Annotated in this window: 55 protein-coding genes, 1 other RNA gene and 1 riboswitch (1 of these 57 cut by a window edge); of the genes, 11 read left to right on the forward strand and 45 right to left on the reverse strand. The window is 43.0% G+C overall.

Features of this window, described 5'->3' with window-relative positions:
- On the forward strand, positions 1–182 hold the end of the coding sequence (locus HCJ54_RS04240) for a toxin Cry1Ac domain D-VI-related protein (RefSeq protein WP_187136747.1). 2,851 nt of this gene lie to the left of the window's left edge; the window shows 182 of its 3,033 coding nt (coding positions 2,852–3,033); the start codon falls outside the window, past its left edge; its stop codon occupies positions 180–182.
- 317 nt (positions 183–499) lie between these two features.
- On the opposite strand, the gene HCJ54_RS04245 is transcribed toward HCJ54_RS04240, so the two are convergent.
- The 11 genes from HCJ54_RS04245 to HCJ54_RS04295 all read right to left on the reverse strand — a co-directional run bounded on the left by HCJ54_RS04245 (position 500) and on the right by HCJ54_RS04295 (position 9,273).
- The gene (locus HCJ54_RS04245) at positions 500–2,701 is read right to left on the reverse strand and encodes a heavy metal translocating P-type ATPase (protein WP_187136748.1); all 2,202 of its coding nucleotides are present in this window, start codon (positions 2,699–2,701) and stop codon (positions 500–502) included.
- Between the two features lie 22 nt (positions 2,702–2,723).
- Positions 2,724–3,020 carry a metal-sensing transcriptional repressor gene (locus HCJ54_RS04250; RefSeq protein ID WP_036064499.1) on the reverse strand — a complete coding sequence of 99 codons (297 nt, stop codon included), beginning with the start codon at positions 3,018–3,020 and terminating at the stop codon, positions 2,724–2,726.
- A gap of 120 nt (positions 3,021–3,140) precedes the next feature.
- A complete protein-coding gene (locus tag HCJ54_RS04255) occupies positions 3,141–4,013 on the reverse strand; it encodes a D-alanyl-D-alanine carboxypeptidase family protein (RefSeq protein ID WP_187136749.1) in 873 nt (290 codons plus the stop codon).
- A gap of 33 nt (positions 4,014–4,046) precedes the next feature.
- Positions 4,047–4,748, reverse strand: a complete 702-nt coding sequence (gene deoD / locus HCJ54_RS04260; RefSeq protein ID WP_036064494.1) for a purine-nucleoside phosphorylase — start codon at positions 4,746–4,748, stop codon at positions 4,047–4,049.
- Between the two features lie 2 nt (positions 4,749–4,750).
- Positions 4,751–4,987, reverse strand: a complete 237-nt coding sequence (locus HCJ54_RS04265; protein ID WP_187136750.1) for a YozE family protein — start codon at positions 4,985–4,987, stop codon at positions 4,751–4,753.
- Positions 4,988–5,008: 21 nt separating this feature from the next.
- Positions 5,009–5,914: a Gfo/Idh/MocA family protein gene (locus HCJ54_RS04270; protein ID WP_187136751.1), complete on the reverse strand. Its 906-nt coding sequence runs from the start codon at positions 5,912–5,914 to the stop codon at positions 5,009–5,011.
- A gap of 111 nt (positions 5,915–6,025) precedes the next feature.
- Positions 6,026–6,463 (reverse strand): peptide-methionine (R)-S-oxide reductase MsrB, encoded by a 438-nt coding sequence (gene msrB, locus HCJ54_RS04275; protein ID WP_185408909.1) that lies wholly within the window; start codon positions 6,461–6,463, stop codon positions 6,026–6,028.
- 6 nt (positions 6,464–6,469) lie between these two features.
- Complete coding sequence (gene msrA, locus HCJ54_RS04280; protein WP_036064484.1) at positions 6,470–6,991, reverse strand: peptide-methionine (S)-S-oxide reductase MsrA; 522 nt, start codon at positions 6,989–6,991, stop codon at positions 6,470–6,472.
- A 17-nt stretch (positions 6,992–7,008) separates the two neighbouring features.
- Positions 7,009–7,614 (reverse strand): YpmS family protein, encoded by a 606-nt coding sequence (locus tag HCJ54_RS04285; protein WP_244966892.1) that lies wholly within the window; start codon positions 7,612–7,614, stop codon positions 7,009–7,011.
- Between the two features lie 15 nt (positions 7,615–7,629).
- Positions 7,630–8,421, reverse strand: coding sequence for an SGNH/GDSL hydrolase family protein (locus tag HCJ54_RS04290; RefSeq protein WP_185525496.1), 792 nt, complete (start codon positions 8,419–8,421; stop codon positions 7,630–7,632).
- A gap of 15 nt (positions 8,422–8,436) precedes the next feature.
- Positions 8,437–9,273, reverse strand: coding sequence for a DegV family protein (locus tag HCJ54_RS04295; RefSeq protein WP_185408911.1), 837 nt, complete (start codon positions 9,271–9,273; stop codon positions 8,437–8,439).
- Positions 9,274–9,509: 236 nt separating this feature from the next.
- On the opposite strand from HCJ54_RS04295, the gene trhA reads away from it, so the two are divergent.
- The 5 genes from trhA to HCJ54_RS04320 all read left to right on the forward strand — a co-directional run bounded on the left by trhA (position 9,510) and on the right by HCJ54_RS04320 (position 15,951).
- Entirely contained in the window at positions 9,510–10,139 is a 630-nt protein-coding gene (trhA, locus tag HCJ54_RS04300) for a PAQR family membrane homeostasis protein TrhA (protein ID WP_185408912.1), read from the forward strand.
- A gap of 176 nt (positions 10,140–10,315) precedes the next feature.
- Positions 10,316–10,933: a transcriptional regulator CcpN gene (gene ccpN / locus HCJ54_RS04305; RefSeq protein WP_149023949.1), complete on the forward strand. Its 618-nt coding sequence runs from the start codon at positions 10,316–10,318 to the stop codon at positions 10,931–10,933.
- Between the two features lie 13 nt (positions 10,934–10,946).
- Complete coding sequence (locus HCJ54_RS04310) at positions 10,947–11,750, forward strand: pyruvate, water dikinase regulatory protein (RefSeq protein WP_187136752.1); 804 nt, start codon at positions 10,947–10,949, stop codon at positions 11,748–11,750.
- A gap of 38 nt (positions 11,751–11,788) precedes the next feature.
- Complete coding sequence (gene ppdK, locus HCJ54_RS04315) at positions 11,789–14,425, forward strand: pyruvate, phosphate dikinase (protein WP_187136753.1); 2,637 nt, start codon at positions 11,789–11,791, stop codon at positions 14,423–14,425.
- Between the two features lie 152 nt (positions 14,426–14,577).
- Positions 14,578–15,951 (forward strand): L-cystine transporter, encoded by a 1,374-nt coding sequence (locus HCJ54_RS04320; RefSeq protein WP_187136754.1) that lies wholly within the window; start codon positions 14,578–14,580, stop codon positions 15,949–15,951.
- A 103-nt stretch (positions 15,952–16,054) separates the two neighbouring features.
- On the opposite strand, the gene HCJ54_RS04325 is transcribed toward HCJ54_RS04320, so the two are convergent.
- From HCJ54_RS04325 to mntR, 7 genes are all read right to left on the reverse strand, one after another.
- Positions 16,055–18,460, reverse strand: coding sequence for a leucine-rich repeat domain-containing protein (locus HCJ54_RS04325; RefSeq protein WP_187136755.1), 2,406 nt, complete (start codon positions 18,458–18,460; stop codon positions 16,055–16,057).
- Between the two features lie 145 nt (positions 18,461–18,605).
- Positions 18,606–19,850, reverse strand: coding sequence for an MFS transporter (locus tag HCJ54_RS04330; protein ID WP_187136756.1), 1,245 nt, complete (start codon positions 19,848–19,850; stop codon positions 18,606–18,608).
- 249 nt (positions 19,851–20,099) lie between these two features.
- Positions 20,100–20,588, reverse strand: coding sequence for a dihydrofolate reductase (locus HCJ54_RS04335; RefSeq protein WP_185525502.1), 489 nt, complete (start codon positions 20,586–20,588; stop codon positions 20,100–20,102).
- An 11-nt stretch (positions 20,589–20,599) separates the two neighbouring features.
- Positions 20,600–21,544, reverse strand: coding sequence for a thymidylate synthase (locus HCJ54_RS04340; protein WP_185525503.1), 945 nt, complete (start codon positions 21,542–21,544; stop codon positions 20,600–20,602).
- A 21-nt stretch (positions 21,545–21,565) separates the two neighbouring features.
- Complete coding sequence (locus HCJ54_RS04345) at positions 21,566–23,452, reverse strand: ABC-F family ATP-binding cassette domain-containing protein (protein ID WP_036064468.1); 1,887 nt, start codon at positions 23,450–23,452, stop codon at positions 21,566–21,568.
- 130 nt (positions 23,453–23,582) lie between these two features.
- Complete coding sequence (locus HCJ54_RS04350; RefSeq protein ID WP_185408922.1) at positions 23,583–25,262, reverse strand: formate--tetrahydrofolate ligase; 1,680 nt, start codon at positions 25,260–25,262, stop codon at positions 23,583–23,585.
- 164 nt (positions 25,263–25,426) lie between these two features.
- Positions 25,427–25,855 carry a transcriptional regulator MntR gene (gene mntR / locus HCJ54_RS04355; protein ID WP_036064465.1) on the reverse strand — a complete coding sequence of 143 codons (429 nt, stop codon included), beginning with the start codon at positions 25,853–25,855 and terminating at the stop codon, positions 25,427–25,429.
- A gap of 261 nt (positions 25,856–26,116) precedes the next feature.
- Here mntR and cspD point away from each other — a divergent pair, with 261 nt between their 5' ends.
- Positions 26,117–26,317 (forward strand): cold-shock protein CspD, encoded by a 201-nt coding sequence (gene cspD / locus HCJ54_RS04360; RefSeq protein ID WP_185408923.1) that lies wholly within the window; start codon positions 26,117–26,119, stop codon positions 26,315–26,317.
- A 6-nt stretch (positions 26,318–26,323) separates the two neighbouring features.
- Positions 26,324–26,722, forward strand: a complete 399-nt coding sequence (locus tag HCJ54_RS04365; protein ID WP_187136757.1) for a ribonuclease HI family protein — start codon at positions 26,324–26,326, stop codon at positions 26,720–26,722.
- Between the two features lie 24 nt (positions 26,723–26,746).
- On the opposite strand, the gene HCJ54_RS04370 is transcribed toward HCJ54_RS04365, so the two are convergent.
- From HCJ54_RS04370 to HCJ54_RS04415, 10 genes are all read right to left on the reverse strand, one after another.
- On the reverse strand, positions 26,747–29,272 hold the full coding sequence (locus tag HCJ54_RS04370; protein ID WP_187136758.1) for an MSCRAMM family protein: 2,526 nt from the start codon (positions 29,270–29,272) through the stop codon (positions 26,747–26,749).
- Positions 29,273–29,567: 295 nt separating this feature from the next.
- A complete protein-coding gene (locus tag HCJ54_RS04375) occupies positions 29,568–30,446 on the reverse strand; it encodes a 5'-3' exonuclease (protein ID WP_187136759.1) in 879 nt (292 codons plus the stop codon).
- 72 nt (positions 30,447–30,518) lie between these two features.
- On the reverse strand, positions 30,519–31,823 hold the full coding sequence (locus HCJ54_RS04380; protein WP_187136760.1) for a nucleobase:cation symporter-2 family protein: 1,305 nt from the start codon (positions 31,821–31,823) through the stop codon (positions 30,519–30,521).
- 5 nt (positions 31,824–31,828) lie between these two features.
- Positions 31,829–32,407, reverse strand: a complete 579-nt coding sequence (locus HCJ54_RS04385) for a xanthine phosphoribosyltransferase (protein WP_187136761.1) — start codon at positions 32,405–32,407, stop codon at positions 31,829–31,831.
- Between the two features lie 112 nt (positions 32,408–32,519).
- A riboswitch (purine riboswitch) is annotated at positions 32,520–32,622 on the reverse strand.
- A 96-nt stretch (positions 32,623–32,718) separates the two neighbouring features.
- On the reverse strand, positions 32,719–34,239 hold the full coding sequence (locus HCJ54_RS04390) for a carboxypeptidase M32 (protein ID WP_187136762.1): 1,521 nt from the start codon (positions 34,237–34,239) through the stop codon (positions 32,719–32,721).
- 18 nt (positions 34,240–34,257) lie between these two features.
- Positions 34,258–35,397 (reverse strand): THUMP domain-containing class I SAM-dependent RNA methyltransferase, encoded by a 1,140-nt coding sequence (locus HCJ54_RS04395; RefSeq protein WP_185408930.1) that lies wholly within the window; start codon positions 35,395–35,397, stop codon positions 34,258–34,260.
- 167 nt (positions 35,398–35,564) lie between these two features.
- Positions 35,565–35,949, reverse strand: an RNA gene (gene rnpB / locus HCJ54_RS04400) — RNase P RNA component class B.
- Between the two features lie 178 nt (positions 35,950–36,127).
- Entirely contained in the window at positions 36,128–36,460 is a 333-nt protein-coding gene (gpsB, locus tag HCJ54_RS04405; RefSeq protein ID WP_036064446.1) for a cell division regulator GpsB, read from the reverse strand.
- Between the two features lie 118 nt (positions 36,461–36,578).
- Positions 36,579–37,127: an SLOG family protein gene (locus HCJ54_RS04410; protein WP_036064443.1), complete on the reverse strand. Its 549-nt coding sequence runs from the start codon at positions 37,125–37,127 to the stop codon at positions 36,579–36,581.
- Complete coding sequence (locus HCJ54_RS04415) at positions 37,124–37,474, reverse strand: YppE family protein (protein WP_185408932.1); 351 nt, start codon at positions 37,472–37,474, stop codon at positions 37,124–37,126. The genes HCJ54_RS04410 and HCJ54_RS04415 overlap by 4 nt, the downstream gene beginning before the upstream one ends.
- 320 nt (positions 37,475–37,794) lie before the next feature.
- Between HCJ54_RS04415 and recU the strand changes: the two genes are divergently transcribed.
- Positions 37,795–38,397 carry a Holliday junction resolvase RecU gene (gene recU, locus HCJ54_RS04420; RefSeq protein WP_187136763.1) on the forward strand — a complete coding sequence of 201 codons (603 nt, stop codon included), beginning with the start codon at positions 37,795–37,797 and terminating at the stop codon, positions 38,395–38,397.
- A 37-nt stretch (positions 38,398–38,434) separates the two neighbouring features.
- Positions 38,435–41,014: a transglycosylase domain-containing protein gene (locus HCJ54_RS04425; RefSeq protein WP_187136764.1), complete on the forward strand. Its 2,580-nt coding sequence runs from the start codon at positions 38,435–38,437 to the stop codon at positions 41,012–41,014.
- Positions 41,015–41,234: 220 nt separating this feature from the next.
- Here the strand turns inward: HCJ54_RS04425 and HCJ54_RS04430 are convergent, their stop codons facing one another.
- The 17 genes from HCJ54_RS04430 to HCJ54_RS04510 all read right to left on the reverse strand — a co-directional run bounded on the left by HCJ54_RS04430 (position 41,235) and on the right by HCJ54_RS04510 (position 56,492).
- Positions 41,235–41,726 carry a YpoC family protein gene (locus tag HCJ54_RS04430; protein WP_036064439.1) on the reverse strand — a complete coding sequence of 164 codons (492 nt, stop codon included), beginning with the start codon at positions 41,724–41,726 and terminating at the stop codon, positions 41,235–41,237.
- On the reverse strand, positions 41,719–42,378 hold the full coding sequence (gene nth / locus HCJ54_RS04435; protein ID WP_185408936.1) for an endonuclease III: 660 nt from the start codon (positions 42,376–42,378) through the stop codon (positions 41,719–41,721). Before nth ends, HCJ54_RS04430 begins: the two co-directional genes overlap by 8 nt.
- Positions 42,379–42,382: 4 nt before the next feature.
- Positions 42,383–43,108 carry a DnaD domain-containing protein gene (locus HCJ54_RS04440; protein WP_187136765.1) on the reverse strand — a complete coding sequence of 242 codons (726 nt, stop codon included), beginning with the start codon at positions 43,106–43,108 and terminating at the stop codon, positions 42,383–42,385.
- 292 nt (positions 43,109–43,400) lie between these two features.
- Entirely contained in the window at positions 43,401–44,693 is a 1,293-nt protein-coding gene (gene asnS / locus HCJ54_RS04445) for an asparagine--tRNA ligase (RefSeq protein WP_185525511.1), read from the reverse strand.
- 11 nt (positions 44,694–44,704) lie between these two features.
- Positions 44,705–45,889, reverse strand: a complete 1,185-nt coding sequence (locus tag HCJ54_RS04450; RefSeq protein ID WP_187136766.1) for a pyridoxal phosphate-dependent aminotransferase — start codon at positions 45,887–45,889, stop codon at positions 44,705–44,707.
- A 28-nt stretch (positions 45,890–45,917) separates the two neighbouring features.
- The gene (locus HCJ54_RS04455; RefSeq protein ID WP_077914549.1) at positions 45,918–46,436 is read right to left on the reverse strand and encodes a cell wall elongation regulator TseB-like domain-containing protein; all 519 of its coding nucleotides are present in this window, start codon (positions 46,434–46,436) and stop codon (positions 45,918–45,920) included.
- An 86-nt stretch (positions 46,437–46,522) separates the two neighbouring features.
- The gene (gene dinG, locus HCJ54_RS04460) at positions 46,523–49,300 is read right to left on the reverse strand and encodes an ATP-dependent DNA helicase DinG (protein ID WP_187136767.1); all 2,778 of its coding nucleotides are present in this window, start codon (positions 49,298–49,300) and stop codon (positions 46,523–46,525) included.
- Positions 49,301–49,357: 57 nt separating this feature from the next.
- A complete protein-coding gene (gene panD / locus HCJ54_RS04465; protein ID WP_187136768.1) occupies positions 49,358–49,741 on the reverse strand; it encodes an aspartate 1-decarboxylase in 384 nt (127 codons plus the stop codon).
- Entirely contained in the window at positions 49,731–50,594 is an 864-nt protein-coding gene (gene panC, locus HCJ54_RS04470; protein ID WP_187136769.1) for a pantoate--beta-alanine ligase, read from the reverse strand. Before panC ends, panD begins: the two co-directional genes overlap by 11 nt.
- 1 nt (position 50,595) lies before the next feature.
- Positions 50,596–51,429 (reverse strand): 3-methyl-2-oxobutanoate hydroxymethyltransferase, encoded by an 834-nt coding sequence (gene panB / locus HCJ54_RS04475; protein ID WP_187136847.1) that lies wholly within the window; start codon positions 51,427–51,429, stop codon positions 50,596–50,598.
- A gap of 233 nt (positions 51,430–51,662) precedes the next feature.
- The gene (locus HCJ54_RS04480; RefSeq protein WP_187136770.1) at positions 51,663–52,082 is read right to left on the reverse strand and encodes a thioredoxin family protein; all 420 of its coding nucleotides are present in this window, start codon (positions 52,080–52,082) and stop codon (positions 51,663–51,665) included.
- An 18-nt stretch (positions 52,083–52,100) separates the two neighbouring features.
- Entirely contained in the window at positions 52,101–52,619 is a 519-nt protein-coding gene (locus HCJ54_RS04485; RefSeq protein ID WP_185408945.1) for a GNAT family N-acetyltransferase, read from the reverse strand.
- A gap of 184 nt (positions 52,620–52,803) precedes the next feature.
- On the reverse strand, positions 52,804–53,778 hold the full coding sequence (locus HCJ54_RS04490) for a biotin--[acetyl-CoA-carboxylase] ligase (protein WP_187136771.1): 975 nt from the start codon (positions 53,776–53,778) through the stop codon (positions 52,804–52,806).
- Complete coding sequence (locus tag HCJ54_RS04495) at positions 53,765–54,940, reverse strand: CCA tRNA nucleotidyltransferase (protein ID WP_187136772.1); 1,176 nt, start codon at positions 54,938–54,940, stop codon at positions 53,765–53,767. The genes HCJ54_RS04490 and HCJ54_RS04495 overlap by 14 nt, the downstream gene beginning before the upstream one ends.
- A gap of 12 nt (positions 54,941–54,952) precedes the next feature.
- Positions 54,953–55,357, reverse strand: coding sequence for a methylglyoxal synthase (gene mgsA, locus HCJ54_RS04500; RefSeq protein ID WP_187136773.1), 405 nt, complete (start codon positions 55,355–55,357; stop codon positions 54,953–54,955).
- Between the two features lie 16 nt (positions 55,358–55,373).
- A complete protein-coding gene (gene dapB / locus HCJ54_RS04505) occupies positions 55,374–56,162 on the reverse strand; it encodes a 4-hydroxy-tetrahydrodipicolinate reductase (RefSeq protein ID WP_187136774.1) in 789 nt (262 codons plus the stop codon).
- On the reverse strand, positions 56,163–56,492 hold the full coding sequence (locus HCJ54_RS04510) for a nucleotide pyrophosphohydrolase (RefSeq protein ID WP_187136775.1): 330 nt from the start codon (positions 56,490–56,492) through the stop codon (positions 56,163–56,165).
- 148 nt (positions 56,493–56,640) lie between these two features.
- Here HCJ54_RS04510 and HCJ54_RS04515 point away from each other — a divergent pair, with 148 nt between their 5' ends.
- Positions 56,641–57,507 (forward strand): YitT family protein, encoded by an 867-nt coding sequence (locus tag HCJ54_RS04515; protein ID WP_187136776.1) that lies wholly within the window; start codon positions 56,641–56,643, stop codon positions 57,505–57,507.
- Positions 57,508–57,671: the final 164 nt, after the last annotated feature.

Genomic DNA, 57,671 nt, shown 5'->3' on the forward strand with positions numbered 1-57,671 from the left:
TACGTGTCACACCAGAAGGTGGCACCGCAGAGATCAAGAAAAATATCAACCTCCTGCCTGGCGCAACTAATTACAACCTCGGCAACATTGCGGGATTAGTTAAAAATGCCACAGATAAAGTCGAAATCCTAGCATTAGACGCTAGTTACCAAGTAGTCAACACGATGGACTTGATGAACTAAGAAAACGACACACGTAAGAAAACAGCTAGCAGCTTAACTACACTACAACAGGCTAGCGAACACAAAACAAGACTAGGTTTCCGAACAACTCTTCTGGTTGTATCTCGGAACTAGTCTTGTTTTCTTATTGATGCTCATTTATCGGTGCTATCTCTTTCTTCGGAGGTTTGATAAATGGGACTTATATAGTGGCTTCCTTCATCCAAGTGAATGAAGGCCTCTTTGCGTAGGTTGGAATCGCAACCCTTTTTTGAATAAAATTTATACAAGGTACAGATCGATAGCTTTTTTTAGTTATGAGCGCTCCCATACGCTTCTTACTTTAACTTCAATCGTTTTAGACGCAAGGCGTTAGCAACGACGGAAACAGAGCTTCCAGCCATCGCCAAACCTGCCACCCATGGCGCTAATAGGCCAATCGCGGCAATCGGTATTCCTGCACAGTTATAAGCTAAAGCCCAGAAAAAGTTTTGCCGGATATTTCGCATCGTTGCGCGACTTAGCTGAATCGTTTGCGGAATAAGCGTTAACTGATGCCCAACCAGCGTCACATCTCCCGTCTCAATCGCAATATCCGTTCCCGTTCCGATACTAATTCCCGTATCCGCCGTTGCAAGCGCTGGTGCATCATTGATACCATCTCCGACAAAGGCGATCACATGCCCTTTTTTCTGCAAATCTGCCACAATATCACTCTTATCATTTGGCAATTGTTCCGCGTAAACCTGATCGATTCCAAGTTCCGTCGCCATGTTTTCTACAACGACGCGCTGATCTCCAGATGCAATCGCCGTTTTAATACCAAGCTCGTGTAATCGCAAAATCGCTTCTTTGGCCTCTTTTCGCGGCGTATCCAATAATCCAAACGCACCTGCAAAATCATCATCCACGCTCATCGCCACGATCGTCTGCCCTGCTTGCATCCACGTCTGCATTTCTCCATCTGTGCCTTTTGGAATCGTGATTGTATTCGCGATAAAGCGGTATGAACCTAACGCTACTTTTAAACCATCGAGCGTGCCAACCATCCCGTGTCCTGCTTTTGCTCGAATTTTCTCAGCTTGAACTTGTGGCACGCCCTGATCTTCCAAATAAGCCAGAACCGCCCTCGCAATCGGGTGTTCCGACTGGCCTTCCATCGCTACTGCAAACCGCGTGAAATTAGCGTTTTCTTCCAACATATTTACCACGCGCAACTTCCCTTCCGTCAGCGTCCCAGTCTTGTCAAAAATCACCGTATCCACTTTTGCCGTCCGCTCTAAATGCTCCCCACCTTTAAAAAGAATACCGCTTTCCGCACCCTTCCCAGTTCCCGACATAATCGCGGTCGGCGTTGCCAATCCAAGCGCACATGGACACGCAATCACGAGTACCGCAATCGCCACTTGTAGCGACTGATCGAGCACACCGCCTGTCGCAATCATCCAAATCACAAATGTCAAAACCGCAATCGCCAACACAATTGGTACAAAAATCCCCGAAATCCGGTCCGCCAAACGTTGAATCGGCGCCTTCACGCCTTGCGCTTCCTCCACGAGCTGAATAATCGTCGAGAGCACCGTCTCATCCATTCGTTTCGTCACTTCCGCCTGAATGACCCCATCAAAGTTCACCGTTGAACCGATTACCATATCACCCGCTTTTTTCTCCACAGGCACTGGCTCCCCCGAAATCATGGACTCATCAATGCTCGTTTCACCAGTCAACACAACCGCATCAATCGGAACCTTCTCTCCCGGCCGAACCAAGATCACATCCCCAATCGCGAGCTCATCGACAGGTACCTTCCACTCCCGGTTCTCGCGCAGAACAACCGCTTCCTTCGATTGAAGCTTCAGCAAACCCGCAATAGACTGCGTCGTTTTCGATGTCGCATAACTCTCCAGTAATTTTCCAAGTAAAATCAGCGTAATCAAAATCGCACTCGTCTCAAAGTAATAATGCGCTTCAATATTCGGGTTAATCAGCTGCCGCACGTACTCCGCCAAACTATAAAAATAAGCCGCCGAAGTCCCCAACGCCACGAGCACATCCATATTCGCACTCTTTCCACGAAGCGACTTATACGCCCCATCGTAAAACCGCCAACCAATATAAAACTGAATCACCGTCGCAAGAACCAGCTGAATCGTCGGGCTAATCACCGCATCCACACCCATCGCAAACGCCGTATGATGCAAGTACGGAATATGCGTCACCATCGTAAGCAACAACGGCAATGCTAAAATTGCAGACAAGATAAACCGGCGTACCTCACGCTTAAACTGCTTTTCCAATACCGCGTCTTTCTCTTCTTTCGACATTTTTTCCGCCGCATCATACCCCGCATGCTTCACAATATCGATCAACTGCTCCGGCCCAATTTGCTCAGGATCATAATAAACCGCCGCACTCTCCGTCACCAAATTCACATTCGCCCGCTCCACACCAACCGCCTTATTCAGCGATTTCTCCACACGCGTCGAACAAGCCGCACACGTCATACCAAACACATTCAAATCCTGCCTCTTCGCTTCCATTTTAAAAATACCCCCTCACCTATTACGTTTTCGAAAACTGCCGTATCACTTTCAATAACTCCTCCATTACCTCATCCGACTCACCATTTTGCGCTGCGTCCACCACACAATGCTTCGCGTGATGCTCCAATACCTGCAATCCAACCTTCTTAAGCGCGGAATTAGCCGCCGAAATCTGCACTAAAATATCGACACAGTAACGATCTTCCTCCACCATCTGCTGTATCCCACGAACTTGCCCTTCCACGCGCCGCAAACGATTCAACACCTGCTTCGTATCCTCATTAGAACGCGGTACAATCGGTTTATCATGCGTCATTTCCAACACTCCCTCACTCCACTTTATAACCTCATTATACCTATAGGGGGTATATAAGTCAAATCCCTTGTTTCTAACCACAAAAAAAGAACCCCCACATCATGTGAGGATTCCCCAATCTTATTTCGCCGTTCCACCATCAATTTTCTTCTGCAATGCCTGCACATGTTGGAAAAATTCCTCCAGCGTCCAATCATTCTCATAAATAATCGTCGCCGCATCCTTCCCAACATAGCGATAATGCCAAGATTCATATTGATACTGCGTTACAGCTTCCTTGCCCTTCATATACCGCAAAATAAAACCGTAATTATGCGCGTTTTTCTGTAACCATTGTCCTTCAGGCGTCTCACCAAAAGCCTCCGTCAGATTAAACCCTTGATCACGCGACGAAATATCCATCGCAAGACCCGTCTGATGTTCGCTCATTCCCGGAACAGCCACAGCTTCTTTCGCTTTGGACTCCCCCTTCGCCGCAACTTCCGCGCTAAAAACCTCCTGTTGACGTTGATACGAACGGTATCCAGAAACAGCATACAGCGTTAAATTATCTTGTTTTGCCGCCGCAAACATCGCCTCTAACTGCGAGCCCGCTTCCTTACGCATCTGCGCTTTTTCCACCTGCTCATCACCAAACGAGAAGGTCACATTAGGACGAACCAAATCAGGCGGCGAATACGTCGATTGCAAAGAATACTTCTTATTCGCAAGCACCAGTATATTTTCAGGATTCGTAATATACTGAACGCCATCTTTTTCCACTAACTTATTCTGCTGGGCAATATACGGATAAAGCGGATCATTTTGATAATCTTCACTTCCCGCTTCTGCTTCTTTTTCGGGTTTTGTCCCCGTTTCGTCTTCCGTTCCTGCTTTTGTTGTCGCCGTTTCTGTCTCCGCGGCTGGCTTCTCAATGTTTCCCGCCAAATAATCCGCTGACGTGTTAAAACCCGCCAAACTCAGCGCTATCATGAATGAAATAAAATGCATCATCTTGTTTTGTTACCTTCCTTCGTTAGATTCTCCCTACTTCAACGTAGATTCTAACGCAACAACAATCATATCGTTAAAAGTCGTTTGACGCTCCTCTGCCGTTGTTTCTTCCCCAGTAAAAATGTGATCACTCACCGTCAAAATCGCCAATGCCTTACGTCCAAATTTCTGAGCAATCGTATACAGCGCCGCCGCTTCCATCTCGATACCAAGCACACCATGATCTGCTAATTGTTGTTTATCTAACTGTTCATTATAAAAACGATCCGATGAAAAAACATTCCCAACACGCATCGTTAGACCTTTTTCAAGCCCAGCATCATACGCATTTTTCAACAGTTCAAAATCCGCAACCGGCGCAAAATCAACACCAGCAAACGTATTGCGATTAATTTGTGAATCCGTCGAAGCCGCTTGTGCAATCACGACATCGCGAACCTTCACGTCTTTTTGAATTGCACCCATCGTACCAACACGAATCAAATGCTTCACATCATAACTTTGAATCAGCTCGTTCACATAAATCGAAATCGATGGAATCCCCATACCTGTTCCCATCACCGATACTCGCTTGCCTTTATATGTCCCCGTGTACCCAAACATATTGCGAACCTGATTAAAACAACTAACATCCTCCAAAAAAGTCTCCGCAATATATTTCGCACGCAACGGATCCCCTGGTAAAAGAATCGTTTCTGCAATCTCGCCTTGTTTCGCCTCAATATGAATACTCATACTTAACGTCCCCCATTCTTTTCTTCATCCAAAATATAATTACTCCATACATCATCGAATAAGGTCATGCTCGGAATATAAGAAGCGTTCAACTCCAAATACTCACACAACTCATAATAATCGGTAGACTGTTTAGGAAAGCTATGATCTTTAAAAGCATCATCCGCAAATTTCGTCGCCGCATCACGTTTAATCGTATCGCGGTAAGTCATTAAATAGTGATAAAACGATCGTCCCAAGCTGTCCATTCCTCTCTTTTGTCAACGCTCCACATATTGCAAAATCTCTTCACAAATCCGATGCGTTTCAAGCGCTGATTTTTTCGAAACAGGTTCCGTCTTTCCTTCACGTACCGCATCCAAAAAGGTCGTAATAATCGGCTCAAAACCACGTTTATAAAGCGTTGTCTCCCAGTCACCAAAACGCATGATGGAATGACCCGTCCCTTCATACATATGCAACTCCGTCACGTGTTCCACTTCCCATTTCGCCTCCGGTGTGAAGATCGTCAAACGCTCCTCACTCGTCCCACTTTCTCGGTTCATGATCGCTGTTGCCGTCCGGCCATTTGCCACAAATTGCACGGTAATCGCCGATAACAACTCCCCGTTCATCGTTGGGAAAACCGTCATCTGCTCAACTGGTGCATCCAATAAATATAGCACCGTATCCACCACATGAATAAAATCATCAAAGATAAATACTCGCGGATCGCTTGCCTGAGCCTTACGATGCTTTTGCATCAAGATCATATTCGTATCCGTTTTCTCCGCCAACATCGCGTACCGAGGTGCAAAACGACGATTAAACCCAACCATCAACAATGTATTTTTTGCCTCAGCAAGCTCCATCAATTCCTTCGTCACCTCATAATTATCCGCAACCGGCTTGTCCACATACACTGGAATTCCAGCCTCTAAAAACGCCCGAACAATCTCTGGATGACTTGCGGTTGATGTATGTACAAACGCGACATCCACCTGCGCACGAATCATCGAATCAATCGAAGAATGCGTATTATGGAACCGATATTTCTCGCTTATTGCCTTCAACTTTTGCGCATCCCTCGTAAACAGATGCACTTCCACGTTATCTAAATGCGCAAAAACTGGCAAATATGCCTTCTGCGCAATTCCACCTAAACCAAGTACCGCAACTTTTTGCATTCCCATTCCTCCTAGCTAAGAAACTTTTAAATCAATACCCCTACTAATTCTATCATAATATAGTAAGGGTATTCAATATTTGGCCGTAATCACCATCAAAAATGCATATCGCTATACGAAAAACGGTAAATACTCGCCATAACCTTCTTTTTCAAGCGCATCTTTCGGAATAAATCGGAGCGCCGCCGAATTAATGCAATAACGCATCCCCCCAGAAGCTCGCGGCCCATCCGGAAAAATATGTCCTAAATGCGAATCAGCATCCACCGACCGCACCTCCGTCCGGATCATGCCGTGTGATAAATCACGCTTTTCGAGTACTTCAAGTGGATCTATCGGCTTCGTAAAACTCGGCCAACCACATCCCGCATCATATTGATCTAGCGATGAAAATAACGGCTTCCCAGAAACGATATCCACGTAAATTCCCGGCTGATTATTATCCCAAAACTCATTATCAAACGGGCGCTCCGTTCCTTTTTCCTGCGTCACTTGATATTGCAAATCATCCAGTTCCTTCAATCGTTTCGCTTTTTCCTCTTGATTCATGGCAGATCACCCTTTCCAATTAGCATCGATGAATGGATCGCGTCCCGAGTGACTACGATAATTCTTATAGTGATTCGGATCCTTCTTATAGAAATCTTGATGGTATTCCTCTGCCACATAAAATGGACCAGCCTTCTCGATTTCCGTCACAACAGGGCGTTTGAAGCGACCGCTCGCATCCAAGTCTGCCTTCGACTTCTCCGCAACCACCCGTTGCTCCTCCGATGTATAAAAAATGACTGGGCGATAGGACGAACCGCGATCTACAAACTGGCCGCCCGCATCTGTTGGGTCCGTCTGTTGCCAATAAACTTCGACCAATTTCTCATACGGGAAAACAGCTGGATCAAACGTAATCTCAACCGCCTCTGTATGCCCCGTCGTCTCACTACAAACCTCTTTATACGTCGGATTCACCGTATGACCACCCGTATATCCTGCGACCACACTTTCAATCCCCGGTTGCGTATCAAAGGGCTTTATCATACACCAAAAACAACCACCTGCAAAAATTGCCTTCTCACTCATCGTCTTACCTCCCCATCTTATTCCGTTGGTACTAACAGTGTAAACGAAATATCATCTTTCTTCAAATCAAGCGCATCTACACGAACTCGCATGCCACCTTTTAGCTTCAACTTGTTCACATCTAAATAGATTTTCTCCTTTTTAGGTGAAATCGTCACCCAATTCGGTAGTTCAAACTGACTTTTCACGTATTGCATCACATAAGAAACCGGAAGCGGTAATGCACCAACTCTCATATCCACCTGTTGCAAGACAATCACACCATCTTTTCGCAACGTCGGCGAGAAATTAATACTAATATCTACTGGCTGCCCTAAAAAATGCGCCTCCGCTTTAAAAACAACATCATCCGCTAAATAAACATCATAGGCGATATCTGCATCTTGCTCTTTTTGAAATTCCTGCAAATAATGCGCCATCAATTTATTCAAATCGGCTTTATTCGTCGATGTTTGGAATTCCACCATATCCTTCGTACTCACTAAACGCCCCGCATCTTCCGGAACATTTGGTGAAAACCAGAAAATCGACATATAAATCCAACCAAAACAGAGTACCAATACCCCGACAAAAGTCAGAAACGCCCATTTCCAGTAATTGATTTGTTTCCCATTTGATCTCAACAGCCGTCACCTTCTCTATTTTAAATTTCCATCTTGAATCGATGTTACCATTTTGCTGTACAAAGCATTCGCCATTTTTTCATAGCCGCTATGATTGGGATGAAACATGTCACCCGCAAGATTCGGATTCGCTTTACCAACCTTAGTTGTGGCGCGCTCTTCTAGCTGCTTGTTCACCGAAATGAAATACGTATCAGGGGTATCTGCTAGTATCTCTTTCGTCGAAGCATTCCACTCAGCGATAATTTCGTCAAACACTTTCATCTCACTAAAATACGTCGTATACGGATTGTAAATACCGAAAACATAGATCGGCGCCAACGCATTCAAATCACGAATGTCTGACAACAGCTTCTCTAAGTTCGTATCAAACGTCTGATTCGCCTTCGTGAAATCTTTCTTTTTCGCGTCCAATAGCTTGGCACGGACGATTTTCATCACATCATTTCCACCAATCGTGATCGAAATCGCGTTGGCTTCTTTCACATCTTGACGAAATTCAGGCTGTGTATCCAGTCGCTTCATCAACTGATCGATCCGGTTACCGCCGACACCATAGTTTTCCGTCGTCACACGCTTCACATCGTCCCGCTTCTCAAGCTTATCCGCCACGATGCCCACATAACCGCCATTTTTTTCCTCATCGCCAGAACCTTCTGTTAAAGAATCACCCATTGCGACTAGATTCACCGCAACACGTGCTTCTTCTCTTTTTCGCTCCTGCTCTTTTTGGATAAAATAAAAGGTAAGAATGGCCGCGAGGATGATGATAGCGATCCCCGCAAGCCAATATTTTTTCTTATTCACATGTCTTCACCTAACCTACTCTGTATAATAAATCATTGCAACCGCGCCATTTCCAGCGTGTGTTGAAATAACCGAATCGGCATTTAACAACTTGACTTCCGACAAATGGAAAATTTCTTTCGCGTGTGCTCTGATCTCTTCCGCCATCTGTAAACCATTGGCGTGTACAACATTTAATTCTTTCACTTTTTTCGTTTCTGCTTTTAGCAAATCCACTAAATAATTCATTGTTTGTTTCTTGCTACGAATTTTTGCCTCTTCTATGAGCGCACCATCTTGTAATTTCGCAATCAATTTGATGTTTAAAAGACTGCCGATAATGCCTTGCATTTTGCCGACGCGACCACCTTTGATCAAGTTCTCAAGTGTCACGACACAAATATAAAGTTTTGTTTTAGCGCGAATAGTTGAGATTTTTGTCAAAATATCGTCGACAGTGTTGGTTTCGTCTTGTGCCATTTTTGCCGCTTCGATCACTTGGAAAGCTAGCGCTCGTGCGATGTATTCCGAATCGATCACAGTCACCTTACCATCCACCATATCAGCCGCTTGTTGCGCTGTTAAGACAGTGCCGCTCAACTTTTCTGTCAAATGAATCGCTAAAACTTCGCTACCATCCGCCGTCAACGCTTCAAATAAAGCTACAAAATTACCGATCGCTGGCTGTGATGATTTAGGAAGCTGTTTAGAAGCTGCCATTTTTCCCATAAAGTCGGCTGGCTCGATTTCCGTTGCATCGTAAGTCTGTCCATCAATTTCAACGGTCAGCGGTAGAATATGAATGTTATATTTCGCCACTTCTTCGGGCGTTAATCCGGCAGTAGAATCTGTCACAATTTTGATTTTTGTCATTATTTCCACATCCAATTCTAGTATTCTTTTTTCCATTATAGCAAGAAAAGCGTAATAGTACTATTCTAATAGCTAAATATCCGGCGGAAGTTGTACCTAGATTTCAGCATTACTCCAATTCTTTACATTATCTTAAACTTTGTGTTTGTTAAATCACTTTCTATTTGTACAAAAAGAGCGTATGATAAGAACATGAATAGAAAATTTAATTTTTCAGAAAAGTTTGGTGATAAAACATGCATGAAACGTACAATTGGAAAGAAGAAATCGCTAACGCAGTGACGCATGGCATCGGATTTTTGCTCAGTATTCCAGCGCTTGTTATGCTCATTATTTTTGCAGTGCAGCGCGACAATCCGATCTATTTAATTAGTTTTTTAATCTATGGTATCTCACTCGTATTACTCTATTTTTGTTCAACAATGCTACACAGTTTTAAGCCAGGAAAAGCGAAGGATCTCTTTAACATTTTAGATCATGTCGCGATTTATGTATTGATTGCCGGTTCCTACACGCCCCTCGTTTTAATCACATTGCAAGGATCACTTGGCTGGACATTGTTCGGTGTGATATGGGGGCTTGCTGCCGCAGGAATCGTCTATAAATGCTTCTTGCTCGGAAAATGGAAACTCATTTCGACACTGTTTTACTTATTGATGGGTTGGCTCGTGATGATCGCGATTAAGCCGCTCTATCAGACACTAGAGCCAGTCGGATTCTGGATGTTAGTAACCGGTGGTATTATGTTCACTGTCGGCGCTGTCTTTTACAGTATCCCAAAAGTCCCTTACATGCACGCCATTTGGCATTTGTTTGTGATTGCCGGAACTGGGTTTATGTATTTCTGTATTTTGTTTTATGTATAATGGGGAAAGGCGTCCTTTTTGAGGGGCGTTTTTTTCTTGTTAATTATGATAGCGAAACGAGGTTCTAAAAGCAGCGAAGGCTGTCCTACTCCCCTTCATATAGTATGACACATTAATCATTTGCATTCTATTATGTCATACTATATAATGAACAGCATATCCTATATCGAAATGAGGTGACCGAAATAAAACTCTCAACAAGACAACTCAAAATCATCGAATTTGTGAAAGCGCATGAACCAGCAACAGGTGACCAAATCGCTCGCTCATTGCAGTTAACACGTGCTACGATTCGCGCTGATCTCTCTATTTTAACGATGACAGGGATTTTAGATGCTCGTCCGAAAGTCGGTTATTTTTATTCAGGACTTGAACTTAATCCGACAATATATGAGGACATACGACAACTGAAAGTCGATGCTATTATGACGACTCCTATATTCGTCACAAAGGAAACCTCAATTCATGACGCGATCGTTAGCCTTTTTCTAGAGGACACTGGTAGCTTGTATGTCATCGAGGCAACAGAGCTAATTGGTATCGTATCCCGAAAAGATTTGCTAAAAGGCGCGCTTGCAGATACCGATAAAAAGGCTACACCCATTGCAACCATCATGACACGGATGCCCAATATTCGAACGATTGCGCCGACGGATTCCGCTCTCTTTGCCGCGCAAGAGCTCGTGATACATCAAATCGATTCCTTACCGGTTGTCAATGGCAAAAAAGCGATTGGCAAAGTTTCCAAAACACGATTAGTTCAACTTTTCGTAGATACATTTAAAAATGAATAAATTGGAGGTAAAAATGAAGTCTACTGTCATCATTTATGTTATTTCAGATGCTATTGGAGAAACAGCGCAACACCTCATTCGGGCATCGACCGCTCAGTTTTCACTAGAAAGTGGTGCTGATATACGTCGCCATGCCTTTGTTCGCGACGAGGAGGCCCTGTTTGAAATTTTAAAAGAAGCAAAAGTGGCGGACGCGATTGTTGTCCAGACGTTGGTTCAAAAAAGATTAGCTCTTGCTGCTAGTGCATTTTGCGAACAATACGGCCTGCCATGCATCGATCTCGTCTCAAATTTAACCGCAGCTATCGAACAAAAGACAGGCCAAAAATCAAAAGAAGATCCTGGCAACATGCGCCGACTTGACCAGCATTATTTTGATCGGATTGCAGCGATTGAATTTGCCGTAAAGTATGATGACTGCAAAGATCCACGCGGCTTGCTGGAGGCCGACATTGTCTTAATTGGCATTTCGCGGACAAGTAAAACCCCTCTCAGCAGTTATCTTGCTAATCAGAATTACAAAGTCGCCAATGTTCCTCTCGTTCCGGAAGTACCGATTCCATCCGAGTTAACACAAATTCCTAGACATCGGATTATTGGTCTAACAAATAGTCCCGAAAAGCTATCCGCTATCCGTAAAGTCCGCCTAAAATCGATTGGGCTAGACGAAACAAGCAGTTATTCCAGTGAAAATCGGATTTTAGAAGAACTTGACTACGGTTATCGGATTTTTAAACAGCTCGGTTGTCGTGTTATTGAAGTGGAAGATAAAGCTATTGAAGAAACTGCCGCACTGATTATCGAAAAAGTAAAATAGCCCTTGTTTTGACAAAATCTAAAATAGAGGTGAGCGTTTTGAGAAAATTTGTGTATCATTTTAATGAAGGTTCGAAGGAAATGAAGTATCTACTAGGTGGAAAAGGCGCCAATTTAGCAGAAATGACAAATATCGGCCTTCCTGTTCCGCCAGGCTTTACGATGACGACAGAGGCTTGCAAAGATTATAATGAGCACCATCAATACTTATCCGATGACATTTATGAAGAAATGATGATACACATGGAAATTTTAGAACAAGAAACAGGAAAAAAATTCGGCGATGCGGATAACCCACTGCTGATTTCGGTTCGCTCTGGTGCGCCTTTTTCGATGCCAGGGATGATGGACACGATTCTTAATTTAGGGCTGAACGATCAGTCGGTGCAAGGGCTGGAACGTGTGACGCAAGATGCTCGCTCTAGCTACGATTGCTACCGTCGCTTTATTCAAATGTTTGGCGATGTTGTCTTTCGAATTCCAAGCCATCGCTTTGAACAGAAGCTTTCTGATTTGAAGGAGCGCAGACATTATACGTTAGATACAGAGCTAACTGCCACAGATTGGCAGGAATTAATCGCAACCTATAAAGAACTTTATGTATCCGCTTCCGGACGGGAGTTTCCTCAAGATCCGTTTGAACAGCTCAAACTCTCCATCACGGCGGTATTTGATTCTTGGGAAAATCCGCGTGCTGCTGTTTATCGTAAATTGCACCGGATTGATAATCAACTTGGAACCGCTGTCAATATTCAGTCCATGGTGTTTGGGAATACTGGGGATGCGAGTGGGACGGGAATTGCCTTTACGCGAAATCCGTCGACAGGCGAGAATTTGTTCTTCGGTGAATATTTATTAAACGCGCAGGGAGAGGATGTTGTGGCTGGGATTCGGACGCCGGAACCAATTTCGCATTTAGAAGATACGATGCCCACTGTCTATCAACAACTACTTGATGTCTCGGCCCTACTAGAGCTACATTATTTAGATATGCAAGACATTGAATTTACGATTGAAAAAGGGAAACTGTTCGTATTGCAGACACGAAACGGCAAGCGGACTGCGCAAGCCGCGATTAATATTGCTGTTGACCTCGTTCATGAAGGTAAAATTTCAAAAGAAGATGCGGTGATGCGTATCGATACAGCGCAAATTGACCAACTGCTCCACCCTTCTTTTGATGAAACTAGTCTTGCCAGTGCTTCGGTGCTTGCAACGGGTCTTCCTGCCTCGCCAGGAGCTGCGACTGGGCAAATTTATTTCCATGCGGAAGATGCTGTTTGTGCTGCTGAACGTGGCGAAAAAGTGATTTTAGTACGGAATGAAACATCACCAGAAGACATTGAGGGGATGGCGAAAAGTACCGCGATTTTGACGGCACACGGTGGCATGACATCGCATGCGGCTGTCGTTGCACGTGGAATGGGCAAATGTTGTGTGGCTGGGTGTGATGCTATCGCAATTGATGAGTCGAAGAAAATACTACAAAGCGCGACGGCCACTCTAAATGAAGGTGATTTCCTGTCTTTAAATGGCGCGACGGGAAACATTTATTTGGGACAAATTCCACTGGTTGATACGGAAATTGGTGGTCATTTTGAGGAACTGATGTGTTGGGTAAATGAAACCAAGAAACTTGTTGTTCGTGTAAATGCAGATTCGCCAAATGATTTGGAAGTAGGGCTTCATTTTGGTGCTGAAGGGGTTGGACTGTGCCGTACGGAGCATATGTTTTTCCAAGAAGATCGGATGCCATACGTACGGCAAATGATTATCGCTGAATCGAAAGAGGAGCGACTGCTTGCTCTCTCGCATTTGAAAGAGATGCAAAAAGCTGATTTTGCTGGAATGTTTCGCGTTGCGGACGGAAAACCAGTGAATATTCGCCTGCTTGACCCACCACTTCATGAATTTTTACCAAAAACCGATGCTGATATCGCAAAATTAGCGCAAGAAATCGACAAACCTCTGGCTGAAATAAAACAACGCGTGCACGATTTAGCCGAAACGAACCCAATGCTTGGTCATCGCGGTTGTCGCCTAGCGATTACATTCCCGGAAATCTACATGATGCAAGCCGAGGCTATCATCGAAAGCGCCATCGCCATTCACGACGAAGGCATTGCCGTTTACCCTGAGATTATGGTACCACTCGTTGCTAGTAAAGAAGAAATTGCGATTATAAAAAAACAACTAAAAGAAGCCGTCCAAACCATTTTCCGTAAAGAACAAATTGTGTTACCGTTTGATATTGGTACGATGATTGAAATACCGCGTGCGTGTGTAACCGCCGATGAAATTGCTGAAGAAGCCCAGTTTTTCAGTTTTGGAACGAATGATTTAACACAATTGACGTTCGGCTTCTCGCGTGATGATGTGAATAAGTTCTTATACGCGTATCAAGAACAGAAAATCTTGCCTATAGATCCTTTCCAATCGATTGATCAAAATGGCGTCGGTGCGCTTGTGACAACTGCCGTACAGCGTGGTCGTATGACAAATCCATCGCTGAAAATGGGGGTGTGCGGAGAACATGGGGGCGATCCTGCTTCCATTCAATTTTTCCATAAGTTAGGATTGCAATATGTATCATGCTCGCCTTACCGAATTCCGATTGCGCGTATTGCCGCCGCCCAGGCTTCGATTTTGGAAGAACAGCAAAAAGTGAAGGTGTAATTTTATCGCGTGACGTCTCATTTTTTGGGGCGTCTTTTCTTTGAGCTTGCCTTCTTGACAAATCCTTCATTTCCATGTAATCTAATACCAACAAAACTTATCGGGATTATAAACATTTATGATTCTACATTTTAAGGGAGGATTTTTATTAGATGGATACAACTTTTTTAGTCATTAATTTGCTTGTTGCTGCACTTATTATTTTTCTATTCATGTTCTTACAACGTCGTCATGTTTCATTTTCTAAACGTGTGTTGCTTGCGCTTGGTATAGGAATTGTCGCGGGATTTGTTCTACAATTTATTTACGGGGCCGCATCAGACGTCACGAAACAAACCACCGATTGGCTTGGTATTATCGGTGGTGGTTATGTGAAACTACTGCAAATGATTGCCATTCCGCTGATCTTTATTTCGATTGTCACAGCCTTTACACGCTTACAGTTAAAAACGAACATTGCTAAAGTCGGGATGTGGATTATTGGTACACTTGTCATCACAGCGGCCATTTCGGCTTTTGTCGGTATTGGTGCTGCCCTACTATTCCACTTGGATGCTAGCAATATTTCACAAGGTGCCACAGAAGCAGCGCGAGCTACAGAATTACAGGATAAGTTCGCAGGAATTAGTGACCTTAGTTTCCCACAAAAAATCGTGGAGCTACTGCCTGCCAATCCATTCCTTGACTTTACCGGCGCACGTGCCACTTCAACGGTAGCTGTCGTTATTTTTGCAGCGTTTATCGGCGCAGCTTTCCTTGGTGTTCAACGAAAACAACCTGAGGAAGCCGCGGTTTTTGCTAAAGGGGTTGACGCGATTTATGCGATTATTTTACGCATCGTGAAATTAATTTTGCGCCTCACGCCTTATGGAGTTTTCGCGATTATGACAAGTACTGTGGCACTGAGCGATACATCAGCCATTTTGAAACTGGGTAATTTCGTTATTGCTTCCTACGCAGCATTAATTGCCATGTTTATTATTCATCTTGTTATTGTTGGATTTACAGGCACAAGTCCAGTAACTTATATTAAAAAGGCCTTGCCAGTACTTACCTTTGCCTTTACCTCTAGAACGAGTGCTGGAGCCATTCCATTAAACATTGATACACAAAAGAAACTTGGTGTTCCTGAAGGGATTGCTAATTTTGCAGCATCGTTTGGTTTATCGATTGGGCAAAACGGTTGTGCCGGAATTTACCCAGCAATGTTGGCGATTATGATTGCTCCTGCGGCGGGTATTGATCCACTTTCTTGGAAATTTATTTTAACTGTTGTCCTTGTTGTTGCGATCAGTTCGTTTGGTGTGGCTGGTGTCGGCGGTGGCGCAACGTTTGCCGCGATTATAGTGCTTTCTACGCTGAACTTGCCGATTGGTCTTGCTGGCGTCTTGATTTCAATTGAACCTCTGATTGACATGGGCCGTACAGCGCTAAACGTAAGTGATAGCATGGTTGCAGGAATCGTCACGAGCAAAGCGACCGGCGAATTAAAACAGGAAGAACAAACATTAGCAGAGGAAATTTAACTGGAATCTATTATTTCATCATTCATATGGATATCAAACAAAGACTGGTAAGAAGCCACCCATTATTAGGCTCCCTTACCAGTCTTTGTTTGGTACATATTGCTTATTCTATCGTATACGGCTGTTTTACAATCCCCGATAAACTGTCCGCTCTGAAATCAAATGTCCACTCCAGAACGCCTGCATCCTCTTTTATTTTTTCCCACTTAACTTTATTACCTGCAACATCGTATACCCCACCATTAGAAATAGTCAAGGGGGAAACGATATTACTCGAATACGTCGCGCTATTTTTTATTGGATTAGAAATACTTAACGAACGATCTTCAGTTAGTTTCATGGTTGGTAAAGTAATGACTTGATTTCTCGCATAAGGCGGAACAATACCCGCAAAACCACTTAAATCACTAATTTGATTTCTGTCTAATAGGGTAGTTATCGCAGCTACTCCAACTAGTGGGTTCGCATCTTGAATCTTATTATTTGTTAAATCTAGAATCCACATGTCATCAGATAACGTAGCGAGAGGTTTTATATCCTTTATTTGATTATTTTTAAGGCATGCAAGGATAAGTGATTGACACTCGGACAAGCCTGATACATTTTTCACTTGGTTATTTTCTAAACTAAGGAAGGTAAGTTTCGTCAAATTTTTTAATGGCGGGATAGATTCGATTTGATTGCCATTTAAATTAATGCTTTCTACATTTGTGGCAAATTGTAAGCCTTCCATACTCTTCACTTGCTTGCCTTCTAAATCTATTTTGGTTAATTTTTTGATGTTATCGGTTGTAATCTGTTCCTCCTTACCTAAATTCAGTTCCTTTTTGATGTACGCTTGCAATGCACTATCTGGAACAATACTCGCTGGGTTTAGCGGGACTTGCTGTGCTCCGGTAGTATTGTCATAAGCATCGTATAGGGCAACAGTTACATGTTTACTATCTGAATTAATCCTCCCTTGTGCTGGAATACTAAATTTACCGTTGCCCACCTCTGCATCATAATACCAATGCCCATCTACAAATAATAGCATTCTAACTGCCTCGGCTCCGCTGTAGGTTCCTGTTATATGTGTCGAGGTCCCAACAGTAAAGGCTGATGGTTTAGCAACGAAATAAGATGGCATATCATTCTCGTAATTCAATGTAACCGTACCGGTAAATAAAATACCATCCGTCTCACTAAATTTATACGTTCTAATTCCAGTTTCTTGAATTAAGCCTTGCCAAGTTACTTCATTGCTCTGCTCATTGTATACTCCTAGATTAGAAATAGCATTTGGAATCAATGGCACTCCTTGTTTTCCAATTATAGGATTTTTCGCTGTCCAGCTAGACTGACCGTCTGTTAAATTAGCATGAAGTGGAATGGATTGATTTAGTATAAGTAAGTGTGGTACACCCATTTCTTTCAAAGGACTAATATCCGAAATTCTATTACCATTTAAAACTAAGGATTCCATAACCGTCACTTCTCGCAACGGGCTAACATCCGTAATATTATTATCTGTGAGGCGAATATCTAATACTCCCCGCAATTCATGAAGTGGTGCTATATCCGAAATCACATTCTCCTCCAGGTATAAGTATCGTAATCGCGGCTTGTTTATCAAACCAGATACGTCCTGAATCTTGTTAGCCGATAAACTAATAAGAAAGATTCTGTTAGATTTCTCCAAACCTACAGTACTACTGATCTCATTATTACCGGCATGCAATTCTTGAAGCATGGTTGTGTCTTCCAAAGCTTTTAAATCTGTTATCTTATTATTTGGTACAAATAAAATTTCCAGTTTATTACTTAATTCTAATCCTGTTAAACTTTTAAGCTCATTATTCATTAACTTTAGCTCAGTTAGTGAAGGAATGGTACGTAGCGGTGTTAGATCACTGATGTTATTATCATTTAAATTTAAAGACTTGAGCTTAGGTAAGTTGGACAATGGTCGCAAATCAGAAATGTTATTACCATTTAATTCTATTGTTGTTAACGATGTTAAACCACCTATACCAGTTAAATCATTAAGCCCCGCCTCTTCAATAATCAATTCTTTTAGGGCAGGTAAGTCTTGGAGACCTGATAAATCGCTAACTTTACTACTGTTCCATATCGTCATTGATGCTAATTTATTCAATCCTTGTAGTGGTGTAAAATCATCTATTTCCGCATATCGAAAGTGTACACTGGTTAAATTAACAGCATATTGTAGCCCTTCTAAGTTCACCTTTTTACCAGCAAATATTCCTGAAAAGCTTGTCAGTCTTATCATATCTTCTTGTGTTATCGGACTTCCTGGTTGCAGGTATAGTATTTCTCTGATATTATCGCGAATTTGTTCATCTGGAATATACACTTCTGCCTTCATATTTTTAGTATACGCTTTCTTTTCTTGCGTTTTAGCGATTACATGTTGATCTATACCTCCTGAGATAATCAGGAAAAATCCCGTACAGAGTAACACTCTTCCAACTGCTTTTTTTAATCTACTTTTCGAATTTTTTTTCATTCATATATCCCCTTTTCATCTATTATTCACTTACTACTATAAGTATCGCTCTTCAGCCCTTCTTCATTCAAGTAAGTTTCGCAATTTGGTTAGATGCACTCCTTATAAATACAAAAAAGACACCTTCCAAGGGGAAGAATGCCCGTTACATAGCTTTCCTAGTTCGTAGTGTGGGAACGATAAGTCCGGCTAACACGAGACAAATCGCTAAATATGTGAATGTCGTCGCGTAGGAGCCTCCTGAAATATCTAGTAGCTTTCCAATAACGATGGGTGAAATAACGCCTGCAATCGAGCCGAGGCAGTTAACGACAGATGAACCCGTTGCCATTTGATTAGTAGGTAAAATGTCAACCACGATTCCCCAAAAAATACCTTGTGATAAAAAGAGAAACAGTGCCGTGACGCATTGCAATAACAAGGCTAGCTCCATCGATGGAACTTTGATGATAAGAGCAAGTGAGGCTGCTGCTGCAAAAATCGCGACAGCAAAAATGAAACGGCGCTGATCTTTAAAACGATCAGACATCGCCCCACCGATCAACATCGCCACCGTTCCGACTAAGTACGGCAAGGCATTGTAAAACCCTGTAGCCTGCAAGCTCAAGCCTCGTTCATTCATCAAATAAGACGGTAGCCAAGACGTGAAGCCCCAAAATGTTAAATCAAAGAAAAACCATACAAATCCAGCTTTCCACACTAAACTATTTTTAAAAATGGTCGAAATGTTTGCTTTCTTTTTATCAGTTTGTATCTCTGGCTCATCATCTTCTAGCTCCTGCAGTGCTTCGGCGCTCATACGTGGATTGTCTTTTGGATTATCGCGCACTAATCGATAAAATAAAAAGGCGATTACAAAACCTGGGATAGCTAAAAAAATAAACAAATGCTTCCAGCCAAAAACACTAATAAAATAAGCCGCTAAAATACTCGCAAATGCAGGCCCAATCGTGTTTACTGTCGATTGAATACTCGTCATTCGTCCGCGCAATCTTTTTGGATAATATGTCGCAATAGCCTTATAGGAAGAACCAGGCAGTGGTGCCTCACCAAGACCGAAGAAGAAACGCACGCCCAAAAACAACGGATAGTACACAATCAAGCCTGTCAGCATTGTAAATAATGACCAAAAACCGACAGCAATACTCGTCATTTTGCGGAAACCGAACCGATCTGCAAGCATACCACCTGGAATTTGAAATAAAGCGTAACCCATGAAAAATGTGCTAATAATAAGCCCTTGATGGGTCGAAGTCAATTTGAAATCTTCTGCTATGTATGGTAGCGCAACTGTAATCACCATACGGTCTAAAAAAGAGAGTAACCAACAAAGCCACAATAACGCCAAGACCGTACCACTAGCTCGCCATTTTGTATTTTTAAAAAACATTCATTCTAGCCCCCTATTTTTTTGCGTGATGCCATCAAAATAATTAGTCTATATATACTCTTCTAAATTAACACATAACTCAAAGTTTGTAATTAGCTATCTCGGACAATATTCCACCTGTTGTTAGCCGAAATAAACAAGGATGAAATCAACTCACCCTTGTCAAAATAACACTTATAAGAAACCCGAATATGCGACAAAAAGAACAATATACCAAGCAAAAAAAGAGAGACGCTTTGTTTCCTTTCCTCACGCATTGTTGCTTCTCTCATACCAGCCATACCAGTAATCCAGATCATTTTTTTCGTCGCGAATGCCATCCTCGCGCTTTACGAGGTGCCAGTCCTGCCAATTCAAGTCTGGAAAAACCGTGTCTCCACCACAATGCGCCTCGACATGTGTCACCACAAGTGCATCGGCATCGGCTAGAAACAATCGATAAATTTCAGCGCCACCAGTGATATAGACATTTTTTCCATGCGCGATTTCTAGCACTTCTTCTTTTGAATTCACGACGCTCGCATCCATCAACGAATAGTTTGGATCGCGAGTCAAAACGAGATTTTCTCGGTTCGGCAATGCTTTTCCAATCGATTCATAAGTTTTACGGCCCATCACAATAGTATGTCCATTTGTCTCTTTTTTAAAATGTTGCAAATCGGCTGGGAGGCGCCAAGGCATTGTGTTATCTTTACCAATGTAGCCGTCCTTATCCTGTGCCCAAATAAAAGTTAACATCGTCATCCTCCTTAAACTGAAATCGGCGCTTTAATCGCTGGATGTGGATCATAGCCTTCTAGCGTAACATCCTCCACATCAAAATCAAAAATCGAAACCGGTTTATCCGACAACATGAGCTTTGGCAACGTACGAGGCATCCGTGACAACTGCTCCTTCACCTGTTCGATATGATTATTGTACAAATGCGCGTCCCCCATCGTATGCACAAACTCACCAACCTCAAGGCCTGTTTCACGCGCAATCAAGTGTGTCAGTAGCGCATAAGAAGCAATGTTGAACGGAACACCCAGGAAAATATCAGCACTGCGTTGATACAACTGACAACTAAGTTTCCCATCCGCCACATAAAATTGAAATAGCGTATGACACGGTGGTAACGCCATCGTTGGGACATCTTCTGGATTCCAAGCCGACACGATCAAGCGTCGCGAGTTGGGATTCGTTCGGATCATCTCGATTAAGTCCGCCAACTGATCCATCGTTTGCCCCGTAGAAGTACGCCATTCTCGCCACTGCTTCCCATAAATGTTCCCAAGTTCTCCGTACTGCTTCGCAAACACCTCATCTGCCAAAATTCGCTCTTTAAAACGCGCCATTTCATCCAAATAAACCGTCTTGAACGCAGCATCAGACTCCGCTCGCAATCCAAAATCCGTCATGTCTGGGCCAGTATAATCCGTGCTCTTCACCCAACGCTCAAATGCCCACTCATTCCAAATATTATTGTTATGCTCTAGCAAATAGCGAATATTCGTGTCCCCATGTAAAAACCACAACAACTCACTAACGACCAGTTTAAAAGGAACACGTTTTGTCGTCATGATTGGAAAACCTTTCGCCAAATCAAACCGCATTTGATAACCAAATGTACTGATCGTACCAGTCCCCGTCCGGTCTCCTTTTTGCGTGCCGTTCTCCAGCACAAATCGCTCTAAATCCAGATATTGTTTCATCACACGTGCCCCATTTCTATCTTAATCCGCAAACTGCGATAAATATTCCCAGCGTTCCATCAATCTTTCCAGTTCTGCCTCCGCTTCCACGAGCGCACTATTTAGCTCATTCGCTTTCGTGAAATCCGCGCCTACGACTTCCAGCGCTTTATTCAGTTTCGTAATTCCCGCTTCCTGCGCTTCGATTAAGCCCTCAATCTCTGCCCATTCACGCTTTTCTTCAAACGTGTGCTTCACTTTTTCTTTCGGCTTTTCGACCACGACTTCCGGCTCGATTTCCGCTGCAAACATTTTCGATTTGCCTTTTCTCGACTCGTATTCTGCCAGAAAATCGCTGTATTCACCAAGGTACGTCTCAATTTGCCCGATTCCTGTAAACACGAGCAATTTCCGAGCAATCTTATCTAAAAAGTAGCGATCATGGCTGACCGTAATCACCGTACCATTAAACGTCTCCAAATAATCTTCAAGTACCGTAAGCGTCTGCGTGTCCAAATCATTCGTCGGCTCATCCAATATCAGTACATTCGGACGCTCCATCAAAATTTTAAGCAGGAACAAACGACGCTTCTCGCCACCAGATAGACTCGCGATTTTTTTGCCGTGCGTAATTGGTGGAAATAAGAATCGTTCCAACATATTAGAAACCGACACTACTTCACCGTCCGAAGTTTTCACCGTTTCACTTGCTTCTTGCAAGTACGCAATCATGCGCTGATCTGGGTCCATTTCTTCGTTTTGTTGCGTATAATAACCAATGCGAACCGTCTGCCCCGTCAAAATTTCACCAGCATCTGGCGTCACGCGTCCTGCCAACATATTTAGTAGCGTCGATTTCCCCGTCCCGTTATTCCCAGTAATCCCAATCCGTTCTCCTGGCTGAATAATCAAGCTGAAATCTTGCAACACGTGCTTCTCACCAAAACGTTTATCGACATGATCCAGCGTAAAAACTTGTTTTCCAAGACGCGATGTCGCGAAATCAAGCTCTAATTCCGTATCGTCTGTCTTCGCCTTCACTTTGCCCTCTAAATCTGCGAACCGATCCTGACGCGCTTTTTGCTTTGTCGAACGAGCCTTCGCCCCACGACGCATCCAAGCTAGCTCCTTCACGTATAAATTGCGGTTCTTCTCACCTTCACGCATCTCATTTTCCATCCGAATAGCCTTGGATTCCATGAATTTCTCGTAATTCCCCACGTAGCGATACGCCGTACCACGATCAATCTCCAACATATGATTCGTCACCCGGTCCAAGAAATAGCGATCATGCGTGACGAGCAAAACCGCGCCACGAAACCGATTCAAGTAATCTTCCAAAAAACGAATCGACGTAAAATCAAGATGGTTGGTAGGCTCATCCAAGATTAGTAAATCCGGCGTTTCAATCATGACTTTGGCAAGCCCGACACGCTTGCGCTGCCCACCCGATAAAGCGCCCACTTTTGCCGTCAAATCTGTAATTCCTAAACGATCGAGAATGGTCTTCGCATCCGTGTTCACATCCCACGCATTCGTCGCGTCCATCTCATGTTGCGCCTCTGTGAAACGGTCGTGAAGCCTTGTATCATCGGGATCTATCGCCATTTCAAGCAATACCTGTTCATACTTGCGAACCGCCTGTAGCGCCCGTGTCTCCCCTTGGAAAACTTCCTCGAGCACCGTACGTTCATCGTCTAAAACAGGATCTTGCGCAAGAAAACCAATCGTGTAATCTTTCGCCTTCGTAATCACACCTTTATCGCCTTCCTCCATGCCTGCAATAATCGTGAGCAACGTCGACTTACCCGTTCCATTAACACCAATAACTCCAATCCGTTCGCCTTCCGTTATCGCAAACGTTACATTTTCAAAAAGGCTTTTTTCGCCATATGTCTTCGTCAAATTTTCCACTTTTAATTGTTTCATTACTTCCCATCCATTCCGTATCAGTCTCTTCTATTTTAACGAAGTTTGCGCAAGGAAGCAATCAAAGAATTTACCTCAAAAAAAAGAGACTGAGAAATCCAGATTCAGATCTCCCAGCCTATGATACATTTTAGAATAATCCCATCGCATTTCCTTTTTCATCGACATCCATGTTGAGCGCCGCTGGTTTCTTCGGAAGTCCTGGCATTGTCATCACGTCCCCCGTCAAAGCAACGACAAATCCTGCACCAAGTTTTGGTATAAACTCGCGAATGTGAATCACGAAATCCGTTGGTCGTCCAAGCATCGTTGGATCATCCGTTAACGAGTATTGCGTCTTCGCCATGCAAATCGGATAGCGATCCCAACCATATTTTTTGAACTCAACGATTTGTTTCTGTGCTTTACTCGACAGTTCTATACCACTTCCGCCATAAACTTTAGTCACAATCGCTTCTAATTTTTCTTCCATCGAATCCGCGTCGTCATACATACGCTTATAGTTCGCTTGCCCGCTTTCTACAGCCGCGATAACTTTATCAGCAAGCTCAGCGCCACCAGCTCCACCTTTTTCCCAAACTTCCGTCAAAGAGAATGGGATATTATATTCTTTACATAGCGCTTCTAATTGCGCCACTTCAGCATCGGTATCCGTGATAAATTTATTAATCGCAATCACATAAGGAAGTCCGAATTGGGTTACCGTATCCACGTGCTTTTGCAAGTTAGCAAAGCCTTTAATTAGCGCCTTCACATTTTCAGCACCAAGTTCGGTTTTTGCCACGCCACCATGCATTTTCAGCGCCCGAATCGTTGCGACAATTACCACACAATCTGGTGCTTTATCAAGCGCTGGAACCTTAATATCGAGGAATTTCTCCGCGCCAAGGTCAGCACCAAATCCGGCCTCGGTCACGACATAATCCGCTAACTTCAAAGCCGTTTTGGTTGCCGAAATACTGTTACAACCATGCGCAATATTCGCAAAAGGTCCACCATGCACAATCGCCGGTGTATGTTCCAGCGTCTGCACAAGATTTGGTTTTAGCGCTTCTTTCAGTAACAATGTCAAGGCACCTTCATAGCCCATCTCACCAACCGTCACCGGCTCCCGATCATAGTTATAGCCAATCACGATTTCACTCAAGCGATGCTTCAAATCTTTCAAGTCACTCGCTAAACAAATAATCGCCATAATCTCGGACGCTACCGTAATATCAAAACCATCCTCACGCGGCACACCTTGAACCGGTCCACCGAGACCAACAATGACCTTACGAAGTGCCCGATCATTCAAATCAACCACGCGTTTCCAAACAATACGACGTTGGTCAATACGCAACTCATTGCCCTGTTGCATATGATTATCGATAAACGCAGACAAAGCATTATTTGCCGCCGTTATCGCATGAAAATCACCTGTAAAATGTAAATTTATATCTTCCATCGGGATAACCTGGGCATAACCACCACCAGTTGCCCCGCCTTTAATCCCCATTGTTGGCCCAAGCGATGGTTCACGAAGCGCGATCATCGTTTTTTTGCGTTTAGCAAGCGCATCTCCAAGCCCTACCGTTACGGTTGATTTTCCTTCACCCGCAGGCGTTGGGTTAATCGCGGTAACCAAAACCAATTTACCATCTTCTTTGTTCACGAGTGAATGGATCGTGTCGTAGCTCAGCTTCGCCTTGTACTTGCCGAACAACTCCAACTCCTCCACACTTAATCCAATTTTTTCTGCTACCTCTGTGATTGGTTTGATTTCCGCTACTGATGCGATCTCAATGTCAGATTTAACTTTGTTTGCCATTTCCATTCCCCTTTCAAATATGTAACATTATAAAAAACTCCTGCAAATGTAACGGCTTTCTTTTTGTTGCACCGGAAAAAACCCGGTTTCGTACTACCTGAGAGCCTTCTACAAAATTGCGCGTAAAAGCCGTCAGCACCGACAGGAAATCTTTTCACAAAAAATTATTCTTCTGGGTACCGCGTCACATGCTGCATTCCTTGAAGCTTGGCAAGTGCGTCTGGATTCTCTTCAAAAAACTGGACAACATCGCCAATCCGATCAATTGAGTTCCAGCTTAAATGATGCTCAATTCCTTCCACATCTTCATAAATGCGCGTTTCTTCCACACCAATAATACCAAGAAAGCTCTCCAGCAACGCATGCCGTTCTAACAAGCGTTTCCCAATCGTCTTTCCCTTTGGTGTTAAAATTAAACCGCGATATTTCTCATAGACCAGATATTCATCCTTATCTAGCTTCTGAACCATTTTTGTAACAGAAGACGGATGCACTAAAAGCTCCTCCGCAATATCTGATACTCGAGCATAACCTTTATTTTCAATCAATGAATAGATTTTCTCGATATAGTCTTCCATGCTTGGTGTTGGCATTTGTATTTTCCTCCAACCTTGATTTCTTTCACCTTTTCATTCTAACATATCCCGCCAAAATTAGCCTCTGATATGGGTTGTAATTTTGAAAAAAACGGAATATCATGTAACCGCTTTAAAGATTAACTTGACGCAGTAGACGCTTCGGGTTTATTATAAATGTATCGTATTCGCTTACCTTACATAGCAATATGACAAAAAAGGCTACACTCGTGTTTCCAAGCTAGCGATTCAGCCGAGACCCTAGGAGGATTTACATTCATGCAAAACGGAAAAGTAAAATGGTTCAACAATGAAAAAGGCTATGGTTTTCTAGAAAGAGAAGACGGCGATGACATTTTTATTCATTTCACTGCCATTCAAGGCGATGGATACAAATCTCTCGATGAAGGGCAATCTGTCACATTCGAAATCGTAGAAGGAAACCGCGGCCCACAAGCCACAAACGTCGAAAAAGTGTAAACCGCTATGGAAATTTATGTAGATGGTGCAAGTGCTGGTGACCCAGGTTTAAGTGGCGCGGGTATTGTGATTATCGCAGAAGGCATCTATGAGCAAATCAGTATTCCGCTTGGCACTATGAGCAATCACGAAGCTGAATTTATCGCGATTGAAAAAGCCTTAACAATCGCGCTCTCTTATTCTCCTACTTTTATTCGTTTGTATTCCGACTCCAAGATTGCCATCGATTCCATCGAAAAAAAACACGCTAAAAACCCATTATTCAAACCTCATCTTGATGCAATACTCGCCTTAACAGCCTCACTCGAGTTATTTTTTATCCAGTGGCTTCCAAGCGCCTCCAATAAAAAAGCAGATGACCTGGCGCGACAAGCCATACAAAAACAAAGATCAGCTCGTAGCTAGATGCCTACAGCTGATCTTTGTTTGTCATCTTTTTCTGCGCAATACTGCGAAACATAATACCAGACCAGATAGTACCATTATTATAGCTTCCCTGCTTGAATCACCAGTACTTGGCAATTTGATTTGTGATACAGGATTCTCTGGTGATACTCTTTGCCCTCCATTTTCTACAACGGATGGTTTCTCATGCTTCGGTGTTCCCGAATCCGTTTTCTTTGGTGGGGTTACCTGATTGGCCGGTGGAGTTGGTGGAGTTCCGCCTTCTGAAGGTGGGTCTACGACTGGTGGATCTACAACCGGTGGAGTTATAATTGGTTGTGGTATTTTTTGATTCATTTTCTCTACCATCACCACAGTCGCGTCTCCAAATTCAATGGTAAAGGAAACCGGAATGCCATCCAATTGATAACCTTCTGGTGCTAGCGTCTCCACCAATTGATAATCCCCAGGAAGCAATCCCGCTACCTCTATTTTCCCAGTTTCATCTGTCACTAATTTTGTTTGTAAGATCGTTCCATCCGATTTTTGTAATGTAAATTCAGCTCCTTGTAGCGCATGTAATGTCTGGGCATCTCGCTTTGTCAGCACGACAGCGCCTGTCATCGCTTTATTCGTTACCACTAAAGAGATATCCCGATTAGAAGGCGCTTCTGTAATGGTAATTTCCTGCGTTACATCACTTCGAACGTAGCCTTTCGGTGCCTCCGATTCTAGTAATGTGTACGTGCCTGGAAGTAAATCTGTAAACGTCGCGATACCATTAGCATTCGTTACTCCCGAAAGCACAGTAGCCGTCCCAGCCTTCGCCGTTACTGTAAATGTCGCGCCTTCCAATTTCGCACCGGTTTGTTCATCTACTTTCTGAATCGTCAACGAGCCACGAGCTATTTTTTCATTTTTAGCTAGTAATGATAAGGTTTGTGTGGCATTCTCCGTGACCGTAAAAGAAATCGGTGTGCTATCAAGCTTGTAGCCCGTTGGCGCTTGTGTTTCCACCAATTGATAATTACCTGGCGCTAAACCGTGAAGTGCTAACGTTCCAGATGCGTTCGTTTTCCCAGAATATAATATATTCCCAGCCTCATTCAAAAGATCAAAGCGTGCATCGCTCAGTTTCTGTGCGGTATTATCTTTATCCACTTTTGTCAGCACGACTTCTCCACTAATTTTCTTTGTTGAAACCGTGTTAGAATCATAATATTCCCCATGTAAATCAATCGATGATGTGTTTTGCACGGTGTCCCCAGCTGAAAGTCGCGTTGGATCTACGTTAAAAATAACGGTCCTGCCTTCACCAATCTGTATATCCTTTTTCACCGTAAAGGTAAGCATATTTCCATCCGCCTGAATAGCAAACGTTCCATCCGCCGAATCCACGATATCCTTATACGTCAATCGTTCATCAAGGCGATCCACAAAGGTTTGTCCAGCCTTAATCGTCCCCGTAATCGCATTTAAAGTCAGTGAATACTGCAAATTTTTGTCATTCACAGTAATTACTTTTTTATCCACTGCTTTTTTCAAGACTTTGTTAAAATTGCCGTCCCCATCAATGCGTAAGTTGATACTATCCGATTTGGTTGCCTCCGTGCTCGTTAGCGTTGCTGTATTGGTATACAAATCATAAACATGCGCCACTTCCACCTTATACTCGATAACAAGCATTTCATCCTTTGCAATGTGGTCAAAGCTTGCTGTTAGTTTCTGTGTAGCCTCATCGAAGTGAATGTTCCCAGCATATTTAGAAGTAACATACGTACGATTTCCGTCCATATCGTAACTGATTACTCGAATTCCTTTCACCGTCGACGTGTCCGTTGCAACAACGCCGGTAGTCAGCGTCGGATCAGGGTCCACCACCAGGCCATCTGGCATTTGATCCGTAATCACGACTTGATTTAATTCCACACCTTTATAAATATTTAGCGCCAACTGAAACACATTGTATTGCGATTCCGTCGGGTTTAACAAACCTAAACCATCTTGATCCACACTTGAATGCCACCATTTTTCAAAAAGAGCAGGGTTTCCTGCTGTTTGTGGCTCTATTTCTAACGTCTGTACTGACTCTTGCCCCACATACGTTGCCTTAAACGTTTGCTCCTTTGCAATCGTCGTGTTCGCTCGCATTAACGGTGCTTGGAATGAAAGTGAAAAAGAGGCAGACCAAGCTTGCCCAACATTAAAACTAGCATCTGGCTTGACATATAACAGTATTTGATCTGGTTTTGACGTTCTATCTACATGGTCTATCGAAAATGCATCACTATTTAAATTTGTTAAATTTCCCGTGGAATAAATCTCTTTAGGAATACTAACCTCGATAAGTCCATTTGAGTCTACAATTGCATCCGCTGAAGCATCTAGCGTCACTTTCATCGTCACTTTTCCTGAACTAACAATCGGATTATCATGTACCTGCAGAGCAATAGAAAATTTCCCTTTCTTTACTGCTTCCTCTGATCCTGACGTATTTGCTTTGGCAACCGTTCCAACCAAAACACCCACAAAAATAAGTGTTACTAGCAACATATACATATATTTTTTCATTGCGCATCTCCTTTTTTAAGTCACATATATTATTTAGAAAGAAAATTTGGATTACCATCTTATTTAGGTATAATCCATCCCTTCCGACGCTTTTACTCACCGCTCCCCCTTTATGTATTGTCCGTTTCGCTATTCAGTCTATCATAGGGGCACCTGTTTTCCTAGTCCGTTTTTTTACATCTAGCAACAAAAATAATCGAATATCTATTACGTCAGGAAATATAACACAAATTCGGTTAACCAAAACCACAAAAAAAGCCGTGCTACGTCTTTGCACGACTCTCTTGCTCACTATTTATAAAAGAATATCTCGGCGTAATGTTTTCAAACCATAACGCTCGACAACATCTATCGCATCTTCATTTATGCCTTGATACACACAGGCACCAATATCAAATTCTAGCGGTACACTTGTATGAATCTCTGCCAATTGTCTAGATAAACGCAACATTTCCAGATCCTCTTTAAGCTTCGTTTGCTGACCAGGTTTTAACTGGTCGATATGAGCCAAAATACCATCAATCGTTTCAAATTCCTGAATTAATTTAAGTGCCGTCTTCTCACCAATACCACGAACACCTGGATAGCCATCGCTCGTGTCACCCATCAGCGCCTTCACATCGATAAATTGAGTTGGTGTAATGCCCCATTCTTCTGCAAAAACAAGCTCATTATACTGCTTATAATTGCCATATCCTTTTTGCAAAATCCATACATCATTTGTTGGCGCTACGAGTTGTAGCAAGTCTTTATCTCCACTTAATACCGTAGTACTGATCCCGGTATTGGCCATTTGCACCGTGACCGTCCCGATACAATCGTCCGCTTCAAAGCCTGGAACACCCACATTCACAAAACCAAAGGATGCCGCGACTTCTTTCGCCAAATCAAATTGTGGTCGCATCTCTTCTGGCGGTGCTTTCCGGTCCGCTTTGTAGCCATTATAGAGCTCATTACGGAACGTTTTTGAGCCCATATCCCAGCAAATAAGGGTATGCGTTGGGTTGTTTTGCTCGATCGCTGCAAACAAATGCTTCATAAATCCTTGCACGCCATTTGTTGGCACGCCATGCTGATTCACCATGAACTGCTTCGAAACAGCCGTTGCAAAAAAGGCACGAAATAGCAAGGCCATGCCATCCACGACTAGTAAATTTTCTTTTTGATTCGTCATCTTTGTTCCCCCTAGATCTCTATGGAATTCCTAACCTACATTGTACCATAGAAATCCGCGACAAACGACTGCTTACAGTTCCATCGTTGCTTGCTCCGTCGCCTCTTTTTCCTTGCGATGCGGTATCATATTGAAAATGATATTTAAGACAATCGCCGTTACGCTTCCTGCCACAATCCCATTGCTCGTAAACAGCTGCACGAAGTCTGGTAATGCTTTAAAAAGATCTGGAACGACCGTCACACCTAATCCAACACCGACTGAACACGCGATAATCAACAAGTTTTCCTGGGAAGTAAAGTTAACCTTCCCTAACATTTTAATGCCTTGCGCAACAACCATGCCAAACATCGCCACCATCGCTCCACCAAGCACCGGCGTTGGAATGATCGTCGCCACCGCACCGACTTTTGGTAATAATCCTAGCACGATTAAAATACCTGCCGTCACGTAGATTACTTTTCGCGTCTTAATACCTGAAAGTTGCACTAAGCCAACATTTTGTGAATACGCTGTATACGGAAATGTATTGAAAATTCCGCCTAAAATAATAGCCAGGCCTTCTGCGCGATATCCCTTTGTCAAATCTGATTTTTCTAGTTTTCGCTTCGTAATATCTGAAAGCGCAAAATAAACGCCCGTCGACTCCACCATGCTTACCAGAGCAATCAAAATCATCGTCAAAATGGCCGCCCAGTTAAATGTCGGCATCCCAAAGTAAAACGGTGTCGGCATATGAAACACCGGAGCTTCCGTCACAGGCTGCAACGAAATCCCACGATACACCGCAGCAAAAATCGAACCAGCAATAAGTCCAATCAAAACCGCGATCGCTTTACTAAAGCCGCGACCAAAACGATACACTAAAATAATGACAAACAGTGTTCCGAAACCAAGCCCTAGATTGTAAAGCGAGCCAAAATCAGCAGCGCCTTGTCCGCCAGCTACATTATTGATGGCAACTGGAATCAGCGTCAATCCAATAATCATCACCACCGAACCTGTCACAACAGGCGGAAAAAACCTTACAACCATCGAGAAAAATGGAGCGATCAAAACAACAAATAATCCCGACACGATAATCGAACCATAAATCGCACCAATCCCGTACTGTTCTCCAATCAAAATAATTGGCGCAATCGCCTGCACCGCGCATCCTAATACAACCGGCAAACCTATGCCAAAAAAGCGATTCATCGTCAGTTGTAAAAGCGTGGCGATACCACACATAAATATATCAATCGACACTAAATAGGTCATTTGTTCTGAATTAAAACCAAGCGCACCACCGATCAAAAGCGGTACGATTACAGCCCCTGCATACATCGCTAACACATGTTGGAAACCAAGCGCCGCAATTCTCCCTTTTCCTAGCATTCTAATCACGACTCCTCTACAAAACGAATTTGTTCCTTTTCAAGAGACGCAATCCGCGCCAATGAATAAATTGGATACCCTGTTTTCTCAAGCAACGAACGACCTTGCTGGAATGACTTCTCGATCACGATACCAATACCAATCACTTCCACCTCCGCTTGTTCTGCTACTTCCAGTAAACCGAGAACAGCCTGCCCATTCGCTAAAAAATCATCAATTAACAAGATTTTGTCCTCTTTCATGAGGAAATTTTTCGATACGGAAATATCATTTGTTTCTTTTTTTGTGAAGGAATAGACGCTACTCGTGTATAGATTATCCGTTAACGTCAATGATTTTTTCTTCCTTGCAAAAACGACCGGGACACCGAGTTCAAGCCCCGCAAAAACGGCTGGAGCAATGCCTGAGGACTCAATCGTTACAATTTTTGTAATGCCTAGATTTTGAAAACGGTCCGCAAACGCTTTTCCAATGGCCTGCATTAAAACCGGATCAATTTGATGATTCAAAAAAGAATCCACTTTCAGGACATTTCCCGGTAAAACCGTCCCTCGTGTTTTGATTTGTTCTTCCAATAATTTCACAGTTTGTGACCCCTCTCTTGATTTAACAATGTGGAAACGAAAAAACGCCCACCACTCATACTATGATGAGAAGTAGACGTAAACAAGGCGGCAAGAAGCGCCACCTTTTCTTTTAAACGTTACTCTCACTCATAGTCCAATTATTTACGGTAATTGGGTAGAAACTTGCTGTCCATATTACAGCCGATTATATAAGTGAATTTCTGCAATGTATAGAATAATTGCTACATCGTTCTATACAGCTCTTGTTATTCCATCATTATAGCTTTCTGCTAATCAATGGTCAACCTTATTTTCGAATGAAAACGCCATCATGACTCATTTAATTTATAAATGAAGTCATAACGATCATTTAACAACTGGATCAGGTAATCTGGATTCAAACCTTCCCCTGTCGTATCTCGCAATATAGCTAGCGGTTTTTTGAGCATACCATACTGATGCACGTTCTCCGTCAGCCACGCACGAATGACCGAATAATCATCGCTCGCCAAAATCTCCGAAACGTTCGGAACCTCTTTAGAAAGCGTCGCAAAAAGCTGAGCGGCATACATGTATCCTAACGCGTAAGAAGGGAAGTAGCCGAAATCCCCACCAGACCAATGGACATCTTGTAAAATACCATCCGCGTCGCTTTCTGGACGAACACCTAAATACTCTTCATATTTATCATTCCAAGCATCGCGCAACGCATCCACACCGATTTCACCATTCATAATCGCCTTTTCAAGTTCATAACGAATCATGATATGCAGTGGGTACGTCAACGTATCCGCCTCAATCCGGACGAGCGAGCTTTCCGAAATATTCACCGCACGATAAAATTCCGCTACAGAAACATCATCAAAAGCAGGCGCCGTAATCTCTTGGAAGTCCTTATAATTACTCTGCCAAAATTCGAAACTCGAGCCGAGAATAATTTCATAAAATAACGACTGTGACTCATGAATTCCCATCGAAGCCCCGTTTGCAAGTGGTGTTCCTGCTAATTTCGGACTAATATTCTGTTCATAAATGGCATGACCGCCTTCATGAATAATACCGAACACCGCCATTTTAAAATTCGCTTCGTCGTATCGCGTCGTAATCCGCACATCCCCAATATTTAAGCCCGTTGCAAACGGATGTATCGTGTCATCTAAACGTCCAGCATCAAAGTCAAAGCCCATTTTCTTCAAGATTCGCAAGCTAAATGCTTTTTGCTGTTCCTTTGAGACTTTTTTATGCAGTAGCGTTGCATCCGGCTGATAACTCGCCGCTTCCACTCTTTTACGTAACGCAATAATCGCCTCACGCAGTTTCGCAAAAACTTCATCTAGCACAGCAACCGTTATGCCCGGCTCATATTGATCTAGCAACGTATCATAAGGATTATCCTGATACCCCCAATATTCGACAAACTTGCGCTTACTCGCGATAATCTTCTCTAAATATGGTTTGAATAGCTCATAATCATTGTTGGCACGAGCTGTCGCCCAAGTTGTTTCTGCCTGCGCCACTAGTTTTGTATACGCCTCGTATTCCTTCGCTGGAATTTTCTTATTTAAGTCATACTCTTTTTTGCACTCCTCCAAAGAGCGACGCGTGACATCCGATAAATTTTCCTTTTGTACCCATAGCCCAGCGATAAAAGCCGCCATTTCCTCAGAAACCTTCATTTTGAAGATTTCACCACTAAGTGTACCAATCACTTCCGAGCGTCCTTCCGCCCCTTTTTCCGGTGCGCCTGTTCGCAGGTCCCAATAAACTAAGCTAAGCGCCTCTTCAAACGCACTAATTTTCTTCACATAATCCAAAAATTCTTGTTCTAGCTCTTGTAAACTCTCCGACATCCTGATTCCCCGCTTTCCTTAATCTCTGCGTGGCGGTCTTGGTCCCCAGTATTGGTACAAATCCGTCCGCAAATAACCGTTATATAGTTTGCGTTTCTTCGTCGCTCGTTTTGCATACACTTCCTCAAACATTTCATAACTCGTCAACACGTATACAGACCAAGTCGGCATATTCCGATACACCGCACGCATTTCGCGATATAACTCTCGCACCGATTCCTCATCTTCCAAGCGCTCACCATAAGGCGGATTCGCAACAATGACACCGTACTCTTTTTCCGTTGTAAAATCAGCCACTTGCATTTGCTTGAACTCGATCACATCTTCCAGTCCTGCCTCAAACGCATTCTGCTCCGAAATCTCAATCATCCGATGGTCAATATCCGTCCCGACAATATCGAGTGGTTGGTCATCATTGGCTTCACTTTCCGCCTCCGCACGTGCCTGTTTCCAAATATCCGCAGACATCCAGTCCCACGTTTCACACACGAAATCACGACGGAGTCCCGGCGCTATATTCCGACCAATCCAAGCTGCCTCAATCGGAATCGTTCCCGAACCACATACCGGATCATAAAACGGTCGATCCGGGTGCCAACTTGTAAGTAGGACTAAAGCCGCCGCCATTGTTTCCTTCAGCGGAGCCCCACCTTGACCCACACGATAACCGCGCTTATGTAATCCAGCCCCACTCGTATCAAGCGTTATCGTCACTTCATCTTTCAAAATAGACACTTCAAGCTTAAAAAGTGCTCCCGATTCCATAAGTCGTCCCTGTCTGCGGTACTTTTCGCTCAGTCGACTGACAATCGCTTTTTTCGTGATCGCCTGACAATTTGGCACACTAAACAACGTCGATTTGACAGACTTCCCAGCAACTGGGAAATTCGCATCTAGTGGCAATAAATCCTCCCAAGGTAGCGCTTTTGTTTGTTCAAATAAATCATCAAATGTAGTCGCTGTAAAACGCCCCACCACAATTTTCACACGATCCGCCACACGAAGCCAAAGATTAGCCCTCGCAATCGCCATCTCGTCTCCTTTAAAATACACTTTTCCATTGTCCACTTCGCACTCATAACCAAGGCGTCGCACTTCTTTTGCCACAATCGCCTCAAGTCCAGCCGCAGCTGTTGCTACTAACTCAAATTCCCTCATAATCGCCATCCTCACCTTACTTAATATCTAAAAAAAGAGCCATTCCAAAAGACACACGTCCTAGTCACACATAGTGCACTAGCTATGGCATCTCTTAATATAAGAAATTCGCCATACGTCCGACTTTGAAACAGCCCTCACTTTTTTAATTCATCCTGATAATAGCGTTTTGTAAGCCATGTTCTGTACTTCTGTGATTACAGGATCACACAAAAGTGGTAATTATCTATCTGCACGTAGCGTTTAAACTACATACCTCGTCCCTCGTTGTTATTCCTCGGGAAAAGTGCCCCTACCAATATTTGGGTTTCTCGCTCGTGGGGTTTACCTCGTTCCACTTCCACCATTTCTGATGAAACTTCGTCACTGTGGCACTTTCAAGGTTCGAACACCATATCCGAAGACTTAGGTGCGTCACCTGCCGTCAAACCGGATAAACCGGAGTGCCCTGGCTTATTGTTTGGCCAGGCACGATCACTACGGGCATTTCAGCGCCGTGCGAGCATGGACTTTCCTCTGTTTTCATAGGGAAAACAGCAATTACCCAAACGCTATCAAGCTCCCAGCGTGCCAACCAACATTCATTGCCGTCGTTCGCTCAAACAGTGCCATAGGATTTAAGCATCCGTCGGCATGCTAGCGACTCGTCGAGAAATTGGCGAAAATGATTTTTTCTGGTGCGCTGGAATTTCATTATCGTTCTTGATGAACCTCAACTATTCTACCATGTTTACTGGTTACCGTCCAGCTTATTTCCGAAAACGTGTTTTTCAAGATTGCTCAGACGTTTTAAAATGTCGAAATTTGTTGTTCCTGCAGGTTGTGCTGCTTGCTGGAATGTTGGTGCTACAACGGCTTTTGGTGCATCTTCTAATTCGGCACGCAAGCGCAAGTTCTCTTGTTGTAATGCCTCAATTTCTTGGGAAAAAGTACTATAATCATTAATTACTTTATCTAGAAATTCATCGACGTCTTCTGGATTATAGCCACGTAGTCCAGTTTTAAATTCTTTTTCTAAAATCTCTTTACCAGTCAAATTATATTCAAATTGTTCAGAAGCCATTTAACTTCACCTCTATATCTAGTTTCGTCTATCCTAACTTTTCCGTTACATACCTCCATTTTTTCAAAGTTCTCGTCATTTGTCAATTTATAATCCCTCATTCGTCCAAAAAAGTACATCAAAAATCAGCATGCAAGGAATCGACAACCTCTTGTAACTCATAGAAATCAACCAAAAAAATCGGATAATCCCCATTTTCAGCATAGTGCTTTGCCTTTTCATAAAAGAACTTTGGCGCACCTTCTCGCTCCGTATCATACACCAATAACGCCCCATCCGTATGATCCATCACAAACTGATCCTTCAATTGAAACTGTCTCGGGTTCTCATATTCCCGCTTCGTGACAGCAGCCACATAATCCGCTGCACCTACGATTTCATTATACCACAGCTGATTCCCCTCATTCCAATTACTCTCCTGATTCAAAAACGGTGTTAAAACGGCTAATTTCAAAGCGTAGTCCTCTTTTTTGAGATCCATAACCACTTCTCCCGCCCAAAGCTCTACACCCATTTGACCCGAAATAATAACCCACTCCAACCCATCGTCCATTAACCCAACAAGGCGCCGTTTAATTGCTTCTTTAATAAACCCAGCTTCCGGCGCATCTCGCTTAAAAATACCTAACTCAAAATTTTTGTAGCCAGAAACAAATAGCGATTTCATGGCGCCTTCTCCAGCACTCGTTTTAAAGTATAATCTACGGACTGATAGTGATCATTAAAATGCTTGTAGAACGATTTCCCGTTGAACGCACTGACCGCAATCATCTGGATATTATCTGCTACTTGCTGTAGTTGCGATTCACCCAGATAGGTTGGCCGCGCAGTCCTCACCCACGGAATAACAAGCGAAAGCCACAAATCACATGTCTCTTTCACCCCATCGACAAACGGCTTCATATCTTTATAAAAGTCAAACGTCTGCTGTTCCGCCTGATTGGCCAAGTAAAGTTCCCAAATAGCCTCATTATGTCGCAACATTACCAACGTCACATCCTGTATTTCACTCATAAAAAACCAATTCCTTCTATATAAAAGTATAGACTCAGCATACCATATTTCATGGGAATAACCTACTTTTCGCATTAAAATGGTATTATAAACGACGGAGAAATAGCAAAGACGAAAAAAAAATTGATTTTTTTACGAATCGTTCAATTGGATGCGAAGGTACGTTCTATCTTGGTTTTCGTCCTCCTTCGCTCTCCTGATAAAAGGAGCCTAGGCAGATTTCCCCTATCATTTTCATTTTTATTTGTTATAATAGATGTTAGTCCAAAATTAAGAATGGCTAGTTCTGCCGTTCTATCGATTAAAGAGGTGAAGAATAGATGGCCATACGATATCCGAACGGAAAAAAGTATCAGCCGAATAACCTTTTAACCTCCACCACACAAAAAAAGACGGTTTCCTATGGAAAACGCGGTATGTCTCTTGAGCAAGACCTCAATGATACGAACGCGTACTACCTAACCCACGAGCTTGCCGTTATCCACAAGAAGCCCACCCCTGTACAAATTGTTGGTGTCGATTATCCAAAAAGAAGTAGCGCCAAAATAAAAGAAGCCTATTTCAAAACGCCATCTACCACGGACTATAATGGTGTTTATCAAGGAAAGTATATTGACTTTGAAGCAAAGGAGACTAAAAATACTAGCTCGTTTCCTCTTAGTAACTTTCATCAACATCAGCTAACACATATGGAAGGCGTCTTAAAACAAAACGGTATCGTTTTTGTTATTATCGCTTTTCAAACACTTGGTGAGGTCTACTTCATCCGTTTCGAACATTTTCAACCCTTTTGGCAACGAATGATCGATGGCGGGAGAAAATCAGTGACACTCCAAGAATTAAGGCAAGTATCAGACCTGATTCCTTATGGTCTAAATCCGAGATTAGACTATTTAAACATCATTAGGAAATATTATTTTTAAGCTAGTCTAACTCAACATTAAAGGAGAGAAATTTTCTATGGCAGATAAACCGCAGACAAGATCTCAGTACCGCAATAGCCAAGCAAAACAACCTGAGACGCAAAAATCAACTGGGAAAGGCCGTCGTATCACTGGCAATGTTGTTAAAGTGGTATTTTTCACAGCGCTATTCCTTGCATTTGCAGGCATTGCTAGTGGCGCAACCGCTTTTTATTCGTATGCAAAAGAAGCGCCCAAACTGACAGATTCCAAATTGCGTGACCCCCTTTCATCTAAGATTCTAGATAAAAACGGGGACGTTTATGCAGAAATCGGTACAGAACGCCGGGAATATATTGAGTATAAAGATATCCCAAAACAGCTAGAAAATGCTGTACTATCAACGGAGGACTCCCGCTTTTATGAGCATAATGGGATGGATCCTATCCGACTTGCAAGTGCCGCAGTTGGTAATATCACTGGTGGCTTTGGTTCACAAGGAGCAAGTACACTAACACAGCAAATCATCAAAATGTCCTACCTTGATTACACGAACAAGACGCTAGATCGTAAAGCACAAGAAGCATGGATGGCCGTTCAACTGGAACAAAAATATAGCAAGCATGAACTACTTGAAATCTACATTAACAAAGTATATTTATCCGATGGCATCCATGGTATGGAGACCGCCGCTGAACATTATTATGGCAAAAAACTAAAAGACTTGAATTTAGCACAAACAGCTTTAATCGCTGGTATGCCTCAAAGTCCTAACCGTTTTAATCCATTTGAAAATCCAGATTTAGCAAAAAAACGTCGTGACATCGTGCTGACTCTGATGTATAACAATGACAAAATTTCTAAATCAGAGATGGAAGCCGCACAATCTGTTGCTATTGCAGATGGTTTAGTAGATGAAGCTACTCGCAAGCAAAAAACATACGCGTACGATACGTATGTCGATCAAGTTATTAATGAAATTGGTGACAAATACAACCCATTTTCAGACGGACTAACCATTTATACTGCGCTTGATCCAAGTGCACAGAAATACACAGAAAAAATGTTGAACTCAGATGACGTGATTAACTATCCAGATAAGAAATTCCAAGCTGGAGTTGTTGTCATGGATACAGAAACAGGGCGTATTCAAGCGCTTGGTGGCGGCCGTGAAACAGGTGATAAGAAAATTTCTCGTGGTCTAAACCGCGCAACAGATATTAAACGCCAACCTGGTTCTACGATGAAACCAATTTTAGGATATGCCCCAGCCATCGAATATTTAGATTGGTCTACCGCGCATATTTTAGATGACGCCCCGTATCAATATTCAAGTGGTCAAGAACTGCGAAACTACGATTCTAGCTACTTAGGTGAGATTTCAATGCGCCAGGCTCTTTATAAATCCCGAAACGTCCCAGCCGTGAAAGCTTCCAAAGAAGTTGGCTACGATCGTGCTCGTGATTTTGCGAATAATCTTGGTTTGAACTATAAAGAAGTATACGAATCAACCGTTATTGGTAGTGGTGAAGCTTCGCCTGTTCAAATGGCTGGTGCTTTTGCAGCTTTTGGTAATGGTGGTGTCTATAACAAGCCTCATACAATCACGAAAATCGTCCTTTCCGATGGCGAAACAGAAATCAACATGGAGCCAGAATCTGTTGTAGCCATGAAGGCATCGACGGCCTACATGATTAGTGACATGCTAAAAGATGTCTTGACCCAAGGAACTGGTACACGTGCAAATATCCCTGGTTGGAACATTGCTGGTAAAACTGGTACTACAAACTACGACGAAAATGTACGTATCAAGAATGGTATTCCAAGCGATGGTACCCCAGATTCATGGTTTGTTGGTTACTCTCCTCGCTATACCGTTTCCATTTGGACAGGGTATGATGAGCCAAATAAATACTATCTATCACCAAGCGAGACACGCATCGCGGCTTACATGTTTAAAGCAACGATGGAGCATCTTGTCTCTGGTGAGAAAAATCCAGACTTCAAGAAACCTAGCAATGTAAATGAGATTCCAATTCTAATTGGATCAAATCCAATTACACGTGCCCCATCCGGCTCTAGCGGTAGCAATGTTTCCTACGAATTGTTCTTAGATGGCACAATTCCAACGAAATCATCCGCTGCTGAGAAGAAAAAAGATACAACTGAAGATAAGACGGATGCGGAAAAAGCAGCAGAAGAGGCTGCAAAGAAAGCCGCTGAAGAAAAAGCGAAAAAAGATAAAGAGCAAACTGACAAAGCGAAGCAAGAAGAAGCTACCAGAAAAGCTGCAGAACAACAGGCGGAACAAACAGCATTACAAGCTCCTGTTGGGTTAACAGGTTCCTATAATGGAACGAATCAAACAATCTCTGCAAGTTGGGCTTCAAACGGTCCGGGTGTCACCTACGACGTCAGCGTAAATGGGCAGACTCAGAACTATGGAGTCACTTCGATTACCGTGAGGGGCGGCTCACCCGGCTCAAGTGTGGTGATTATGGTCGTACCAGTGAAAGATGGAAAACGCGGCTCGCCAGCAACGACCACCATTATCATTCCACCTGATCAGGATCAGCAGACCCCATCAAACGGCGGAACAAATGATGGGACGCAAAATGATACAACACCAACTCAATAGATGACAAAAATAAGCAGGAACCTTTGTATAAAGCCATTTAATAAAGTGGCGTACACAAGATTCCTGCTTATTTTCCATTTTTGAGACCCTTTTGTCCCGGCCTTTTAGTTTTTTGTCTTGAAACATATAAAAAAACGCATTTGTCGACACGCGGCGATTTGGAGGAACGGACAGAGTTTTGCATGAAATACAGTTTTCTACAGTCCGCTTCATATATTCACTACAGGCCTTTTAAAACCAATTTCCGCTGTTCCTGTACAAGTTCATTTAACTGTTTAAAAGCAGGATAACCGTCCGGTCGCTTCATAATAAAAGCTAGGCGCTCCTGCAAGTTCATCGGCACAAGATCCAGTGTCTCAATATAAGCATCCAATCGGTCTAACTGTACAGGGCGTCTATTACTCCAAAACAACATAGATAGATAAATCCCTATCCCATCACAAATAATCGCCATATCCGGCGTCTCACGCAGCTTAAACGCAGCGTCTAGCTCTTGCGCAATATTCTTCCACTGCTTGGCTAACCGTCGGCAAGCTTGCTCTGGATCCGTATGCCACGGCATTTCCCCACGCCCACGCGTATAAAATAGCTGTTCTTGCCAAAATGGTAAACCCGATACAAAAATCGACGCAGCGTCCACTTCTTCTACGGCAACATGTGGCGTCCTAAATAAAGGGTGTTCTAATTCTTTCGCATACTGAAAATCAACCATCAAAACCTCTCGCTTTCGCTTGTTTTTTACCTTCTCGGCAAAGGTATAATAAAGGACAAGTAGAACATTCTGGTTTTTTTGCTTTGCAATGATACCTACCAAAAAAGATCATATCATGATGGGCATCCGACCACATCTCTTTTGGTAGTTTGCGCATCAGCGTATTTTCGACTTCTGTCACAGAATCTTTCCAACGGCAGATCCCAAGTCGTTTAGAGACACGCTCTACATGCGTATCGACGGCGATAGCAGGCACGCCAAACCCAACGGAGAGCACAACATTCGCTGTTTTTCGCCCCACACCTGGTAAACTCTCTAACTCTGCATGCGTTTCTGGTACTCTGCCACCGAACTCATCACGAATCTTACGGGACAGCGCTTGAATATTCTTCGCCTTGTTGCGATATAAACCAATCGAGCGGATATCATTTTCTAGTTCTTCTAACTGCACTTGAATGTAATCTTCTGGTTCCTGATATTTTTCAAAAAGTGAAGCAGTCACACGGTTTACTAAAACATCGGTACATTGTGCGGAAAGAACAACGGCAACAAGTAATTCAAATGTATTCTTATGCACGAGTTCACAGTGGGCGGCTGGAAACATTTCTGCCATTTTCTCGATGCACATCACGGTTTCTTTATTTGTTAACATGTCTTCACCCTTTTCTCTTATCTAGCCAATCATAGAGCGGAATCGAGTTTTCGCTCTTTTTCACGCGCGTTGTATTACTTTTATCCGTGGTATTCGTTGCCACCTGCTCATGAAAAGCCGTGGATGCAACGCGGGCTTGTTCTGGTGTTTTAATATTTTTACGATTCCAGTTTAACAAAATGCGGTCCATATAACGGAAGCTCAATTTTTGGGAAATGACAGCTTCTTTGAGCGCTTCACGAATCAATTCCGGGCTATTATGATCTTGATCTACCCAAGCAGAGAGCATTTCTGCTTCCATCGGTGAGAGCGGACGCCCAAATTCTTGCTCAAATTGCGAATACAAGCTCATCTGCTCCGTTTCCCGCGACTGCATTTTCTTTTCTTCATGCAGGTTTTCGAAAAAGATCATCAGTTTTTCCCAAAGCGGATCAAGCGTATAGCTTTCTGTGAAAACCTGCTCCCCTTCCTTTTGCTGTTTAATTCTTAGAAACTGTTTGTTGACAAGCGCTTGTATAATTCGAAAAGCCTGTTCTGTGCTAAGTGTCGTACGCCCAGCAATCTCTTCCATCGATGGAAAATAGATTCCTTTCTCAAGAAATGATTGAAGCTGTAAAACGACAACAAATTCTTGTTCGTCCATTCCAATTTTAGCGTAGTTCTCAACCAGCACTTGTGGTAGCGTAACATTTCCGGCAGCTAACCATTTTTGCATTATTTTATTATCCATCACGAAACACCTCATTAGAAATTATACCATGAAAAATGAATGAATCGCGATGAAAAAACTTTTTTGGGAGATTTTTAGTGATTTTAGCGCTGTAAGATGAGATTTAACGCAAAAAGAACCCGAGTAATCGCTTTTTCGTGTAAAAGAAAATAGCGGTTACTCGGGTTTGTTTTGTGGCACGTATTTGCCGGATGATAGAGCTTAACAGGAAGCAATATGATAAGTCTGCATCCTACTTCAGCGCCTCCGGATCTAGCTTTTCAGAGCCAGACAAGCCGTTTCCGCCTTAGCATCATGGGTATAATCTGTTCAGTAATCTTGGGAATGGGATGGTTTCACGGACATGTTCGGTTCCTGAAATCCAAGCAACCGTACGTTCCAGTCCTAAGCCAAATCCTGAGTGTGGCACGGATCCGTAACGTGCTAAATCTAGGTACCAACTATAGGCTTCCAAATCTAAACCAAAGTCTTTCATACGTGCTTCCAGTACAGACAGTTCATGAATACGCTCTGATCCACCGATAATTTCACCATATCCTTCTGGAGCAATCAAATCAGCACACAATACCACTTCACTGTTATCCGGATCTTCCGGCATGTAGAAAGGCTTAATTGCTTTTGGATAGTGCGTAATAAATACCGGTTTTTCAAAGTTGTCAGCAATAGCTGTTTCATGAGGAGCTCCGAAATCGTCTCCCCATTCAATATCTTCGAATCCTAATTTTTTGAGCAAGGTGATTGCTTCTGTATACGTGATTCTTGGGAACGGCGCTACCATTTTCTCAAGATGAGACACGTCACGACCTAAGCGATCTAATTCTAAGCGACAGTTCTTCAGTACCGCAGATACTAAAAATGCCACGTAGTTTTCTTGTACTTTCAAACTATCTTCTAGTTTATAAAAGGCCATTTCTGGTTCGATCATCCAAAACTCAATCAAATGACGACGTGTTTTAGATTTCTCTGCCCGGAAAGTTGGACCGAATGAGAAAACTTTTCCAAAAGCCATCGCTGCTGCTTCCATATACAACTGGCCACTTTGTGATAAAAAGGCATCCTCTTCAAAATATTTCGTATGGAATAATTCTGTTGTACCTTCTGGAGCACTACCAGTCAGGATGGGTGGGTCAATTTTTAAGAAGCCTTCTTGGTTGAAAAACTCATAAGTTGCGCGGATAATTTCATTACGAATCTTCATAATCGCGTGCTGCCGATTAGAGCGCAGCCATAGGTGACGATGATCCATCAAAAACTCTGTACCGTGCTCTTTTGGTGTAATCGGGTAATCTACAGATTCACTGATAACTTCAACACCCGTTACCGCCATCTCATAGCCAAACGGAGAGCGTGTGTCCTCACGAATAATCCCTGTAACGTACAGACTTGTTTCTTGAGACACGCTTTTCGCGGTTTGGAAAAGTTCTTCGCCGACTTCTTCTTTCACGACCACACCTTGCATAAAACCAGTACCATCGCGTAATTGTAAGAAAGCAATTTTACCACTGGAACGTTTATTGCTCAGCCAACCGCCAATCTTTACTTCTTTATCCACATAATTTGCTGCTTGATTAATCGTAATTTGCATGTTTACACTCCCTAATTTTTCATAAAATCGTTTATTCTGTTCAATGCTTGTTCAAATAGCGCTGGGTCTGTTGCGTAGGAAATTCGGATATAGTCCGGCATTCCAAAACCTGAGCCCGGAACAACCGCAACAAAGGCATCATCTAACAAGCTTTTTGCAAAAGCATCCACATCTGCAAAACCTTTCATTTGTGCGGCTTCGGCCACATCGATGAAGAAGTAGAAGGCACCGCTTGGCTTCTTCGGTTTAAAACCTGGAATGGATTCCAAAATCGGATAAAAACGCTCCATTCGCTCCTCAAACGCTTGGTACATCGTTTCTGGGACCGCTTGATCCCCATTGTAAGCTTCCATCGCGCCATATTGTGCATTCGCGGTTGGATTACTCGTCATATGATCCGCTAACCTTCCCATGCTAGCAATGATCGGTTCAGCCGCTGCTGCATAACCAATCCGCCAGCCAGTCATTGCGTAAGCTTTCGATACGCCGTTAATGACAATCGTTAGTTGATACAGCGCATCACTCAACGACGCGATGGACACGAGTTCCTTTTTATCACCATAATATAACTTTTCGTAAATTTCATCGGAAACGACATAGATTCCATGTTTTTCCGCTACTTTCCCAATCGCAACGAGCTCTGCTTTGGAATAGGTCATCCCCGTTGGATTGTTCGGAGAATTCAGCACGATCGCCCGTGTTTTTGACGTCACTGCCTTTTCAAAGTCAGCAGCTGTGATTTTAAAATCCGCCTCAAAACCAGTCTCAACAAAAATCGGTACACCACCAGCAAGCTTGATCTGCTCTGGATACGTCACCCAGTAAGGGACAGGTACGATTACTTCATCACCAGGATTCAAAATAGCCTGAAACGCACAATACAAGACATGTTTGGCACCCGTTCCAACAAAAATTTGGTTTGGCTTATACGCCAAATCTTGATCTTGTTGTAACTTGCCAATAATCGCCTGCTTTAATTCTGGTATTCCTGTTGTTGCCGTGTACTTCGTAAATCCTTTGTTCATCGAATCCACAGCGGCATCAATAATATTCTGCGGGGTATTGAAGTCCGGTTCCCCAGCTCCAAGCCCAATCACATCTACTCCAGCTTGCTTCATCTCTCTTGCTTTCGCTGTAATCGCAAGTGTAGGCGATGCAGCAATTTCTTGGACTCGTTTCGATAGCGGTAGGTCCATGCACGTTCCCTCCTAATTTTAAAAAATCTTATAAATTCTCAATTGCTCGGTACCATTCACCTGTTTCAAAGTCCAAATCGTAATAGTTTAAGTTGTTCGCCTTATCCAAATACGAAACTTCCCAAATCGGTACCCCTTTATCCATACCAAGTGTCACATTTAGAATCTTTACCGGATTCTTTTCTTGCTTCACTTTTGCAATTGCATCTTCTTTTGAAATACCATCGGCTGCGTATTTGACAACTACGGTTCCCTTCTTACTCTTTGGAACCCACGCAATAATATTTTTGCCTTTACTATTCTTACCAGTCAGTACGTAATAAACACCGTTCGCACCGTTATACAGATAAAAATCCTTCTGCTCTTTCAAATCCACCTTACCGTCAATGCGGGCAAGCGCCGTCTCCTTATCCGTGCGAATTGGCTTCTGGGCACTGTAGAAAAAGATAAAGAACCCTGCTACCACAACGATAACTGCTGCTATGCTGATCCAAATCCATTTCCAGTAACTTCTCTGATTACGATTTCGCAAAATATCTACTCTCATTTCTATTAGCTTTTATGCTGTGTTCGCCCATTTCAGGCATAGCTTTATTATAGCAATACGAACACCATATTTGAAGTAAAAAACGGTCATTCAAAAAATTTCTTCACTTCTTCGAGCAATTCCTGCTCCCGGCCTTTTACAATAGGAACCTCAGGAATCGAGTGCAAAAAGGCCTTTCCAAAGTTAGTCGTGTCCACTCGATTATCAAAAACAAATACAATACCGCGATCTGCTTCCCTGCGAATGAGGCGACCAAACCCTTGCTTAAAGCGAAGTACAGCCTCTGGTAAGGAGTATGTTTGAAATGCGTTTTGTCCCATTTTTTTACGCAAAGCAATCTGGGCTTTTGTATACGGATCTTCCAGTGGCGCAAATGGCAGACGTACAATAACCAGACAAGATAAATCATCTCCCGGAATATCAACACCCTCCCAAAAAGTCATGGTTCCCAGTAAAATCGCTTTATCTAAGGCCAAAAACTGTTTGGTTAATCGTGCAGGGCTTCCTGATGATACACCTTGCGCTAAAATACGATATTCTGCAATCGAGGCATCTTGATTCATCTTCCGATATGTTTTTTGTAGCATATCATTGGCCGTAAAAAGCACAAGCATCCGTCCCGAGGTTTCTTTTGCAATCGCACTGAGGTAACTGGCTAACCGGCTCGTATAATCATCTAAAGACGTCCCTTTTACCGGAAGCATATCGGATGGGATTAAAATTCTTGCATTCTCATCATAATGAAACGGTGATTTAATTTGTCTTGTTATGATATCCGCATCCAGTCCCAATTCTGCTTGAATATAGGCAAAAGAATCATTCACAGTGAGCGTGGCTGATGTTAATACAACCGCTTTTTTCGTATCGAAAAAATCTTTTTGCAGTGTATGATTCACTTGTATAATATCCGCCCGAAGCCTCATACTCCCCAGCGATTTATGCCGATCTGACTCAATATACAGCATCATCGCCTCTTCTTTTTCGTATAACATCGTCGCTAACTGTTTTTCGGATTTTTTCCAATCTATGACAAAAGAATAAACCTCTTCCAAAAATGCAGATTCTTTTTCATCGAATACCTCGGCTTTCTGCTTTCCTTCTGTCAAAATCAAGTCTAGTGCAGCGCTAACTTCACGCATAAGAAGCAATGCTTTTTCACCAGCGAAGAATAGCGCCGCATCCAATTTCTCATCGATCACATTCTCCACCAATATTAGTTCTGTTGTATTTTTATTTGATTTCAATAACTTTTGCGCAAGTAGCCTAAATAAGTCATCCAATGCTTCTTCTAGTTTCACAACCGCAATCTCTACATCAAAAAGTTGGTGCTGCTCGGGAAACATCCATTCTAATCGTTTAAGGATTGCCTCTTTTCCTAACGTTCCCAATCTATTCATAAAAAATTTCATGCGTCGATAAGAGAAAACAAAGCTTTTCTGTGCACGTGCTGCATCCGTGAAGTGATGTGCCTCATCGATGACCGCATACTCATAATCAGGTAACCATTGTCCCTTCCCAAAATGATCCTGTAACAGTAGAGCATGATTCACAATGATCAAGTCTGCTGCCTTGGCTTGCTTTTGATTAAAGAGATAAAAATCGTATGCGAGCCATGGATCCTTTGTCGGTGACAGAAACCATCCCGTATGTTTCATACGATTCCAAAATAATTGCCCGCCACCAGACAAATTGACCTCATCAATATCCCCCGTCGTTGTTTCCGTTAACCAAACGAGTAATTGCATTTTTGTAAGTACAACATCATATGTTTTATCGACTTCCGTAAGTAATTGCTCAAATTTAAACAGGTTAATATAATGATCCCTGCCTTTTAACACCACAGCTTGTATGTCAAAACCCGTAAGCGTAGCCAGCAACGGAATATCTTTATGAAATATTTGAGATTGCAAAAGGTTTGTATATGTACTAATCACGATTGGAATTTGCCGTTCTTTCGCAAAATAAATGGCTGGTAAAAAATAGCCCAATGTCTTACCAATCCCAGTTCCAGCTTCTATCAATGTGTCGGTTTCTGCTTTCCATGAATCCATCACTGTATCCATCATCAAAAATTGCCCTACACGTGGTACAAGCGTCACATCCGCCATCTGGAAAAGCGCGATTTTATCATCATTATTACTTGGATAAGTCAACTTATCCGCCCGACTATATTGTGCAACCTTGACATCCTTTTGGCGTATCACAATCCCTCTATATTCCAACCATTGGGGATCTAAATGCTCCATCTCCCGCTCCTTACGCATCTCTATATCAAAGAGCAATTCTGCAAGGAAGCCTGTCAAATGCTGTGCTAAGGTGGTTAACTTCCTAATCGTCGCAAGCGGTAACGACTCGAGCTTCTCCAAGAAAAGTAAAAGTAATTCTGCCGTCACCCGCGCATCACTATCAGCTCGGTGCGGGGCATCATGTCCTAGCCCAAACTCATCTGCTAAATCCTGAAGCTTAAAACTATCCACAGTGGGATACATAATTCGAGCCAGTTCCACTGTATCTAACAGTTTCATTTTTAATGGTGCCTCCCCAGCTTCCCGCATTTCTTTTTGGAGAAATGTCCAGTCAAAACTCACGTTATGCGCCACGAAAATACCGCCATCAATCAACGAATGAATAATCGAAGAGACATCTTCAAACAAAGGTGCATCTTTTACATCTTTGTCCACAATCCCGGTTAATTCCTTTATGAAAGGAGGTATACGTTTCTCTGGATTTAGAAAGGTAGAGAATTGATCCACAATCTTCCCGCCTTCCACAATACATGCTGAAAATTGAATAATTTTATCTGCCTTCGTTGCTTGATTTCCAGTGGTCTCCAGATCTACAACAATATATCGTCTATTCTTCATGGTCATCCATCCCCTTAACGTATAGAAGCTAGGATCCAAGAACCTAGCCTCTATATTTTACAACATCGTCTGCGCTTTTTCTTCTGGTAAAACTTGCGCGATCTTATTTTCCTTATCTAAAACTACTATTTTAGGCTGATGCTTGCTGACTTCTTCTTCATTAAAAACGCCGTATGCCATAATAATAATCGTATCGCCAACTTGCGTCATCCTCGCGGCAGCACCATTCAAACAAATGATACCACTATTTCGCTTCCCAGGGATAATATATGTCTCTAAGCGAGCACCATTATTATTGTTCACTATCTGTACCTTCTCATTTGGAAGCATATCTACAGCTTCTAAAATCGCTGGATCAATCGTAATACTACCAACATAATGGAGGTTGGCTTCGGTAACAGTAGCTTGATGAATTTTGGCATGCATCATTTCACGCATCATGTCTTTGCACCCCCGTAGTTATTTCATTATCAATCAATCTCGCCTTCGAATATTGTAGGCAAATGGCAATAATAATCGGATCATCCCAATCGGTTACAGGCTCAAACGAGGGGTATTGATACATATCCAGATATACCATTCCATGATGCGTCGTTTGCTTATCAATGAAGCTTCTGATATTTGCTAATATAGCCTCTCTATCTTGAGTTTTCGACAATTGCTCTCGTGCTTTAACTAGCGCCTCATGGATAACAGCTGCTTCTTTACGTTCCTGTGCTGTTAAATACACATTTCGTGAACTCTTCGCTAGTCCGTCCTGCTCTCTTACAGTCGGTATAACACGAATCGTTACCGGGAAAAAATAATCAGCAACAAAACCTTCCACCACAGCTACTTGCTGAGCATCCTTCTGACCAAAATAGGCATTCGTAGGCTGAACGAGGTGAAATAACTTCGCTAACACCGTTACGACACCATCAAAATGACCAGGCCTAGCCGCACCGTCTAACACGGAAATTCGTTGTTTCACATGAATCTCAGCCGTTAAATTCTCTGGATACATCACTTCAACAGATGGTATAAAAAGGAGATCTACGCCATTCGCCTCCGCCAATTTTCTATCATGCACCTCATCGCGCGGGTAACTTTCCAAGTCTTCATTCGGCCCGAACTGCGCTGGATTCACAAAAATACTCATAACAACTATTTCATTTTCTTGCTTGGCCGCTGCAACAAGCGCTAAATGGCCTTCGTGTAAATAACCCATGGTCGGAACAAAACCGATGCTTTGTTGCTTCTTTTGATAACCTTTTATTTCAGCGACAAGCATCTCCCTACTACGAATAATTTTCATCTCATTCACCTCCGTACAAGCCCTGCAACGTCTCGTCGCTCATAGTAAACGTGTTTTCTAGCATAGGAAATGTTCCTGCCTTTACTTCACGGACGAAGGTCCCAAGCGCTTGATCGATTGTAGCATCTACATCGGCATACGTTTTGACAAATTTAGCGACACGATCGGTACCATATTGAATTACATCGTGGTAAACCAACACTTGCCCGTCAGTATCCACTCCTGCTCCGATTCCAATCGTAGGGATGGAGACCGCCTGTGTTACTTCTTTAGCAAGCTGCCTTGGGATTGCTTCTAAAACAAGAGCAATAGCTCCTGCCGCTTCCGCCTCCTTCGCATTTTGAAGTAATTCACGCGCGGCACCAAGTGATTTAGCTTGCACTTTATAGCTACCAGTCAGTCCTACCGTTTGAGGGGTTAAACCTAGATGCGCGACAACTGCTACACCACCAGCACTTAGATGTGCGATCTTTTCAAAGACATCACCAGCACCTTCCACTTTCAGCGCATTGGCACCAGTTTCTTGGATCATCTGCCTCGCATTCCGAATGGTTTCTTCCACAGAACCATGGTAGCTTAAAAAAGGCATATCCATGACGACAAACGTACTTGGAGCACCACGTCGCACCGCTTTCGTATGATGAATCATATCCGCAATCGTAACTGGAATGGTCGAGTCATAGCCGAGCACAACCATTCCGAGCGAATCACCAACGAGAATCATATCGATTCCCGCCTTTTCCGCGTTTTTTGCGGACGGATAATCGTATGCCGTTAACATTGTTACTTTTTCCTGTATCGCTTTCATTTGCAAAAAATCAACAGGTTTTTTCATCATTATCTTCTCCTCTTGTCTCTGTCCAAAAAAGCGGATCAAAGCAAAATATTTTCTTTAAAAGAAAGCATGTACCGTTCTTTACTAGATACAGTCAATGATTGCCTTCCTCCATGCTATAGTAACACATTTCGACGCATTTCGAAAGTTCTTAAACCCGCGGAAAATAAAGCTTTTATCAAGAAAAACGCATGCTATTCTCGAATGAATTCGTGACCATGCGTTTCTTCTAACTATTTGCTATATTTTTCAAACCATGCTTTTAATGCAGCTTTATCATCATTCCCATCATACCGCGCAACTTCTTTACCATTTTCCAAGTAATAGATGACGGGGACTGTCTTTACTTTCATATCTTGTAAAAACGTTTTTGTCTTCTCTTCGTCTTTTTCTCGTGCAGCATCTGTATCAAAGTACGCAAGCCGCATATCCTTGTCTTTTAAAACACTATCCAATGTTGGTTGGAAAGCTTGGCAATCTGGGCATGTTGGTCTACCGATGTAAACAAAGCCACTCTCTTTCTTGTCCACTTTTGACTGGAATTCTGCCATCGTAATCTTATCTAACTGCTTGCTATCTTCTGTCGATGTATTGCCACATGCGGTGAGCACCAACATAATACCTACGATACTTAAAAAAATTAATCTCTTCATTCCTTCAAAACTCCTCTTTTATATCGGTAAAATCAGATGAATATCTAGCGGTTCCAACTCAAATAAGTAAATATCTGGTGGATTCGCTAACTCTGCTCCCAATCTTAAATAAAAATCAACCGTATTCCGAACTGGTGTGGCGGATATATATAATTCCTTCGCTCCAAGTTCATTCGCTTCTTGTGAAATAATATCGACAAGGCGCCTGCCAAGCCCTTTATGTCGATAGTCATGACTAACATAGAGCATGTCTAACTTCATTATTCGGCCGTTAATTAAATAACTCTCTAGTGAGACCAAACCAACAATGTGATCCTTTTCGAATGCACCAATAATAATGCCATCTCGGTCAAATATAGATTCTAGGCGCTGCGTATAAAGCGCTAACTCACTTTCTAACCATCCATCGATATCATAATATTCCTTTACTAATCGTAATTCGTGATTTCGAATGTAGTAGACTTCATCCACTAACTCCTTGCGATCAATCTCCTTTAACAGAGACAACTCTTTGCGACTCAACCATCTAAACTCCATCTACAACGCTCCTTTTTGGCGGTTTTCCCTAGTATACATGAGTACCTAAGAAAAGAAAAAACGCCAAAAAAGATTTTATTTCTCATTTTGCCTAGCTCCCAAATAAAATTAAAAGCCTATCCGTATTTTTTCATAGCTGATGAGCTCTTTTCTAAATCCCTTTTCTCAAGAAAAAAGAAATTTACTATCCTAACAAAATATCTGCAGAAAAGATCGCATGTTCTTCCCCGACAGCATCTTGCACAATGAGGACACCCTCATCGGAGATACCTTTGACGGTACCGCGAATTTCACCTTTTAACGTTTTCGCGATAATCTTTTCACTAAAAGGAATCGCCCTGGCCTCCCATAGTAGCTTGATTGGAGCAAAACCTTGATTTAAGAATAGTTCGTAGTATTTCTCCAATTGACTGACAATTTCACCATATAAGGCACCTCTTGAAATCGGATGTCCCGCTAGAATAGCTAAAGATGTCGCTTTTTCACGTAATTCTTCTGGAAAGGCATCTTGATTCACATTGATGCCTGTGCCAATGATAACCGCGTGAACTTGCTCCGCTTCCGCCTGCATCTCGGTCAAAACTCCGCATACTTTGCGCTTGTCAATATATAAATCATTGGGCCACTTGATTTGTGGTTCAAGCCCTGTGACATTCTCTATCGCCTCTGCAATTGCTAGGGAAGCAATGAAAGTAAACTGAGGAACTTGCTGCATTGGTATTTCTGGGCGCAAAATCGTACTCATCCAAATACCTGTCCCTTTTTGGGAATTCCAGGGCCTCGCTAAACGACCTTTTCCAGCCGTTTGCTGATCGGCGACAATGACAGTTCCGCTCGGTGCCCCCTCTCCAACAAGCTGATGCGCAATAATCTGGGTCGATGTCACATCTGGATAAAAAGCTACCTGTTGTCCGATAAATTTTGTTTTGGCATGAAAATACAATATATCTTCTGCAAATGCGTCCTCTGTTGGCCTAATCGCGTAGCCACTTCCACGTTTAGCATCAATTTCAAAACCAGCTTTTTTTAATTCCTCAATCTGTTTCCATACAGCGGTTCTACTACAATTCAATGCGTCTGCCAGTTCTTGCCCTGAAACCAAACCGCCTTCTGCCGCTCGAAAAACATCTAATAATTTGCGTCGTTTAACTGATAACATGTTTCACCCATCCTTTAATTTCCTCTGGTGTATTAGCGATATCGCCTTCAATAATTGCTTGATCAAGCTGTGCTAGTAATACTTTCAACCATGGCCCGCCCTTTTTGCCAGTCCAAGCCATAATATCATTTCCCGTTGCTTTTATATCACTACGAGACTGTACACAAAAACCGGCAAAACGCGTATATAAAGCGTCCCATACAGTTATTCCTGTTCGAACGAAGCGTCCTTTTTCAATCAGTGCGACCGTATCCATCCCTGTTACAAACAACTCATAGTCACTCCACACTGTTTTGTCAGCTAATGCATACGCTTTTGTCACATCACGAATCAGCTTATTCGGCAATTTCCATGCGCGCAGAAAAATCGATACGTTCACCGGTTGTACGGCCAATACGACAACAAACCAGATCGTAGTCTCATCTTTGACAGCTGCTAAATCCCATTTATCTAGTCGCTCTAACGCATCCTTTCGACCTTTCAACCCTGGCAAAAATGGCAAAATGCCTAACTCATGAAGTAAGGGAAGCGCTACTTTCACAGCCTCACCGCGCATTAATTTCACAAACTCTACTGCAATCCGCTCCACCGCAATATTTTCTAAAAGCTCACTGTTTTGCAATATCGCATCATATGTATTTCTTTCCAAATCGAAACATAATTGGCTCACAAAACGAACACCACGCATCATCCGTAACGCATCTTCATGGAATCGTTCGAAAGGGACACCAACGGCACGAATTTGTTTTTTCGCCATGTCTTTTTGCCCTCCAAAAGGGTCGATAAAACGGCCATCCAATCCCATCGCAATCGCATTCATCGTGAAGTCACGGCGCTCTAAATCTTTTTCCAAAGAACGGATAAACACCACTTCGTCCGGTCGCCTGAAGTCCGCATAAGTCCCTTCCGTCCGAAACGTTGTTATCTCATATATTTCTCCTGCCTCGAGCACCGAAACCGTTCCATGCTCAATGCCCGTATCAAATGTCCTCGTGAAGACCTGTTTGACCTCCTCCGGAAATGCGCTCGTCGCAATATCAATGTCTGCCACTGGTCGCCTAAGCAACGTGTCACGCACCGAACCACCTACAAAATAAGCCTCAAAACCAGCCTGTTCTAGTTTTGCTAAAACAGGCACGGCCTTTTTAAAAATGTCTTTCATAACTAGTTGCTCCTATTCTTCATTGCGTCTTAAGTCGCGCCAATCCATGAATCCTTCTTGCAAACCGCGCAATAATACTTCAGCTGTTCCGACATTAGTCGCAAGTGGAATTTCATAAACATCGCATAATCTTATGAGCGCGGTCACATCTGGTTCGTGTGGTTGCGCTGTAAGTGGATCGCGTAAGAAGATCACCAAGTCCATCTTGTCCTCAGAAATTCGAGAACCGATTTGTTGATCGCCACCGAGCGGACCTGACTGAAAACGGTATACCGAAAGTCCGGTCGCCTCCATGATTCGCAAGCCAGTCGTTCCTGTTGCGAATAACTTGTGCGGCTCTAAGATGAGTTTATAAGCTAGCATAAGCTCTATCATCAATTCTTTTTTACGATCGTGTGCGATTAAGGCAATGTTCATGTATAACCACTCCTCATCAAATTAAATTTTCTAAACCATAAACAAGCGTATCGAGCTCTGCTGTTTTTCGGATGGAAAAAGCGACGCCTGACATGAAAGAAATTCGGTCGTAAGAATCATGACGAATCGTGAGACCCTGACCTTCCGCGCCAAATTGTACTTGTTGATGAGCGATAAGACCAGGCAAGCGAACACTGTGAATCCGCATTCCTTCATAATCTGCGCCTCGTGCACCTTTCATTATCTCCTCTTCATTTGCCGCACCTTGCTGTTTTGGCTCGCGAACTTCTGCCATCATTTCGGCTGTCTTTACCGCGGTACCGCTTGGCGCATCTAGTTTATTATCGTGATGCAATTCGATGATTTCCACGTCTGGGAAGTATTTCGCCGCTTTTTGCGCAAACTGCATCATAAGCACCGCACCTACCGCAAAATTAGGCGCAATAATCGCACCAATTTTTTTCGAGGCTGCAAGCTCTGTTAGTTCTGTAATTTGTTCTGGTGTGAATCCAGTCGTTCCAACCACTGGACTTACGCCGTGTGCCAAGACCAGCTTGGTATTGGAATAACCGACTTTAGGTGTCGTAAAATCAACAACAGCATCCAATGTCACATCCGTCAGCAATTTTTCCAAATCATCAAATACTGGTACATCTAAATCCGAAAAATCAGCAATCTCAGAGATGTTTTTCTCTTTCGGCGCATGATCGAGTACTGCAACAAGTTCCAAATCTGCTTCACGGAGGACCGTTTTCACTACCTCATGCCCCATTCTACCTTTAAAGCCTAATACTGCTACTTTCATCTATTTGTCCTCCTTCTTGGTCCATCTATCGGCGTCACGTTCCTTGAATTTCTTCATGACCGTATCGTGGGCCTCTTCTAAGCTAATATTTAGCGAATTTGCCATACAAATAAGGACAAATAACACATCTCCGAGTTCCGCAGCTACCGTATTCTCCGGTTCGCTAGCTTTCTTCGGCTTCTCGCCGTAATAATGATTAATCTCGCGAGCAAGCTCTCCTGTTTCCTCTGTCACACGCGCCATCATCGCTAAAGGAGAAAAATACCCCTCTTCAAATTGACCAATCAACGCGTCTACCTCATCTTGCAACTGCTGCATCGTTTTTCCCATGCTTTATTTCGCTCCTTTTGTGGTAAACTAACGTAAGACTTTATTTACCCATTTTACGTCTGTTATAATCATTATAGCTAAGAAGTCCTTGCTACGTCTATAAAAAGGAATTCGTTCATTTAAGCACTAAAAAAGGGAGTGAAGGTCTATGTGGCAAGATGTTCGTGTTAAAAATATCGTATTTATCTTACTTGGAACAACGATTTATGGATTTGGGCTTGTCAATTTCAATATCGCAAATGATCTTGGAGAAGGTGGATTAACTGGGATTACCTTGCTATTACTTCATTTTACAGGTATCGATCCCGCCTATTCAAACCTTATTTTAAACATTCCGCTCTTTTTCATCGGTTGGCGTATTCTCGGCAACCGTGCGCTTATCTATACGATTATTGGCACGATAGGCCTATCGCTATCGCTTTGGGTATTCCAGCGCGTTCCTTATCGCCTGGATCTACACGATGATCTTTTACTCGTGGCGCTTTTTGCTGGTGGTTTTACGGGGATTGGGCTTGGTTTTGTCTTCCGATATGGTGGGACAACTGGTGGTAGCGATATTATGGCCCAAGTGTTGCATCGCAAAAAAGGCGTGAGTATGGGCCGGACCTTGTTTGCGATTGACGCCGTCGTGCTGACGCTTTCGCTGTCTTATTTAGATGTTCGGCAAGTGATGTATACTCTCGTTGCTGTTTTTATCGGCGCTCGTGTAATTGATTTCATGCAAGAAGGAGCCTACGCTGCCCGCGGCGCCCTCATTATTTCCGCCCACAATGACAAAATTGCCGAGCATGTGATGTTAGCGATGAATCGCGGTGTAACAGTGCTTGAAGGGCGTGGAGGCTTTTCGAAAAAAGAGCAAGATGTCTTGTATATCGTAGTTGCGAAGAATGAAATAGTACAGTTGAAAAACATAGTCAACACGACTGACCCGCACGCCTTCGTCTCCGTTTCCGTCGTGCATGACGTGATGGGAGAAGGGTTTACGTTGGATGAGGATAAGAAACCTTTGATATGAAGTGCTGAAACGGCCCGTTAGACTCGAAAAAAATTGTTAGGGGCTGCAGAAAAAGTCCTCTTTTGACTTTTATTGCGGCCACGAAATTTTCGAGAGTCTGGCCGTTGAAGCCGGATCTGATGAAGTGCTGAAACGGCCACGAAGTTTTCAAGGAGTTGGGAATT

The organism is Listeria grandensis, from assembly GCF_014322885.1.
Taxonomy (GTDB): Bacteria; Bacillota; Bacilli; order Lactobacillales; family Listeriaceae; genus Listeria_A; species Listeria_A grandensis.

What these genes read in the sequence shown, in the direction of transcription:
- HCJ54_RS04245 (WP_187136748.1), bottom strand. Translation starts at nt 2,701, where the DNA reads ATGGAAGCGAAGAGGCAGGATTTGAATGTGTTTGGTATGACGTGTGCG.
- HCJ54_RS04250 (WP_036064499.1), bottom strand. Translation starts at nt 3,020, where the DNA reads ATGACGCATGATAAACCGATTGTACCGCGTTCTAATGAGGATACGAAG.
- HCJ54_RS04255 (WP_187136749.1), bottom strand. Translation starts at nt 4,013, where the DNA reads ATGATGCATTTTATTTCATTCATGATAGCGCTGAGTTTGGCGGGTTTT.
- deoD (WP_036064494.1), bottom strand. Translation starts at nt 4,748, where the DNA reads ATGAGTATTCATATTGAGGCGAAACAAGGCGAGATTGCAGAAACGATT.
- HCJ54_RS04270 (WP_187136751.1), bottom strand. Translation starts at nt 5,914, where the DNA reads ATGCAAAAAGTTGCGGTACTTGGTTTAGGTGGAATTGCGCAGAAGGCA.
- msrB (WP_185408909.1), bottom strand. Translation starts at nt 6,463, where the DNA reads ATGAATCAAGAGGAAAAAGCGAAACGATTGAAGGAACTGGATGATTTG.
- msrA (WP_036064484.1), bottom strand. Translation starts at nt 6,991, where the DNA reads ATGAGTGAGAAGGCAATTTTTGCAGGTGGTTGTTTTTGGTGTATGATA.
- HCJ54_RS04295 (WP_185408911.1), bottom strand. Translation starts at nt 9,273, where the DNA reads ATGACAAAAATCAAAATTGTGACAGATTCTACTGCCGGATTAACGCCC.
- trhA (WP_185408912.1), top strand. Translation starts at nt 9,510, where the DNA reads ATGCATGAAACGTACAATTGGAAAGAAGAAATCGCTAACGCAGTGACG.
- HCJ54_RS04310 (WP_187136752.1), top strand. Translation starts at nt 10,947, where the DNA reads ATGAAGTCTACTGTCATCATTTATGTTATTTCAGATGCTATTGGAGAA.
- HCJ54_RS04320 (WP_187136754.1), top strand. Translation starts at nt 14,578, where the DNA reads ATGGATACAACTTTTTTAGTCATTAATTTGCTTGTTGCTGCACTTATT.
- HCJ54_RS04325 (WP_187136755.1), bottom strand. Translation starts at nt 18,460, where the DNA reads ATGAAAAAAAATTCGAAAAGTAGATTAAAAAAAGCAGTTGGAAGAGTG.
- HCJ54_RS04330 (WP_187136756.1), bottom strand. Translation starts at nt 19,850, where the DNA reads ATGTTTTTTAAAAATACAAAATGGCGAGCTAGTGGTACGGTCTTGGCG.
- HCJ54_RS04335 (WP_185525502.1), bottom strand. Translation starts at nt 20,588, where the DNA reads ATGTTAACTTTTATTTGGGCACAGGATAAGGACGGCTACATTGGTAAA.
- HCJ54_RS04340 (WP_185525503.1), bottom strand. Translation starts at nt 21,544, where the DNA reads ATGAAACAATATCTGGATTTAGAGCGATTTGTGCTGGAGAACGGCACG.
- HCJ54_RS04345 (WP_036064468.1), bottom strand. Translation starts at nt 23,452, where the DNA reads ATGAAACAATTAAAAGTGGAAAATTTGACGAAGACATATGGCGAAAAA.
- HCJ54_RS04350 (WP_185408922.1), bottom strand. Translation starts at nt 25,262, where the DNA reads ATGGCAAACAAAGTTAAATCTGACATTGAGATCGCATCAGTAGCGGAA.
- mntR (WP_036064465.1), bottom strand. Translation starts at nt 25,855, where the DNA reads ATGCCAACACCAAGCATGGAAGACTATATCGAGAAAATCTATTCATTG.
- cspD (WP_185408923.1), top strand. Translation starts at nt 26,117, where the DNA reads ATGCAAAACGGAAAAGTAAAATGGTTCAACAATGAAAAAGGCTATGGT.
- HCJ54_RS04365 (WP_187136757.1), top strand. Translation starts at nt 26,324, where the DNA reads ATGGAAATTTATGTAGATGGTGCAAGTGCTGGTGACCCAGGTTTAAGT.
- HCJ54_RS04370 (WP_187136758.1), bottom strand. Translation starts at nt 29,272, where the DNA reads ATGAAAAAATATATGTATATGTTGCTAGTAACACTTATTTTTGTGGGT.
- HCJ54_RS04375 (WP_187136759.1), bottom strand. Translation starts at nt 30,446, where the DNA reads ATGACGAATCAAAAAGAAAATTTACTAGTCGTGGATGGCATGGCCTTG.
- HCJ54_RS04380 (WP_187136760.1), bottom strand. Translation starts at nt 31,823, where the DNA reads ATGCTAGGAAAAGGGAGAATTGCGGCGCTTGGTTTCCAACATGTGTTA.
- HCJ54_RS04390 (WP_187136762.1), bottom strand. Translation starts at nt 34,239, where the DNA reads ATGTCGGAGAGTTTACAAGAGCTAGAACAAGAATTTTTGGATTATGTG.
- HCJ54_RS04395 (WP_185408930.1), bottom strand. Translation starts at nt 35,397, where the DNA reads ATGAGGGAATTTGAGTTAGTAGCAACAGCTGCGGCTGGACTTGAGGCG.
- gpsB (WP_036064446.1), bottom strand. Translation starts at nt 36,460, where the DNA reads ATGGCTTCTGAACAATTTGAATATAATTTGACTGGTAAAGAGATTTTA.
- HCJ54_RS04410 (WP_036064443.1), bottom strand. Translation starts at nt 37,127, where the DNA reads ATGAAATCGCTATTTGTTTCTGGCTACAAAAATTTTGAGTTAGGTATT.
- HCJ54_RS04415 (WP_185408932.1), bottom strand. Translation starts at nt 37,474, where the DNA reads ATGAGTGAAATACAGGATGTGACGTTGGTAATGTTGCGACATAATGAG.
- recU (WP_187136763.1), top strand. Translation starts at nt 37,795, where the DNA reads ATGGCCATACGATATCCGAACGGAAAAAAGTATCAGCCGAATAACCTT.
- HCJ54_RS04425 (WP_187136764.1), top strand. Translation starts at nt 38,435, where the DNA reads ATGGCAGATAAACCGCAGACAAGATCTCAGTACCGCAATAGCCAAGCA.
- HCJ54_RS04430 (WP_036064439.1), bottom strand. Translation starts at nt 41,726, where the DNA reads ATGGTTGATTTTCAGTATGCGAAAGAATTAGAACACCCTTTATTTAGG.
- nth (WP_185408936.1), bottom strand. Translation starts at nt 42,378, where the DNA reads ATGTTAACAAATAAAGAAACCGTGATGTGCATCGAGAAAATGGCAGAA.
- HCJ54_RS04440 (WP_187136765.1), bottom strand. Translation starts at nt 43,108, where the DNA reads ATGGATAATAAAATAATGCAAAAATGGTTAGCTGCCGGAAATGTTACG.
- asnS (WP_185525511.1), bottom strand. Translation starts at nt 44,693, where the DNA reads ATGCAAATTACGATTAATCAAGCAGCAAATTATGTGGATAAAGAAGTA.
- HCJ54_RS04450 (WP_187136766.1), bottom strand. Translation starts at nt 45,889, where the DNA reads ATGGACCTACCGCTATCGAAACGAGTCCAAGAAATTGCTGCATCGCCT.
- HCJ54_RS04455 (WP_077914549.1), bottom strand. Translation starts at nt 46,436, where the DNA reads ATGAGAGTAGATATTTTGCGAAATCGTAATCAGAGAAGTTACTGGAAA.
- dinG (WP_187136767.1), bottom strand. Translation starts at nt 49,300, where the DNA reads ATGAAGAATAGACGATATATTGTTGTAGATCTGGAGACCACTGGAAAT.
- panD (WP_187136768.1), bottom strand. Translation starts at nt 49,741, where the DNA reads ATGATGCGTGAAATGATGCATGCCAAAATTCATCAAGCTACTGTTACC.
- panC (WP_187136769.1), bottom strand. Translation starts at nt 50,594, where the DNA reads ATGAAAATTATTCGTAGTAGGGAGATGCTTGTCGCTGAAATAAAAGGT.
- panB (WP_187136847.1), bottom strand. Translation starts at nt 51,429, where the DNA reads ATGAAAAAACCTGTTGATTTTTTGCAAATGAAAGCGATACAGGAAAAA.
- HCJ54_RS04480 (WP_187136770.1), bottom strand. Translation starts at nt 52,082, where the DNA reads ATGAAGAGATTAATTTTTTTAAGTATCGTAGGTATTATGTTGGTGCTC.
- HCJ54_RS04485 (WP_185408945.1), bottom strand. Translation starts at nt 52,619, where the DNA reads ATGGAGTTTAGATGGTTGAGTCGCAAAGAGTTGTCTCTGTTAAAGGAG.
- HCJ54_RS04490 (WP_187136771.1), bottom strand. Translation starts at nt 53,778, where the DNA reads ATGTTATCAGTTAAACGACGCAAATTATTAGATGTTTTTCGAGCGGCA.
- HCJ54_RS04495 (WP_187136772.1), bottom strand. Translation starts at nt 54,940, where the DNA reads ATGAAAGACATTTTTAAAAAGGCCGTGCCTGTTTTAGCAAAACTAGAA.
- mgsA (WP_187136773.1), bottom strand. Translation starts at nt 55,357, where the DNA reads ATGAACATTGCCTTAATCGCACACGATCGTAAAAAAGAATTGATGATA.
- dapB (WP_187136774.1), bottom strand. Translation starts at nt 56,162, where the DNA reads ATGAAAGTAGCAGTATTAGGCTTTAAAGGTAGAATGGGGCATGAGGTA.
- HCJ54_RS04510 (WP_187136775.1), bottom strand. Translation starts at nt 56,492, where the DNA reads ATGGGAAAAACGATGCAGCAGTTGCAAGATGAGGTAGACGCGTTGATT.
- HCJ54_RS04515 (WP_187136776.1), top strand. Translation starts at nt 56,641, where the DNA reads ATGTGGCAAGATGTTCGTGTTAAAAATATCGTATTTATCTTACTTGGA.